General features: G+C 43.1%; 49 protein-coding genes and 5 tRNA genes (2 of these 54 only partly in view). 35 read left to right on the forward strand and 19 right to left on the reverse strand.

Going from position 1 to position 57,671, the window contains the following annotated elements:
* The 3 genes from OH456_RS04510 to OH456_RS04520 all read left to right on the forward strand — a co-directional run.
* Positions 1-119: the final stretch of a YnfA family protein gene (locus OH456_RS04510; protein ID WP_038227010.1), read on the forward strand. The gene continues 214 nt to the left of window position 1, outside the view; only the last 119 of its 333 coding nucleotides appear in the window; the start codon falls outside the window, past its left edge; its stop codon occupies positions 117-119.
* Positions 120-281: 162 nt separating this feature from the next.
* The gene (locus tag OH456_RS04515; protein WP_270032892.1) at positions 282-1,574 is read left to right on the forward strand and encodes a DEAD/DEAH box helicase; all 1,293 of its coding nucleotides are present in this window, start codon (positions 282-284) and stop codon (positions 1,572-1,574) included.
* Positions 1,575-1,688: 114 nt separating this feature from the next.
* A complete protein-coding gene (locus OH456_RS04520) occupies positions 1,689-2,036 on the forward strand; it encodes a DOPA 4,5-dioxygenase family protein (protein ID WP_198558977.1) in 348 nt (115 codons plus the stop codon).
* On the opposite strand, the gene hpfH is transcribed toward OH456_RS04520, so the two are convergent.
* Together hpfH and hpfG are read right to left on the reverse strand one after the other, a co-directional pair.
* Positions 2,033-2,998: a (2S)-3-sulfopropanediol dehydratase activating enzyme gene (hpfH, locus tag OH456_RS04525; RefSeq protein ID WP_038165968.1), complete on the reverse strand. Its 966-nt coding sequence runs from the start codon at positions 2,996-2,998 to the stop codon at positions 2,033-2,035. The two genes, OH456_RS04520 and hpfH, sit on opposite strands and share 4 nt — an antisense overlap.
* Before the next feature lie 71 nt (positions 2,999-3,069).
* Positions 3,070-5,601 (reverse strand): (2S)-3-sulfopropanediol dehydratase, encoded by a 2,532-nt coding sequence (gene hpfG, locus OH456_RS04530; RefSeq protein WP_270032893.1) that lies wholly within the window; start codon positions 5,599-5,601, stop codon positions 3,070-3,072.
* A 381-nt stretch (positions 5,602-5,982) separates the two neighbouring features.
* On the opposite strand from hpfG, the gene OH456_RS04535 reads away from it, so the two are divergent.
* Entirely contained in the window at positions 5,983-6,723 is a 741-nt protein-coding gene (locus OH456_RS04535) for a sulfite exporter TauE/SafE family protein (protein ID WP_006069648.1), read from the forward strand.
* A 74-nt stretch (positions 6,724-6,797) separates the two neighbouring features.
* Here OH456_RS04535 and OH456_RS04540 read toward each other — a convergent pair whose 3' ends face one another.
* A complete protein-coding gene (locus tag OH456_RS04540) occupies positions 6,798-7,229 on the reverse strand; it encodes a hypothetical protein (protein ID WP_268667284.1) in 432 nt (143 codons plus the stop codon).
* 138 nt (positions 7,230-7,367) lie between these two features.
* Positions 7,368-7,739 (reverse strand): YybH family protein, encoded by a 372-nt coding sequence (locus tag OH456_RS04545; protein ID WP_006069649.1) that lies wholly within the window; start codon positions 7,737-7,739, stop codon positions 7,368-7,370.
* Between the two features lie 118 nt (positions 7,740-7,857).
* Between OH456_RS04545 and OH456_RS04550 the strand changes: the two genes are divergently transcribed.
* Positions 7,858-8,715 (forward strand): LysR family transcriptional regulator, encoded by an 858-nt coding sequence (locus tag OH456_RS04550; protein WP_270032894.1) that lies wholly within the window; start codon positions 7,858-7,860, stop codon positions 8,713-8,715.
* On the opposite strand, the gene OH456_RS04555 is transcribed toward OH456_RS04550, so the two are convergent.
* The 3 genes from OH456_RS04555 to OH456_RS04565 all read right to left on the reverse strand — a co-directional run bounded on the left by OH456_RS04555 (position 8,701) and on the right by OH456_RS04565 (position 10,701).
* Positions 8,701-9,018 (reverse strand): c-type cytochrome, encoded by a 318-nt coding sequence (locus OH456_RS04555; RefSeq protein ID WP_270032895.1) that lies wholly within the window; start codon positions 9,016-9,018, stop codon positions 8,701-8,703. The genes OH456_RS04550 and OH456_RS04555 overlap by 15 nt on opposite strands.
* A 146-nt stretch (positions 9,019-9,164) precedes the next feature.
* Positions 9,165-10,172: a low-specificity L-threonine aldolase gene (ltaE, locus tag OH456_RS04560; protein ID WP_270032897.1), complete on the reverse strand. Its 1,008-nt coding sequence runs from the start codon at positions 10,170-10,172 to the stop codon at positions 9,165-9,167.
* A gap of 10 nt (positions 10,173-10,182) precedes the next feature.
* The gene (locus OH456_RS04565) at positions 10,183-10,701 is read right to left on the reverse strand and encodes an NUDIX hydrolase (protein WP_240205423.1); all 519 of its coding nucleotides are present in this window, start codon (positions 10,699-10,701) and stop codon (positions 10,183-10,185) included.
* 222 nt (positions 10,702-10,923) lie between these two features.
* On the opposite strand from OH456_RS04565, the gene OH456_RS04570 reads away from it, so the two are divergent.
* The 11 genes from OH456_RS04570 to pulA all read left to right on the forward strand — a co-directional run bounded on the left by OH456_RS04570 (position 10,924) and on the right by pulA (position 21,983).
* The gene (locus OH456_RS04570; RefSeq protein ID WP_270032898.1) at positions 10,924-12,417 is read left to right on the forward strand and encodes a VWA domain-containing protein; all 1,494 of its coding nucleotides are present in this window, start codon (positions 10,924-10,926) and stop codon (positions 12,415-12,417) included.
* 175 nt (positions 12,418-12,592) lie between these two features.
* Positions 12,593-14,254, forward strand: coding sequence for an ATPase RavA domain-containing protein (locus OH456_RS04575; RefSeq protein WP_006069655.1), 1,662 nt, complete (start codon positions 12,593-12,595; stop codon positions 14,252-14,254).
* 101 nt (positions 14,255-14,355) lie between these two features.
* Complete coding sequence (gene viaA, locus OH456_RS04580; RefSeq protein WP_240205421.1) at positions 14,356-15,801, forward strand: ATPase RavA stimulator ViaA; 1,446 nt, start codon at positions 14,356-14,358, stop codon at positions 15,799-15,801.
* Positions 15,802-15,982: 181 nt separating this feature from the next.
* Positions 15,983-16,056: transfer RNA gene (locus OH456_RS04585), tRNA-Cys, on the forward strand.
* Between the two features lie 204 nt (positions 16,057-16,260).
* Positions 16,261-16,506 (forward strand): nitrite reductase, encoded by a 246-nt coding sequence (locus OH456_RS04590; RefSeq protein WP_270032899.1) that lies wholly within the window; start codon positions 16,261-16,263, stop codon positions 16,504-16,506.
* A gap of 321 nt (positions 16,507-16,827) precedes the next feature.
* Positions 16,828-16,914: transfer RNA gene (locus OH456_RS04595), tRNA-Leu, on the forward strand.
* Positions 16,915-16,946: 32 nt separating this feature from the next.
* A tRNA-Cys gene (locus tag OH456_RS04600) sits at positions 16,947-17,020 on the forward strand.
* A gap of 79 nt (positions 17,021-17,099) precedes the next feature.
* Positions 17,100-17,186 (forward strand) — tRNA-Leu (locus OH456_RS04605).
* A gap of 31 nt (positions 17,187-17,217) precedes the next feature.
* Positions 17,218-17,291 (forward strand) — tRNA-Cys (locus tag OH456_RS04610).
* Positions 17,292-17,480: 189 nt separating this feature from the next.
* Positions 17,481-17,924 (forward strand): CopD family protein, encoded by a 444-nt coding sequence (locus OH456_RS04615; RefSeq protein WP_031496996.1) that lies wholly within the window; start codon positions 17,481-17,483, stop codon positions 17,922-17,924.
* Positions 17,925-18,350: 426 nt separating this feature from the next.
* Complete coding sequence (gene pulA / locus OH456_RS04620) at positions 18,351-21,983, forward strand: pullulanase-type alpha-1,6-glucosidase (RefSeq protein WP_270033069.1); 3,633 nt, start codon at positions 18,351-18,353, stop codon at positions 21,981-21,983.
* Positions 21,984-22,036: 53 nt separating this feature from the next.
* On the opposite strand, the gene OH456_RS04625 is transcribed toward pulA, so the two are convergent.
* Both OH456_RS04625 and OH456_RS04630 read right to left on the reverse strand, forming a co-directional pair.
* A complete protein-coding gene (locus OH456_RS04625; protein ID WP_270032900.1) occupies positions 22,037-22,357 on the reverse strand; it encodes a heavy metal-binding domain-containing protein in 321 nt (106 codons plus the stop codon).
* A gap of 164 nt (positions 22,358-22,521) precedes the next feature.
* On the reverse strand, positions 22,522-23,337 hold the full coding sequence (locus OH456_RS04630) for a phosphate ABC transporter substrate-binding protein (RefSeq protein ID WP_006069661.1): 816 nt from the start codon (positions 23,335-23,337) through the stop codon (positions 22,522-22,524).
* 184 nt (positions 23,338-23,521) lie between these two features.
* Between OH456_RS04630 and OH456_RS04635 the strand changes: the two genes are divergently transcribed.
* Positions 23,522-23,869, forward strand: a complete 348-nt coding sequence (locus tag OH456_RS04635; RefSeq protein WP_006069662.1) for a DUF3024 domain-containing protein — start codon at positions 23,522-23,524, stop codon at positions 23,867-23,869.
* 82 nt (positions 23,870-23,951) lie between these two features.
* On the opposite strand, the gene rnb is transcribed toward OH456_RS04635, so the two are convergent.
* The gene (gene rnb / locus OH456_RS04640) at positions 23,952-25,967 is read right to left on the reverse strand and encodes an exoribonuclease II (protein ID WP_270032902.1); all 2,016 of its coding nucleotides are present in this window, start codon (positions 25,965-25,967) and stop codon (positions 23,952-23,954) included.
* Positions 25,968-26,330: 363 nt separating this feature from the next.
* On the opposite strand from rnb, the gene OH456_RS04645 reads away from it, so the two are divergent.
* On the forward strand, positions 26,331-28,235 hold the full coding sequence (locus OH456_RS04645; protein WP_006071603.1) for a DEAD/DEAH box helicase: 1,905 nt from the start codon (positions 26,331-26,333) through the stop codon (positions 28,233-28,235).
* A 275-nt stretch (positions 28,236-28,510) separates the two neighbouring features.
* Complete coding sequence (locus OH456_RS04650) at positions 28,511-29,704, forward strand: acetate/propionate family kinase (protein WP_031494342.1); 1,194 nt, start codon at positions 28,511-28,513, stop codon at positions 29,702-29,704.
* A gap of 97 nt (positions 29,705-29,801) precedes the next feature.
* Here OH456_RS04650 and OH456_RS04655 read toward each other — a convergent pair whose 3' ends face one another.
* Positions 29,802-30,644, reverse strand: coding sequence for a patatin-like phospholipase family protein (locus OH456_RS04655; RefSeq protein ID WP_270032903.1), 843 nt, complete (start codon positions 30,642-30,644; stop codon positions 29,802-29,804).
* 272 nt (positions 30,645-30,916) lie between these two features.
* Between OH456_RS04655 and OH456_RS04660 the strand changes: the two genes are divergently transcribed.
* On the forward strand, positions 30,917-31,969 hold the full coding sequence (locus OH456_RS04660) for a cysteine synthase A (RefSeq protein ID WP_270032904.1): 1,053 nt from the start codon (positions 30,917-30,919) through the stop codon (positions 31,967-31,969).
* A gap of 56 nt (positions 31,970-32,025) precedes the next feature.
* On the opposite strand, the gene OH456_RS04665 is transcribed toward OH456_RS04660, so the two are convergent.
* The gene (locus OH456_RS04665; protein ID WP_270032905.1) at positions 32,026-34,419 is read right to left on the reverse strand and encodes a VolA/Pla-1 family phospholipase; all 2,394 of its coding nucleotides are present in this window, start codon (positions 34,417-34,419) and stop codon (positions 32,026-32,028) included.
* Between the two features lie 16 nt (positions 34,420-34,435).
* Positions 34,436-35,683, reverse strand: coding sequence for an outer membrane protein transport protein (locus OH456_RS04670; RefSeq protein ID WP_006071698.1), 1,248 nt, complete (start codon positions 35,681-35,683; stop codon positions 34,436-34,438).
* A gap of 454 nt (positions 35,684-36,137) precedes the next feature.
* Between OH456_RS04670 and OH456_RS04675 the strand changes: the two genes are divergently transcribed.
* Together OH456_RS04675 and OH456_RS04680 are read left to right on the forward strand one after the other, a co-directional pair.
* Positions 36,138-37,085 (forward strand): hypothetical protein, encoded by a 948-nt coding sequence (locus OH456_RS04675; protein ID WP_006071700.1) that lies wholly within the window; start codon positions 36,138-36,140, stop codon positions 37,083-37,085.
* A gap of 496 nt (positions 37,086-37,581) precedes the next feature.
* The gene (locus tag OH456_RS04680) at positions 37,582-37,797 is read left to right on the forward strand and encodes a hypothetical protein (RefSeq protein WP_124942147.1); all 216 of its coding nucleotides are present in this window, start codon (positions 37,582-37,584) and stop codon (positions 37,795-37,797) included.
* Between the two features lie 47 nt (positions 37,798-37,844).
* On the opposite strand, the gene OH456_RS04685 is transcribed toward OH456_RS04680, so the two are convergent.
* The gene (locus OH456_RS04685; protein WP_270032906.1) at positions 37,845-38,627 is read right to left on the reverse strand and encodes a M48 family metallopeptidase; all 783 of its coding nucleotides are present in this window, start codon (positions 38,625-38,627) and stop codon (positions 37,845-37,847) included.
* Between the two features lie 139 nt (positions 38,628-38,766).
* Between OH456_RS04685 and OH456_RS04690 the strand changes: the two genes are divergently transcribed.
* The 5 genes from OH456_RS04690 to cutA all read left to right on the forward strand — a co-directional run bounded on the left by OH456_RS04690 (position 38,767) and on the right by cutA (position 41,804).
* A complete protein-coding gene (locus OH456_RS04690) occupies positions 38,767-39,201 on the forward strand; it encodes a hotdog fold thioesterase (RefSeq protein WP_124942146.1) in 435 nt (144 codons plus the stop codon).
* A complete protein-coding gene (locus OH456_RS04695) occupies positions 39,198-39,431 on the forward strand; it encodes a DUF3389 domain-containing protein (protein ID WP_236111633.1) in 234 nt (77 codons plus the stop codon). The genes OH456_RS04690 and OH456_RS04695 overlap by 4 nt, the downstream gene beginning before the upstream one ends.
* Positions 39,432-39,494: 63 nt before the next feature.
* Positions 39,495-41,216: an SgrR family transcriptional regulator gene (locus tag OH456_RS04700; protein WP_270032907.1), complete on the forward strand. Its 1,722-nt coding sequence runs from the start codon at positions 39,495-39,497 to the stop codon at positions 41,214-41,216.
* Between the two features lie 4 nt (positions 41,217-41,220).
* Positions 41,221-41,472, forward strand: a complete 252-nt coding sequence (locus OH456_RS04705; protein WP_270032908.1) for a hypothetical protein — start codon at positions 41,221-41,223, stop codon at positions 41,470-41,472.
* An 11-nt stretch (positions 41,473-41,483) separates the two neighbouring features.
* Positions 41,484-41,804, forward strand: a complete 321-nt coding sequence (gene cutA, locus OH456_RS04710; protein ID WP_006071711.1) for a divalent-cation tolerance protein CutA — start codon at positions 41,484-41,486, stop codon at positions 41,802-41,804.
* Here cutA and OH456_RS04715 read toward each other — a convergent pair.
* On the reverse strand, positions 41,794-42,402 hold the full coding sequence (locus tag OH456_RS04715) for a DUF2238 domain-containing protein (protein WP_038222427.1): 609 nt from the start codon (positions 42,400-42,402) through the stop codon (positions 41,794-41,796). The two genes, cutA and OH456_RS04715, sit on opposite strands and share 11 nt — an antisense overlap.
* A gap of 199 nt (positions 42,403-42,601) precedes the next feature.
* Here OH456_RS04715 and OH456_RS04720 point away from each other — a divergent pair, with 199 nt between their 5' ends.
* Complete coding sequence (locus OH456_RS04720) at positions 42,602-43,441, forward strand: isopenicillin N synthase family dioxygenase (RefSeq protein ID WP_006071715.1); 840 nt, start codon at positions 42,602-42,604, stop codon at positions 43,439-43,441.
* 101 nt (positions 43,442-43,542) lie between these two features.
* On the forward strand, positions 43,543-44,154 hold the full coding sequence (locus OH456_RS04725) for a DNA-J related domain-containing protein (protein ID WP_124942142.1): 612 nt from the start codon (positions 43,543-43,545) through the stop codon (positions 44,152-44,154).
* A 36-nt stretch (positions 44,155-44,190) separates the two neighbouring features.
* On the opposite strand, the gene OH456_RS04730 is transcribed toward OH456_RS04725, so the two are convergent.
* The 4 genes from OH456_RS04730 to tesA all read right to left on the reverse strand — a co-directional run bounded on the left by OH456_RS04730 (position 44,191) and on the right by tesA (position 49,950).
* Entirely contained in the window at positions 44,191-45,846 is a 1,656-nt protein-coding gene (locus tag OH456_RS04730) for an ABC-ATPase domain-containing protein (RefSeq protein ID WP_270032909.1), read from the reverse strand.
* A gap of 87 nt (positions 45,847-45,933) precedes the next feature.
* Entirely contained in the window at positions 45,934-47,823 is a 1,890-nt protein-coding gene (locus OH456_RS04735; protein ID WP_006071721.1) for a putative bifunctional diguanylate cyclase/phosphodiesterase, read from the reverse strand.
* A gap of 184 nt (positions 47,824-48,007) precedes the next feature.
* Positions 48,008-49,204, reverse strand: coding sequence for an enoyl-ACP reductase FabV (gene fabV / locus OH456_RS04740; protein ID WP_270032910.1), 1,197 nt, complete (start codon positions 49,202-49,204; stop codon positions 48,008-48,010).
* Between the two features lie 137 nt (positions 49,205-49,341).
* Complete coding sequence (gene tesA / locus OH456_RS04745; protein ID WP_006071723.1) at positions 49,342-49,950, reverse strand: multifunctional acyl-CoA thioesterase I/protease I/lysophospholipase L1; 609 nt, start codon at positions 49,948-49,950, stop codon at positions 49,342-49,344.
* Between tesA and OH456_RS04750 the strand changes: the two genes are divergently transcribed.
* From OH456_RS04750 to OH456_RS04775, 6 genes are all read left to right on the forward strand, one after another.
* Positions 49,949-50,623 carry an ABC transporter ATP-binding protein gene (locus tag OH456_RS04750; RefSeq protein ID WP_006071725.1) on the forward strand — a complete coding sequence of 225 codons (675 nt, stop codon included), beginning with the start codon at positions 49,949-49,951 and terminating at the stop codon, positions 50,621-50,623. The genes tesA and OH456_RS04750 overlap by 2 nt on opposite strands.
* Positions 50,624-50,626: 3 nt before the next feature.
* Positions 50,627-53,059: an ABC transporter permease gene (locus OH456_RS04755; protein WP_270032911.1), complete on the forward strand. Its 2,433-nt coding sequence runs from the start codon at positions 50,627-50,629 to the stop codon at positions 53,057-53,059.
* Between the two features lie 253 nt (positions 53,060-53,312).
* Positions 53,313-54,728, forward strand: coding sequence for an FAD-dependent oxidoreductase (locus OH456_RS04760; RefSeq protein WP_270032912.1), 1,416 nt, complete (start codon positions 53,313-53,315; stop codon positions 54,726-54,728).
* A 101-nt stretch (positions 54,729-54,829) separates the two neighbouring features.
* Positions 54,830-55,843, forward strand: a complete 1,014-nt coding sequence (gene galE, locus OH456_RS04765; protein WP_236111628.1) for a UDP-glucose 4-epimerase GalE — start codon at positions 54,830-54,832, stop codon at positions 55,841-55,843.
* Positions 55,844-56,335: 492 nt separating this feature from the next.
* Positions 56,336-57,241: a 30S ribosomal protein S6--L-glutamate ligase gene (gene rimK / locus OH456_RS04770; RefSeq protein WP_038226968.1), complete on the forward strand. Its 906-nt coding sequence runs from the start codon at positions 56,336-56,338 to the stop codon at positions 57,239-57,241.
* Positions 57,242-57,671, forward strand: the 5' portion of a protein-coding gene (locus tag OH456_RS04775) for a succinylglutamate desuccinylase/aspartoacylase family protein (protein WP_038226967.1). It continues 590 nt past the right edge of the window; 430 of the gene's 1,020 nt are visible here — the first part of the coding sequence; the start codon lies at positions 57,242-57,244; its stop codon lies beyond the right edge, outside the window.

The following is a 57,671-nucleotide window of genomic DNA, read 5'->3' on the forward strand; positions in this document are numbered from 1 at the left end:
TTGCAATCTTGTGGCTTTGGCTTGTAGACGGCATTCGTCCAACTATGTGGGATATTGTCGGCGTATCAGTCGCATTACTTGGTATGGCAATTATCATGTTTGCCCCAAGAAACATTTAGTCTAAGTAGCAAGTTGAAAGCAAAGCATTGGTATATCTGCTCGGTAGTAGCAGTTGTACACCGTTCAAGTAATGATTGATGAACTAAGTTAATAATGGCGTTAACCAATGTCGTGTTATCTGATACACTCGCGACCCCTAAATAATACCTGTTGGCGAATTTATGACAGACAAGACTTTACTTGATGCTTCCGAAGGCGTGATTTCGTTTGATTCTTTTGCTTTTAGTAGCACAATTCATCAAAACCTAGCTGCGTTGAACTATGAGTCGCCAACACCTATTCAAGCACGTGCTATTCCACATGTTCTTGATGGCAAAGATATCTTAGCCGGAGCACAAACAGGCACGGGAAAAACTGCGGCGTTTGGGCTTCCTTTGATTCACAAAATTGCTCAAGAACCTAAGGATCGAGAGTCTAACTCAAAAGTTATTCGCTCTTTAGTACTCACACCAACAAGAGAACTTGCACAACAGGTGTTTGATAGCTTAGTACCGTTAGCAAAAGACACTGGACTTAAAGTAGTTGTTGCTTACGGTGGCACAAGTATGGGCGTACAAACTAAAAACCTAGTTGGTGGTGCTGATATCTTGGTAGCAACACCAGGACGCCTTTTGGATCACCAACATAACCGCAATATCACTTTATCTGAATGCGAATATCTAATCTTGGACGAAGCTGACCGTATGTTAGATATGGGATTCATGCCAGACTTGAATCGTATTCTCAAGCGCTTACCAAAAGAGCGCCAAAATATGATGTTCTCAGCAACATTTGAACAGCGTATCAAAACGCTAGCGCATCGTATTATGAATGAGCCCATCGAAGTTCAAGTCACCCCAGCGAACTCGACGGCAGATACCGTAAAACAGATGGTTTATCCCGTCGACAAAAAACGTAAACACGAACTGCTGGCGTACTTAATTGGTTCCCGCAATTGGCAACAGGTATTGGTGTTTACCAAAACAAAACAGGGTAGTGATGCACTCGCAAAAGAGCTTAAGCTCGATGGCATCAATGCGGTTTCGATCAATGGTGATAAGAGCCAAGGAGCGCGTCAAAAAGCGTTGGATGATTTTAAATCCGGAAAAGTACGAGCATTGATTGCAACGGATGTTGCGGCTCGTGGACTAGATATTCAGCAGCTGGAGCAAGTTGTGAACTTTGAGCTGCCGTATAAAGCGGAAGATTATATCCATCGTATTGGACGAACAGGTCGAGCGGGGCATGCGGGTTTTGCAGTATCGTTAATGAGTCACGATGAGCAGTATCTTCTAGAAGCAATAGAGCGTTTGCTAGATACGCGATTACCACAAGAGTGGTTGGCAGGCTTTGAACCAAGTCCGGCCTCTGAAGTCGAACCTGATCGTGCACCTCGCCGTAAAGGTCGAGGGGCGGATAAACGTAAGATGAAAGCCAAGCTTAAGATTCATGCCAATCGTGGTAAAAAGCGCTAATTTACTTCATAGAAAATAAGGGTAAGAATTTAACTTCTTCCCTTATTTTTCAGATAGATATCAGTTACAATCCCGCCACTATTTCCTCACGCAATTTTATCGCAAAGTAACCCCATGACATCACCTCAAACCCCCAAAAACCTTCACGATAAATACCATGCACACGTCTACTTTGATCAATCTTCTTTAGAAATGGCTACCGTGTTAAGTGAAACCATTACAGAAAAATTTGGTCTGCATGTCGGAAGAGTACATCAAAAGCCTGTTGGGCCTCATACGAAATGGAGCTTCCAGATTTTGTTCTTTCGTGAAGACTTTGATGCACTTATCCCTTGGCTTGATAGTGTTAGAGGCGAACTCAGTGTTTTAGTACACGCTGACACTGGCGATGACCTTATTGATCACACCACTTATGCATATTGGCTAGGTAAAGAAGTGCCTCTTAATCTTGATGGATTCTAATTTGCGCATTTCAGGCTGGCGTTTTTGGTTCCAACCGTACAATGGATGCCTCGGCGATTAAAGTAGTCGGCAATTTGATTTACCCTTAGTTGAAAGCTGTCACGGTCAAAGACTAGGTCGGCCATCTTGTATGGCAACCCTAATGAGCGGTATTTCTCTTCCCCTAAGCGCATAAAGCTAAGTAACTGCAGCGTTTGTACGCGTCCGTTGAGCTCATTAATAATGAAATCGGCGGTCGCGGCAATATTCTCATCGTCATCGTTGATGGACGGGATAACTGGGATTCTCAATATGATGGGCTTTTCAGTTTTACTCAATGCTCTAAGATTATTGAGGATTTTGCGATTATCAACTCCGGTGTGCGCTTTGTGGCGCTGGCTATCTAGTAGCTTAATATCGGAGATAAATAGATCGGTATAGGGAAGGAGCTTTTCTATTCGGTTCCAGTTAGCAAAGAAACTCGATTCTAAACAAGTGTGGATGTTTTCTTGTTTGCATAACTTAAACAACTCCAATACAAAGTTGCTCTGTAAAAGGGGCTCTCCGCCAGACACAGTTACACCTCCACCTGAACGTTGATAGAAGCCTTTGTCTTTGCGGATAGCCGCCATGCACTCATCCAAAGTCATGAAACTGCCCCATTGTTTGATTGCTTCTGCAGGGCAGTCGTCAGAGCAAGCCATACAGGAAGAGCAAAAATCACGTTTGACTTCAAATAGACAATCATCGGAAAACGTCAACATATCGGGCGATGGACAAACATCTAAACACGTTCCGCAGTGCTCATTTGAGATGCACTGGTTATGGTAGACCCCGACTTCTATTCTGCGATTAAAACTCTCCGGGTTTCCACACCAATCACATCGTAGAGGACATCCTTTAAGGAAGAATTCAGTTCGGATCCCTGGACCGTCGTGGAGTGTGAAACGCTGTACATTCAATACGGTGGCTTGGTTTGACACAAATAACCTCAATTAAGTTAGAAGCTGGGCGTTGAATGCCCAGCTTGACAGTAGTTGTATTAGGTTATTTGTTAGAACCTAAGCTCGGTGCGTTGAATTAAGTCGTCTTGCAAAGGTTTTCCAAGTTCCACGAAATACGCACTGTATCCCGCTACTCGTACTAACATGTCTCTGTACAGTTCTGGATTTTTCTGGGCGGCGCGCATTTTGTCCGAACTCATAATATTAAACTGCACGTGCATGCCTTGTTTGGAGATGTATTCGTCAATAAAACTGGCCAGAATATCTCTTCCTTCAATACCTGAAACGGCGTCTTCTGGAAAACGTAAATTGAGCAGAGTGCCATTGGTCGCCAAGCTATGATCTACCTTCGTGACGGAGTTGACGATAGCGGTCGGGCCTTGCGTATCGTGCGAACCTCCTGCGGTATGTACAGGTCCCATGTTATCAGAGATAGGTTCTTCATTTTTGCGACCATCTAACGACGCATTGGTGTATAAGCCCATACCAACATTCGCATTGACGGTGTAGACGCCAGGGCTAAACTTTCCGCCTCTAGGATTGACGCGCCCCTTGATATGACGGCAATAGCATTCAAACATAAAGGTGAATAGCTCGTCGGCTTCATCGATGTCGTTGCCATAATGGGGGATCTTGGAGCTATTGACGAGCGCGTACAGCTTTTCATAACCAACCCAATTATTCTTCACAGCATCAAGCAATTGTTTACCCGTGTATTTCTTGTCATCAAAGACTAACTTCTTAATGGTAGAGAGAGAATCAGCGCAAGTTGCTATTCCAGCAGCCTGCGGAGCAGTACCATTATATTTCACACCACCAAACGTCATATCGCGTCCGGTTTCGATACAACCCTCAAAAAACGCTGAGATATAGGGAGTGGGTTTCACCATACGATGAATCTTGTCGGTGACATTTAAGCAGCTACATAATTGATCGCACCAGTACGCAAACTGTTTATCGACACTTTCTAGAACTTGTTCAAATGTAGCGTAAGTTTCTAAACTGCCAGTATCTGGCCCCAGTTGCTGGCCAGCATTTGGCCCTGAAAGAATTCGTCCACCATTGATTACCATTTCCATCATTTTTGCGGTATTCACGTAGCCAGCGTCCAACCAACCGTGCTCTTTGCCGGGTATTGTAGGTTCAACGCAGCCAACTACAGCGTAATTTCTCGCTTCAGCTAAAGACACCCCTTTACCTAACATGGCTTTTATTGCCGGGATATCGTTGAACAATTTAGGGTGACCGTAACCGGCTCGAATACATTCTATCGTCTTAATCTTGAGCTCGTACGGCGTTTTTTCGTGCATTCGAACGCAGACCCAAGGGTTCATCATTCGAGTATGCGCTGACGCTTCCAGCATTAACATTGTTAGGTCGTTGGTGGCGTCTTTACCTTCTGAGTCTACTCCACCTAGAGTTAAGCTTTCTCCACCAAAACCTCGACCATTGCGAACTTTTACTGTGCCTTTATCTTTGAGCTTAGTTGGGTTGTTCATTTTGACGTAAAGCACTTCAATGAGCTCTAGGATAAACGACTTTGATACGGCACGTTCATTGACATCTTTTTGGTAGAACGGAAGTAACCATTGGTCCATACGACCATAAGAGATAGAGTGACCATTTCCCTCAATTTGGGTCAAAGTGACGGCAAAATTGAATAACTGAATAGCTTGCCAGAAAGACTTTGGAGCACCACCTGCGATTTGCTGACAGTTGAGAGACATGGTGTACAGTTCTTGTTTGCGTTTAGCGTCAGTTTCATGTTCCGCCATTTTAGACGTTAACTGCGCGTACCTTGTAATATAATGCTTAGCCGCTTCTAAACATACAATGGTCGCTTTGTAATAATCTCGTTTATCGCTATAGTCGGGGTCTTGTTTCGACAATTTCTTTAATGCGGAATTGGCCTGCAAGATAACCCCGTCATAACCAAGCGTCATTAGCTTGGTGAAGTCCATAGCAAAATGTCCAATGCCTGCAAAATGGTAATTGTTGGTCTGGAAGACTTTTTCACCCATATGTGAGCCTTTCTTTTGGTCGTCATCAAGGTGGGCCGTAATGATCTCATTGGCCGTTTTGCCTTTCCAGTATGCGCATAATTCCAGAATTTCGTTTTTATCCTGCTCACTACGTATATAAAATTGGTCGTTACTTCGTTCTTCAAAAGGAGAGTGAAGGATTTCGTCAATGATCCAGTCAACGGAGAATTCAGGATAAATAGGTGAGGCTTTTGCTGGAGCAGCAATCTCTCCTAGGATTAGTTCGTCATCATAAACGTGCAGTGTGCTTTTATGGAGTATGTTCTGGAAAGCGAAAGCAGTCTGCAGGATACGTGGTAAGGTTTCATTCTCTCGATATGATTCGGTAACAAGACGAAGACGTTCAACGTCGATATCATACGACCTATCTAGGAAGGTTTGTCTTAATTGATTAACTCGCGGGAAAGGGGACCAATCGGCATGATCCACTTGGTATCCTAACCCATAAACCTTATCAAACTCTTCGATTCCCCTTGCTGACGTGTGCTGATGAGCCTGTGTTTCAAACAACTGCTCCGACTCTAACTGGAAGTGATCCATTGTTTACCTCATAAATTTAAATACGATGAATTCGTTAACAGTTTCAAATCGATACTTCTTTGAAGGCGTCCCTGTTGAAGGTCGATGATTACTCGTGTTTATCCGCTACCACGGTTTATCTACAAGGATCTGAAGGGAAGGCTGATTCGGATGAGAGCCTCTTAAAAACACCTTCAGTCTTATAGACGCTTTTGAGTGAGCATTTTGTTCAAAACTGTATGGATATGGTCATTATAAGGAGATGGATGTCTTGTTCTGAGAAAATAGTCACACTAATGAATCTAAATGTACATAAAACAACAAAATGTGACACGAGTAATGGTTATTAAATTTCATGAGTCTATAGTGTGAAGAACTTTTAACGGCTGAATAACAGGACATATGGACACCACTTTAATACTCGTTTCGTTGATCATTGCATTAGCGGGTTTCACACAGGGGTTAACGGGATTCGGCTCAGCATTAGTGTCGGTTCCGTTGCTTTCATTCATTGTTGGAGCTCAAACAGCAGTCCCAATTGCTGGTATTTTTGGCTGGTTAGTTACCTTGCCAATCGTTTGGAAAATGCGCCATTCAATACAACGCCAAACAGGATTGATTCTATTTGCCGGTTCGGTACCTGCGTCTTTTGTTGGTGCTAAGTTACTGGCAACGATGCCTTCCCAGTACATTCTTTTGACTATGGGAATTGTGTTAGTTGCTTCAAGTTTACATTCTCTACGCTCAACTAAGCCTTTGTTTAAAAAGACTTCTGTTCCGGTAACAGTAGGGGCAGGTTTCACTTCAGGTGTTTTAGGTGCTAGCGTAGGTGAATCGGGTCCTCCTGTGATTGCGTATACATCGATGCAGCCTTGGACGGCCGATCAAACCAAATCGACATTGGCTTTCTTCTTTATGTTGCAGATGATTGGTGCCAACGTGAGTTTTTGGAATGAAGGTTTGATAACTGAAGAAGTGTTGTCTTTGGTGATGTCGGCAATGCCAGCGTTTGTCATTGGTTTAACTGGCGGGATGATCGGCTATCATCTTTTACACAAATACAAAATTGACTATCACCGAATCGTACATATCTTTTTATTAGTCATTGGATGTATGCTAGTGGCGAAAAATGTCCACTTTTGATTAATATTGGTGTTTTTTAAATAGAACCTTCACATGGAAGGTTCTATTTTTCAATAGTTCAGTTTAGTGTGTCATTAGCAAATTTCTGTTTTATAACGTATTGCGTTGCTGATAACGTCACCAGCACCTGCTGTTGATATTTCGTCAACTTGATCATTGAGCTGAACCCTGAATCCTTGCTCGTTAGTAAAATATCTTGCAAATTGTGGTGGAATGGCGAAGCGAATAAGCTTTGTTACTCCACGAACGCACTGATATTCTACAAACTCATTGAGCAAAATGGTTTGCTGATCTGCTAATAGATAAACGTTCAACAACTTCTCTTCATCGTTATCTAAAATATCTAATGAGAGGTGAATACATGGATCACTTGGTGTTTTGTGAATTGAAACTCGTTTGATAACACTAAGCTCACATTTCGCTTCTGCGACATGACCATAATGGAAATTATGTAGAGTCCAATAACCTGAAACCAGTGTTTTTCTGTCGTAGTGATTTACACCCATAATTTACCCCTCATAATAATAAAACTATGTCCATTATTTATGCGACGCTTAAAAGAGTTAAGTAAATTACGGTAGGTAACAAGTTAGTAGTTTATATTAGAGTTACAATAACAAAGACAGACCGATACCATCACATCATTAACGCTCACCAAGCACTTCAAACTCATCATAAGTTAACCGAGACGCACCATCGGTTTGAATTTCCCATAGTTCTTTATGAACAACTCCGAAGGCGTTATTCATTGTCCAGTCTGAGGTCAAAATGTATGACGTTTCTCCAGCCTTTTCCCATTTAGTATTGGTGTAATCAACGTCTTTAAACCCTTGATCTATAATGTTTTGCCAGAATGCCTGTATTGCCTCTCGACCTTCAAATGTACCAAAAGGTTTCGCTACCATTACAGCGTCTTCGGCGTATTGTGCCGCGCAGCCAGCGGCATCCTGATTGTTAAATGCAACTTGCCATGCGGAAATTCCAGTTTTTGAGCGTTCTAAAGCTGATTGAGTCATCGCCATACCTTTTAATTTGGGTTGTGTTTGAGTTAATCATAGAGATAGTATTGACGATGAAAAACAAACTAATTGGAAAGGTATGTTCTGTTAAAAAGAACAATTAAGAGAGCTTATTGTGAATAAACTACGTTTAATGTCTATCTATGTACAAATCATTGAAAGTGGCTCAATAACCAAAGCGGCTGATAAACTCGGTGTGTCTAAATCTGTAGTTAGTTCAGCGCTAAAACAGTTAGAAAATGAGTTGAATACGAGCTTACTAAAACGCACGACGCGCAAGCAGATGCTGACTTCTACCGGAGAGCGTTTTTACCATCAATGCGCTCTCATGCAAGAGCATGCAGAATCTGCGTGGATTGAGGCATCAGAGTCGATGAACACGCCATCAGGAAGACTATCGGTGACAGCGCCACACGCGTTGATGCAGAGTATTGTCATACCTGCGCTCGCTGATACTTTTAATGATTTTTCTGATGTGACGCTGAACTTAGTAAGTGACGATGACCACGTGGACATAATTCAGCAGGATATTGACCTAGCGATTCGTGTAGGCGCATCTGGAGATTCCAATCTAAAACAAAGGAAACTTGGTCAGTTTTCTGACGTCCTATGCCAATCGAAAAACAATGAAGTAGATATAACATCGTGCCAATATGTGGCTCAACATTGGCAACCAGCGCAAATACATCATCGAGAATTAAATACGGAACAAGAGTTAACGTTTGTTCCAGCACACCGTGTCAACACGATCTACGATGCTATTCGCCTAATCGAGAGAGGGTTTGGTATAGGCTTGGTTCCTGAATTTCTACTTGGTGAAACCATGGCACTAAAACCAGTTGCTGAAATAGAGAAGACGAAACCTAATCCTATTTACTCCTTACACCCTTATCAAGCACATGTGCCTCTTACAGTGTCTATGGCTATAAGTGCGATTGAACAGAGGATAAATACTCTGCTAATCGATAGTTGAATAGAACGCAGCAATATCTTTCAAGTCTTCTTCCGTTAAGTTTTGAAGCTGAGCCTTCATAAGTTCTGCCATCGCGCCTTGGCGCTCGTCATTTTGATACGCTTTCATAGCATTAAACAGATAAAGCGAGTTTTGCCCGTTGAGGTTTGGGTAGATAGCTTCAGAGGGAGCTCCATTAGGGTTATGACAGAACACACAGCTTGGCGCTTTCATTTCACCTAGTTCTGGATTTCCGAATTCGTTAGCATCAGCAACCGATGAAATAGCCATCAAAGCTATCACGGTAAGTATATTGTTTTTCATAAGAATGTACTCTAGCTACGTTTAGCAAAATCGTAATGCTTCACCTTAGGTTAACCTCAAGAAATTATTACTTCCCAAGCTGAATTTGTGACACAAAAAAGGAGAACCTGACGTTCTCCTAATTAATGTTGGATGGGTCGAAACAATTATCCAACTAACTCTCTGACTTTATGAAGCAATGTGTCAATGTCATCACTCGAAATATCCTTGTGAGTTACGAATCGAATCGGATTCCCTGGGGTAATTGTAATGCCGTCTTTAGCTAACGATTCTGCAATAGCATCAATCTTTACCGATTCATCGAGCTTAGCAAAAACAATGTTCGTTTGGACAAAATCGGCGTTTACACTAAATCCAGAAATGTCACTTAGACCAAGTGCGAGTTTTTTGGCATTAGCGTGATCAAGTTTCAACTGACCGACTTGTTCTGTTAACGCAAGTTTTCCTGCCGCGGCTAAAATACCAGCTTGGCGCATACCACCGCCAACCATTTTACGCAGTCGTCTTGCACGTTCGATAAACGCTTTAGAACCAAGAAGTAGGGAACCAATAGGAGCCGCTAAGCCTTTTGAAAGACAGATTGTCATAGAATCAAAATGCTGAGCAATTTCTTTTACGTCCACATCTAATGCCACGGCTGCGTTGTATACTCGAGCGCCATCTAGGTGTAGGTTCAGACCATTTTCATCAACAAACTTCCTTGCTTCTGCCAAATATGACAAAGGTAGAACCTTACCGTTGATAGTGTTTTCAAGGCTTAACAATTTAGTGCGTGCGAAGTGGCTATCGTCCGGTTTTATCGCGGCTTTCAACTTAGAAAAATCAAGTGTACCGTCTGGGTTATTCTCAATAGGCTGAGGCTGAATTGAGCCGAGTACTGCTGCACCGCCAGCCTCATATTTATAGTTGTGAGCCTGCTGGCCACACAGGTATTCATCGCCGCGTTGGCAATGTGCCATTAAACCAAGCAGGTTTGCCTGAGTACCAGATGTTGTGAACAGCGCCGCTTCGAAACCATGTCGCTCTGCTGCCCATTGTTCTAATTCGTTAACCGTTGGGTCATCCCCGTAAACATCGTCACCGACAGGTGCATTGGCCATAGCTTCACGCATAGCTGGGGTAGGTTGGGTCACTGTGTCTGAGCGAAAATCCATTGATACTCTCCTAAATGTATCCACATAGCGTGGCTTTGCTTAAGCACGCTATTGTTTTGGCATCCGTGATGCCACCATCGATTATTTTTTGTTGTAATTCCGTTAGTGACATTGTCACTAACTCAATAACTTCATCATCATCGCATTCTAAGCTGCGATTCGGTTTGAGTGATTTTGCAATATACAGATGCTGTATCTCGTCGCAAAAGCCAGCGAGTGGTGTCACCTGTCCTAGAGAAATCATACTACCAGCTTCGAAGCCCGTTTCTTCAATCAGTTCTCTGTGTGCGCAATTTTCAGCATTTTCACCCAGTTCCATCGTCCCGGCAGGAAGCTCTAAAAGCCACTTCTTAAGTGAGGGCCGATATTGATTTAATAGCAGGATATCGCCGGACTCGGTAACTGGAAGGATGACCGCAGCTCCTGGGTGTTTAATTGTCGTGTGCGTAATGCTTTTCTGATTTGGTAATTCAATGTCTTCTTCTACGAGGGCAATGGATTTCCACTGATGAATTGTTCTTTGGGCCATAAAATCATCCGTTGATGGCTAGATATAAAGTACGTAGAAGGTTTACGTAATCACGGTTCAATATGACCATAACGTGACATAAAAGTCGATGGATAATAAGGGGAACGTTTTATTAAATGGCGATCGAAAATGAAAACTAGGGTTTCTTACCTGTAATGCAATGAAAAATTTAGGTATATCAAGAGGTCTACGCGGTTGTGAAGTTTATTTATAGGTAACGAAATGCTTGGTGCGGACAGTCTAAATTTGGCGATGATGGTAGCAGAGTCAGGAATTATTGATTCTGCGGTTAGAGACATCATGCAGCAAACAGACCTGTTGGCGATGGGAAGCGATGAGGGACTTAAGCAAAGCTTAACAGCATCAATGGCCAAATGGTCTAAATCTGTTAAACGCAAGCTCGTCAAAGGTCAAGATACCGAGTCTCTGCAATCTGAACTCGAACTTTATCAACGTGCAGTCTATCTAACGGAGCAAGAGTTTGATGATCAATTAAGTCAATTGATTGAGCAGCTCCCTGAAGATTCGCATTTCCTTCCTAAAGCTCGTCAGTTAGCGAGTGATATCGATGCTTATCCACAATCACTGTTTGCCCGTCAGTTTTGTAAGCAGTGGTATGAAAGCTTAAAACAGGCCGTTGAATCGAAACAACAACAAACGGTTGACCAGCAGAAGTCTAAATTCTTAAAACAGATGTATCAGAAAATCGATACGTTAAAAGATATGGAGAACCTGCAAAAAGGTGGCGAACAGGGCAAATTGGGAAGGCTTTGGGATTTGGCAGGAGCAGAACTAACAAAGCAGGATTGGCGACACATAGAACGTACGGCAGAGTACCTTGAGAATAATCAAGAGCTGAAACATATTGCCGACAAACTCGGACGTATGGCAGAAGAAGTGGATGCTCCAGAGCTAAATAAAGCATTGAGCCACGATGAAGTGGTCGTTGAAGAGAAAACGGACTTTGCGACAGATGATATTGTGGGTATCCACGAAAGTAACGACATCAACAATCTTCTTCCTAATGAGACCATGTATTTGGCCTACCCAGAATTGGAAACCATTTTCTATCAACACTTGGTGGAAAAACGACTGCTAACCTACAAATCAGAAGGTAAACAACGTGCGGTTCGTCAATTACATTCACCTAAAACAGCGACGGGTGAAGCAGACAAGGAGACAGGCCCTATGCTTATCGCGATAGACGTCTCAGGTTCAATGCAGGGTGCTCCGGAAAAATCAGCGAAAGCTATCGCTTATTCACTAATGAAAATGGCCGCACAACAACAACGCGAGTGCCACGTCATATTGTTCTCCTCCACGTTCATTAGTTATGACTTAACAGGGACGACTGGACTGAAAGAAGCGAGTGACTTTTTGTCTTATACCTTTAAAGGCGGAACCGATCTTGGAAAGGTCTTGAATCACGCTGTGGAACTGATGCAAGGTGAGCAATACAAAAATGCCGATTTGCTGGTGATCTCCGATTTCATCGCACCTAAGCAGGAACAGGAGATTGTCGAAAGAGTAGAGTCATTACGTGGCCGCTACAATCGGTTCCACTCTTTATGTCTCTCAAAATATGGTAACCCAGAAGTTTTAGGGCTATTCGATACACAATGGCGTTATCACCCCAGTCTCGTCGGACAGTTCATTAAAAAACCTACGTTACAGTTTAATAGAGCAAAACAGGCGCTTTCTCATACTTTCGGCTAATGAGTTCTGGTGTTTGAAGCGACTCTTAGTGACAAAACTCTATAAAAATCAGCTTGATAATTTTAGGTTTGCGGTCATGCTTTAAATAAAGCATGAATGAAAAATCTTGTAACATAATAATAACAAATGTATAAAATCATTTATGCATTCCTGTTTTGTGCACAGAGGTATTGGCATGATAAAGCCCACAGTTGTTTCCCACGCTGATAAAGCGTTGCTATCTGAACGAATTAATAAACTCGCCTCAGCACTTTCCGATGGCGTTTACGAACGAGAAGAGACCATAAAGCTTTGCTTATTAGCCGCCCTTGCAGGAGAAAGTGTCTTTTTGCTTGGTCCGCCTGGAATAGCTAAGAGCCTAATTGCGAAGCGATTGATACAAGCATTTGATAACAGTAGTTATTTTGAATACTTGATGACACGTTTTTCTACCCCTGAAGAGGTGTTTGGCCCTCTTAGTATTCAAGAGCTCAAAGACAACGGACGTTATTTACGATTAACCGAAGGTTACTTACCTACCGCTCAAGTGGTTTTCTTAGATGAAATCTGGAAAGCAGGTCCTGCGATCTTAAACACATTACTAACCGTCGTGAATGAGAAAACATTTAAGAACGGTAGTGATATTGAAAGAGTGCCTATGCGCTTGCTGGTTTCCGCCTCAAATGAACTGCCCGATGAAGACAGCGGTTTGGAAGCTCTCTATGACCGTATGTTGGTACGCATATTTGTAAATCGTATTCAGAATAAACAGAACTTCAAATCAATGTTAACGGTTGGCACGAGTGAAGAAGCGAAGATCCCCGAAGGTTTGGCGATTACCGATCAGGAATATCATCAATGGCAACGTGAACTTGATAACGTCAAGTTGACTGATTCCGTCTTTGAAAAACTCTATCAACTTAAAACCTTGCTAGAGTCCGCAGCAGAAGAAAACCAAGGCAGACTCTCGGAGTCAGACCTGTATGTTTCCGACCGTCGTTGGAAGAAAGCGGTAAAACTCCTCAAGGCGAGTGCGTTCTTTAATGGTCGCGATAGCGTCAACCCGCTCGACTTACTGCTACTACAAGACTGTTTGTGGAACAGTCCAGAATCACTAGAAATTGTTCGCGATGTTGTTCGTGACTTTGCGTTGAACTACGCCTTTGATCAACAGGAAGTATTCCAACAGATCGAAGAAGGTAAAGAGCAATTGGCTGATATTCAAGATGAAATCGAAGCTGAGTTTGCGATGCCTCTTTCTATGGAATCCACGACGGGGCTGCTTCGAAAAGATGTATACCAGTACGATATTAGCAACGCCAAATCATACAAAGTTGGTCCGGCTACGGACCTAGTCAAATTGGTCTTGCTGCAAAGCAACATGTCAGTATCTGAGAGTGAAAAAGGCGATAGCCGCTGGGTCTATGTAGCAAAAGATGAGCTTAGCCGAGCCATCAAAGAAGGTGGCAGTGAGGTGTATGGTTATGTAAACCAAAATACGCATTTGTGCCGCTTGAAGCTTGATATTGACGCTGCCAATAACCTCGTTATTAAGGATATCGCTAATCGCTCTGTTCTAACTACGCTTGTGACCACTTCTGGTATTGACTCCAATTTACTTCAAGAGTGGACGACAAGAGCTGATCAGGTATTAACGCAGCTTACTCATGCAGAATATCACCTTAGACAAGTACGCTCTAACTTCCATGGAGCTCTACCACACGGCTTTATTCAGCAAGAGATACCAACAGAGATGGAAGTGAGCTTACAAACAGTCACGCAAACACTTGAAACGACTAATGCCGAAGCTGAGAAAGCAGTCGCCAGAATCAAAGGATTAAATGACTTTTTTGCCTAGAAAGCTCGCTTAGGAACTTTACTTGACTAGGAGCTTTGCTTAATTAGATGGCTAGCTAACTTGGTTGAGTGACATCGTAAGATAAAACACCGGAGGCATGGATGCTCGGAGCAGACGGATTAAACTTGGCGCTAATGATTGCCGATTCAGGTCTAATTGATTCGGCAGTTAATGATTTGATGGCTCGCTCTCAAGTTGTTGCGCTCACAGAAAAGCGCGGCGTTCGTTCTGCAGTCAAAGGCCATTTGTTGAAGTGGCGTGGCTCGGTAAAAAAACGTATGACTCGTGTTTGTGAGACTGAACGTTTCCAAAAGGAACTTGCACTCTATCAAGAGGTCATCCACTGGGATGAAGCGACATTTTTTGAACGCATTAATGATGTCGTCAAGCAACTTGAGTGGCATTCTGCGTTCTACATGCAGGCGAGGCGTCTGCTAGAAAAAAACAAGTCAGTCAATAATCCCATGTTTCCCCGTTTCTTTTGCGATCTTTGGTACAAGAGCCTAGCGGATGCGATTAAACAAGCCGAGGTCTCTGAGTTAGAAGCAAGTAAAGAGAAGTTTCTCGCCGATTTGTATCAACGAATGGAAACCATGCAAAACATGGATACCGTGACGGAGCAGGGTGATGAAGCTGCTATGGGCCGTTTGTGGGATATGGCCTCTGCGAAACTCACCAAGACTGATCTAAAAGTGATGCACAACCATGCCGAGTTTCTTAAGAAGAATAAGGGACTACAAGAGATAGCAGAACAGCTTGGACGAATGGCAAATGATCAGGATGATCCCGAACTTAATAAAGCACAAGCTGATGATGTTGAGATGGTTGAAGAGCAAAGTGATGAGGCGACGGATGATATAGTAGGCATTCACGAGTCCGACGATCTGAATAAACTGCTTCCTAATGAAACCATGTTTCTCGCTTATCCCGAATTGGAAGTGGTGTTTTACAAACATCTCGCTGATAAACGCTTAATGAACTACAAAACTCAAGGAAAATCACGCACGCTCAAAAAAGTACGAACTAGTAAACCCGATAACAGTAAGGTGGAAATAGAGAAGGGCCCATTTATTGTTTGTATCGATGCATCTGGTTCGATGAGTGGATTTCCTGAGCAGTGTGCCAAAGCAATGGCTTACGCACTGATGCAAATTGCTTTGGCTGAAGATCGTGAATGCTATGTGATTCTGTTTTCTACTACACACATTACGTATGAACTGACTAAGCAAGATGGTTTGCGAGAAGCTGCTGATTTTCTTAGCTATTCATTTCATGGCGGAACTGACTTAGAGCCAGTATTAGTTCAGTCTATCGATTTGATGGGGACTGATACTTATAAAAACGCAGACATGGTTGTGATTTCCGACTTTATCGCACCGGAACAATCCGAAGAGATGATACAAAAAGTCGACCAACTGAAAGAGCGCAAAAACCGCTTTCACGCCATCAACCTTTCTAAGTTTGGCAACCCCGCACTGATGAGTATGTTTGATCATTGCTGGTCCTATCATCCAAACTTGGTGGGACGCTTGATGAAAAAGTGGTGAAACACACTAAGAGATGTGACTGTGAGAACGCTTAGTCCAATAGATCGCTGCTTGATTAAGCATATTGCCGTTAATCTGGACAAACGAAGAGATAATATCGTTTTTTGTTTGACTAATGTTGAGTAATCCGTAAAGTACGCCCCGAACACGACGGAACAGCAGCTCAGTGTGTTAATAGAAAGGCGCCTTGGCAGAGTGGCTATGCAGCGGATTGCAAATCCGTGGACCTCGGTTCGACTCCGGGAGGCGCCTCCATTATTCAGAAACCTCGACAATCGTCGGGGTTTCGTTCTTTCTGGCTCTAAGAATTCTCCCTCACTGTACTCACTAACGTTTTGGACAGCTAATTCACCTTGTCTGAGACCTAAGCCTCGAAATCCATTTTCAGCATTGTTAACAGTTTGCGTTTAAGTTAGTCGACGACTATGGTGAGTTATCACTATATTCGTGGAGGTGCTTATGTCTGAAGTCTTGGTTGTTCTCATCATTTTTGGCGCTATTTTTGGTCGAGGTATGCTGCGAACATTTTTCGCTCATCGCGAAAAAATGAGGGCGATTGAACTAGAGAAAGCCATGGAAGGGGCGGAAGGTTTAAATAGCGAGTTGGTACCACAAATAAAAAGCTTATCTGAGCGCGTTGAAGTACTTGAGAAAATCATTACAGACGAAAAATATCAACTGGATCGCAAGATAGCTAACTTGTAAGTGGTGTTGAATTAGCCGATTTGTATGGCCTTCATACTGCTTGGCTCGATATTTAGTCAGTTGATTCATAAAGTTAAAATTTACTGTTGACGCAAAAACTTAATCCGTTAAAGTACACCTCGTTCTCACGGGAAACCCCGATGAAAACGTATGCGAGACTAGCGAGACTGTTATAGGCAACCTTGCCAAGATTAACGTCACACCAAGAGCGTTGAAGAACGGAAACCTAGTGAGTCGCTCAAAATTAAAGTCTTACGGCAACTGCGGTAAGAAAAGGATGGTGTTTTACTATTCAGTAATCGGCATCGCAAGAAATTGCGTGCCCTGGTGGTGGAATTGGTAGACACAAGGGATTTAAAATCCCTCGGCGTTCGCGCTGTGCCGGTTCAAGTCCGGCCCGGGGCACCATCTATTCGCTAATTAATTAGCACCCAAATTAAGGCGCCTTGGCAGAGTGGCTATGCAGCGGATTGCAAATCCGTGGACCTCGGTTCGACTCCGGGAGGCGCCTCCATATTAAAGTCTTACTGCAACTGTGGTAAGAAACAGATGGTGTTTTACTGTTCAGTAATCGGCATCGCAAGAAATTGCGTGCCCTGGTGGTGGAATTGGTAGACACAAGGGATTTAAAATCCCTCGGCGTTCGCGCTGTGCCGGTTCAAGTCCGGCCCGGGGCACCATCTATTCGCTAATTGTTAGCACACAAATTATGGCGCCTTGGCAGAGTGGCTATGCAGCGGATTGCAAATCCGTGGACCTCGGTTCGACTCCGGGAGGCGCCTCCACTCCCTCTAATCTATCTCTGCGTAGTCATAAATTACGCACAGTTCTTTAGCTCTATTAAGTGCCTTACCTCTAATACTCAAATAAACGATAATAAATATCATTACAATTGTATGATCCTCGTCATATCTTTATTGTTCAATATGTTAATAATTAAGATTAATTTAACAGAACAAGAAAAGGGAAGGCACATGTTTGCTTGGCTTTTAGTGCTGCATATTTTAGGTGCGTCAATCTGGACGGGTGGTCATCTAATTTTGAGTGTTGTAGTCCTACCTAAAGTATTGAAATACAAGTCACCTGAAATGCTACTTGAGTTCGAGCAGAACTATGAAAAGATCGGAATGCCAGCGTTAGTTATTCAAGTGACTACGGGATTGATGATGTCTTATCAGCTCCTTCCTGATGTTAGTTTATGGTTCGATATGTCAATTCCACTAGCTCATGGTATTGCGGCGAAATTGGTTTTGCTTGCTCTAACGGTTACTTTGGCTCTCGATGCGCGTTTTCGAGTAATCCCAAAGCTATCCAAGGACAACCTTGTAGACATGGCACTTCATATTATTCCAGTAACCATAATTTCTGTTGTATTTGTCTTCGTAGGTGTGTCATTTAGAGTGGGGTGGCTGTCGTAGCTGATACATCTGTCAATCAAACAATAAATTACTTTCCCATATTGCCTGCGAACTTCATTATTGGTTGATGTTTCCAAAACAACGCCGCTTGTAGCAGCTTAATATTTTTGAGTTGAAAATAAGGTCATAACAAAATCTGATCCAAGTCGCCAATTGCAGGTTGAGTTATCATCCTCAAACTCTACGCCCCAGTATCTAAGCCTTTAAAATCTGTAAGATCAAAGTGAGCACTGTGTTGCATAATATGGTGCTAAGACTTCCCAGTATGTGATAGTGCTTCAAACGCTCTGTTATTTTATCCGATACAAAAACTTAACATGCATTGTTCACATTTTGTTGAGCATCACTTTTCATAGCATAGAGGGTGAACTAACCGATTTACCCTCAATAATAAAAGGTTGAAAAGTGGACGATAATAAACCGAAGATGACAGTGGTAGCTAAAACGCTTATACCACTGATTTCAATTGTATTACTCGCAGGATGCAATACGAATAGTGAGTCTGGAACAGAGGCTGGTGGCAATAGTGGCGATGTGGATGGCTTGTATAAGGCTGGCGAGAATGAAGTCGTCATCTATTACAAACGTGACTCAGCGGCTCAATCTGGTGACCCGTACGGTGGTTGGGGGTTACACCTATGGAACGGCGAAGGTTGTGAAAGTACTGACCTAGAAGCAATGAATATTGGTGATAGTGGCACGAGCTGGGATGCTCCATATGGTTATACAGGGGTCAGCTCTACTTATGGCGCTTATTATGTTTTGAAAGTGGACCCAGATGCATCAGACCCTCATGAATGTATGAACTTTATACTTCACAAAGGAGATGAGAAAGCCTTTGGGAGTGGAAATCACAAGGTTCAACTACGTCAACTTGATGACAGCAAGGGATTATTTGGTTTCCATGGCAGTAGCCAAATTTATTACGTCCCTACTGTAGAGAGACCTGTTGCGATCGATGGGCGCGCCGCTCATTGGTTAGATGGCACCACAATTGGTTGGGAGGCTGCCTCGACAGCAGATACAGTGGTTTTGTTCTACAGCGAAGACGGCAGCATCACAATGAATGATGATAGGTCTATTCGTGGACAAGATGGACACGTTGAACTCACCATTTCTGGTGAGCTGCCTGAGGAACTCAAAGCTCGTTATAAGCACCTAGCGAGCTTGACTGCCCTCAACATTGATGTGAATGCGGAGACACGACATACACTTTTAAAAAAACAACTTGTGATAGTCGCATATAACAAGAGCAAAGAAATTATTACCGCCACTGAGCTTCAAACAGCCGGGGTTCTTGACTCTGTGTTTGCCTCAAAAGATGGGGGTAATGCAATAGCTCAAACACTCGGTGCTATTGTTGAAGGAAACGATGTGACGTTTAAACTCTGGGCACCAACGGCAATGTCAGTGTCGGTAGAAGTTTATAATGAAGATAAGACCCTAGATAGTGTATATCCAATGACTGAAGATGCAGATACTGGCATATGGTCCTCGGATGGCGTAAGTGGAGCGCTGAACCAGTTCTATCGTTACGACGTTAAGGTGTACCATCCTACGACGGGTAAAGTGGAGCAGCGATTGGTAACCGACCCATATTCACTTAGCGTGTCTGCAAATTCTCTATATTCTCAAGTTGTAGATCTCGATGATACGTTATTAATGCCTGAAGGTTGGAATGACGAAGCCTATTCTCGTCCTCAATTATCTAAAGCTGAGGATCATGTCCTTTACGAATCTCACATACGTGATTTTAGCTTCAGTGATTCTAGAGGGACGGAAGCATTGAATGGTAAGTATTTAGCACTAACCGAAGATACTCGAGAGTCAGTAACACATCTGAAGTCATTGCAACAAGCGGGCTTAACAACGTTGCATGTATTACCTGTGTTTGATATTGCTACGGTTGATGAGGTCAATAGAGTTGATATTACCGATACGGTCGGTGAACTATGTGCTCTTAATGCTAAAGCTGCGGTTTGTTCTACAGCAGATAGTGGGCAGGTCATTGAAGATTTATTGCAAAACTATGACCCGGCGAGTGCGAATGCGCAGTCTTTGATGAATGACCTACGAATGTATGACAGTTTTAACTGGGGCTATGATCCATTCCATTACACAGTTCCTGAAGGTAGTTACGCTACCGATGCTGAAGGTTCACTAAGAATCAAAGAGTTCCGCCAAATGGTAAAAGCGACTCATGATATGGGACTTAAGTTCGTCATGGATGTCGTATATAACCACACCAATGCCTCTGGCGTAAATGATAAGTCAGTGTTGGATAAAATTGTTCCTGGGTATTATCACAGGCTCAACGCCAATTCCGGAGGCGTAGAAAACTCGACCTGTTGCGACAATACTGCGACGGAAAACTTGATGATGGGTAAGCTAATGGTTGATTCACTATTAGTTTGGGCTGGTGACTACAAAGTCGATGGTTTCCGTTTTGACCTTATGGGGCACCAACCAAAAGACTTGATGGTTTATGCGTTAGAGAAAGTGAAAGCGATTGATCCCGATACCATTTTCTATGGTGAAGGTTGGGATTTTGGTGAAGTTTCTAATCATGCTCGATTCGAGCAAGCCACACAGCTAGCTATGGCTGGTACTGAAATTGGTACGTTTTCTGATCGATTGCGTGACGCAGTACGTGGTGGTAGTCCTTTTGATGGCGGCGTTAACAGCGATGGCCGCCATGCACTAAGGTTTAATCAAGGGTTTGGTAATGCGGCTTATCCTAATGAAGAGGTAATCGAATCAGTTGAAACAACAAACGATAGACTTCACAACCAAGATATCGTCCGTTTAGGTATGGCGGGCAATTTAGCTGACTATGTTCTCTTGGATTACACTGGTGAGACTAAACGCGGCAAAGATGTGGATTATAATGGCGCCCCGGCAGGCTATACTAAGTTCCCATCGGAGAATATCTCTTACGTCTCGAAGCATGATAACCAAACACTTTGGGACAACAACGCCTACAAGATTGCGACAGGGATAGATTCGGCGAAGCGAGCTAGAATGCAGACTGTATCGCTTTCAACCGTAATGTTGGGGCAGGGTATTCCATTTATTCACATGGGCTCAGAGCTATTGCGATCTAAGTCGATGCAGCGAGATTCCTATGACTCAGGTGATTGGTATAATCGCGTTCGCTTCGATGGTTCAGACAACAACTGGAATGTTGGTTTACCTCGAGAAGACAAAGATGGTGCTAACTGGGATTTGATCAGAAAAATCATAGCCGATCCTAGTGTCAAACCGTCTCAAACGGACATTGAACTAACCAAACAACAATTCTTAGAGTTACTTAAAATTAGAAGTAGTAGTGAGCTGTTCCGCTTAGATAGTGCTGAGGAGGTCATGAAACGAGTCGATTTCCGCAACGTTGGTCAGGGTCAAACACAAGGTTTAATTGTCATGACGATTGATGATGGAACCAGTGCGGGTGCTGATCTTGATTCTGCATATGATGCGGTGGTGGTTGTGGTTAACTCGACGGCTGTTACTAAAGAGTTCAAGATTGAAGGAGCTAGCGGTTTTGAACTACATCCGGTTCAAAAATCGTCTTATGATAGTGAAGTGAAAACAGCCTCATTTAGTAATGAAATCTTCTCTGTACCAGCATTGACAACCGCTGTCTTTGTACTTCCTCAAGGTGAGAGCCAGGGTGTAGGCTTGCCGATAGACAACAGTAATAAAGATGTATCTAGTATCGCACCATTCGGAAGTACTGAACTCTACTTACGTGGATCGATCACGACATGGGATGCCCCTGCGGAAAATTCCAATGCCAAGTTTAGCTATATTGCCAATAATATTTACCAGTTAGATATAGAAGTGCAAACGGGAAGTTTTAATATGAAGGTCGCCGATGCATCTTGGAACGCAGAGACAAACTTTGGTGGCGAAGTGAGTGTTACTTTGGGTGAGGCAAGCACTCTTACTGCAGGTAGCAATGATAATGTCACTATAAATATTGCTGAAGAGGGAAACTATCGTTTCAAGTTGGATGCAACAAATAAAGCCAATCCAACGCTGACTGTAACCAAACTTTGATATTTTTTAGAGTGATCAAATAAGGCAGCATTCGCTGCCTTATTTATTCGTCTTTAATCAACAACGACTGCAGTGCCACTCGCCGACACCATTAACATGCCGTTGCCAGTCCCTAGTACTTCATAGTCAAGGTCGACACCCACAACAGCATTCGCGCCAGCATCGGCGGCTTTTTGTTCTAATTCTTTTAGTGCGATTTCACGCGCACGTTGTAGCTCTCTCTCATAGGTGCCCGAGCGTCCGCCTACAATATCTCGCAGGCCAGCAAACATGTCTTTAAAGACATTGGCACCTAAGATCGCTTCGCCGGCGATCACGCCTTTGTAAGCAATTATACGCTTTCCTTCAACGGTTTGAGTAGTGGTGACAATCATGAATAGACTCCTATTGGGGATAAACCATTTCTGATTAACAACATAGCAGGTTGCGATAACATGGGAAATGACAGAAGTGTCGTAATTATGTATTCAACGATTCCAATCTTGGTAGAGACGAAAAAGGGAAAGCAAATGCTTTCCCTAATGTAGCGATGACTTTACTACTTTTTAATAGGCGTGTAGCCATATTCTTGGATGAGGGATTGTCCCTCATTAGATAGCACGAAAGAAATGAATTTATCCGCGTCATCATCAATGTCATCTTTCTTGTGTAGCAAAAGGAAAGGACGTGCGAGCTTGTATTTCCCTTCGGAGATATTCTTGGTGGTTGCTTCCACACCTTCAAATTTAATAGCCTTAACTGAACGGTCGACAGAACCTTCAGAAATGTAACCTACGGCGTGTGGGTTGTTGTTAACAATGGTCTTTACCATACTGTTGCTATTTACAACGAGGTTCGTTGGATTGATATCAGAGACTAGTCTGTCATTGATGATTTGGGTCAAGCCCAACAGACTTTCGAAACTTGAACGCGTGCCTGAAGAGGCCTCACGTGTCACAACTGCAATCTTCTGATCTGGGCCACCAACTTGCTTCCAGTTATTAATTTTTCCTTTATAGATGTCAAACAACTGTTCTCGAGTGAGGTCTTGAACCGGGTTTGCCAGGTTGACCACAATAGCTAGACCATCGTAAGCAATAGGAAAAACGTCTAGACTTTCACTGCTTTCACGTTCTGTAAGATAACGGCTGCTCATACCGATATCCGCCGCCCCTTTTTCTACTAGGGTGATACCTGCTGTACTACCGATTCCTTGAACGGCTATGAACGTGTCGCTGTGTGACGTGTTGTATTGTTCTGCCAAGACATCCATAACACGAGCAACAGATGTAGAACCAGAAATATTGACTTCTTGTGCTGCTACAGTGTTTACAGCGGAGAAGGAGAGTAGAGCGGCTAAAGCGACGCGAAGCATAGAGAAACTCCAATTAAAGTGAGAATTTGCCACATCATATTTCGTTTGTGTGACACTTTTGTGAAGTGGAGTTGCATAGCCAATAAATTAGAGGATAAAAATGGTTACTGTGTGGCGTCGAACGCTAACAAATTATCCAAAAAGCAGTTATATTAAACACATAGTCAGCCAAAAGGTGGGGTATATGACACTTATCGAAATGTCACAATGTCGCCTAGAAAGATGTGCCGAAATTGTTTGCAGCAACCGTAACAAGAGCATGCCTGTTGAATTGGGTAAATCCTTGTTTGAAATGGTTGAGCATGGCGTCTTGTTTTCTAAAGCTCATTATCTATTGGACTCAAGCTCTTCCAGTTACACCAGTGTCGTCGTTAAAGTCCTATTCGATTCCAATACCAGAGAATGGTCGATTTTCGTTCCCGATGAAGATGAAGGGGACAACTGGATGCCGTATCCATTTCTGGGTAAAAGTACGGACCTTACCGCGGTGATGAGGGAGATTGAGAAAGATCCTAAAGCGTACTTTTGGTGACGCATGAACGACAAAACATCATTCATATTAAAAAGGGAGCCCGATGGCTCCCTTTTTGTGTTATCTAGCGAGATGCTATTGGCTATTTAGCCGTTTCATCGCTTTGCTCTGTTGATGCATCTTTAGGTGCATCAGCAAATACTTCAACAGGCTTAGCGATTAGGCTACGTGTTTCTTGATTCACATCGTTCAGTGTTACTTTAAACGTGTCCCCTAGACGATATACGACTTCTTTATCAATAGAAACCGTGCCGTTCTCGTTGTTTCCTTCAATGCGCTCTTTGTTGTCAACGATGAGTGGGTTTGGAATAAACACAGAAGCGCCATTTTCTAGCAAACGGGCACGGATACCGGCGCGATTGATATCAAAGATTTCTGCGGTGAACTGTGTTTGTTTCTTAGGTTCGTCAGCAAGTGTACGAGCATATAACCAATCACCTACAGTACGCTCAGCAATCTTATGGTGTTTACGATGTAGAGCAAGCTCTTCACCTAAAGCATCATCTGGCTGTTGTGATGGTTCAGAGCCAAGAATGTAGGCTTTCAACAGACGATGGTTGACCATATCGCCATATTTACGAATAGGAGATGTCCACGTCGCGTACACGTCCAAGCCCATTGCATAATGAGCATCTGGCTGGTTGCTGATTTCACTGTACGCTTGGTACTTGCGAATCCGGTTATCTAGGTAGCTTGAATCTAAACCACCAAGATTACGGCGGAGTTGAGCAAATCCCTCAAGAGTTGACAGGCTTTCTTCAGTATAAAGGTTGTCTTCTTTACCTTGGTTGACCAGCTCTACAACATCTTTCAGCTTGTCCGCTTTAAAGCCAAGATGAGTATTGAAAACGCCATAGCCGTACGCTTTACTCAGAACACGGCCAGCACAAATGTTGGCGGTAATCATGGACTCTTCTACCAAGCGGTTGGCTACACGGCGCATATCTGCGTGGATAGCCACGACGTCATTGTCTTCACTAAGCTCAAAGCGATAGTCTGGACGGTCAGGGAACACAACGGCGTGTGTCTCGCGCCATTGCGCGCGAGCATTGGCAAACTCATTTAGTTCAGTAACTACTTGAGCGATCTCTTCACTTGGTTGCCATTTGTCACATGTTCCGGTTTCTAACCAATCAGACACATTGTCGTAAGCCAGACGTGCATGAGATTTTATGTTGGCAGCAAAGAATTGAATATCATCTTGAATTATGCCGTCAGCACTTACTGTGACTTTGCAACAAATCGCTGGACGTACTTCATTCTCAATTAACGAACAGAGATCGTCCGCTAAATCGCGAGGTAGCATTGGGATATTACGTCCCGGAAGGTAGATAGTGAAGCCGCGCTCTCTGGCGACTTTATCCATATCGTCTTCTGGTGTGATATAAGCGGTTGGATCAGCAATAGCAATGGTGAGTTCAAAACTGCCATTGTCATTTTTCTTTGCATAAAGTGCATCGTCCATGTCTTTTGTTGATTCGCCATCGATAGTGACAAATGGAACGTCTGTTAGGTCGATACGCTCTAAATCGGAATGATCGTTAATTTCCCAGTTTTCAAGGCCGGCTGGTTCAGTCTTTGGTAAATCGTTTTGAGCCAATGTTACCCACCAAGGTGCGATTTTGTCATTGGTGTCTGTGATCTTTTCCGTGATTTCAACAAAGAAACCGCCATCATCTTTTAATGGGTGACGAATTATGTGTGCTACGACCCAGTCACCGTCATTTAGATCATCTGACTTAATGCCTTTCTTAGTTTTGGCTTTAAGTGTGAGCTTTTTAAGAGTAGGGCTATCAGGAACAACGTTAAGTTTCCCTTTGATAAGTTTGACTCGGCCAATGAATCGCGTGACAGCCTGTTCGATAAGTTCTTGTGGTTCCGCTACTTCTCGGTCTTTTTCAGTACGGATAATTGCAACAACTTTATCTCCATGCATACATTTCTTCATGTATGGAGGTGGAATAAAGAAACTGTTTTTCGCGTCAACTTCTAGGAAGCCAAACCCTTTCTCAGTTGCTTTAATCGTCCCTTCTTTTTTTGGAAGGGTTTCTTGGATTTGTTGCTTAAGTTGTGCAAGTAACGGATTGTCTTGGAACATGTATCTACTTCTTAACGATGAAAGTGCCGACACTATACCCAAATGCCCGGAATATGCCTAGCCGAAATAAGTCAGGAAAGGCTAGGTTTTAAGCGTATTAGATGTAAATTTGATGACGCTTTATACAGAATTTTGTCATCGAGAAGAAAATTGTGATGTATTTCAATTTTTTCTGGCTTTTTTTGTGCTTTTAGGGAATAATCCGCCTCCTTGTTTACGTCCCTAGCGGCTTGATGCGATTTGCTACTTATCCGCATCTGAATGGAATCAGCTCTTTAAGGTTTGCTTTAGAAGCAATCTGGATCAGTTTGGAATTGGTAGAGCTCGTGGGACCTTAGTTAATAATTGATAAATGGGATCCCAATGCAAGATTCTTCAATTCAGTTTAGCGATTTAGCGCTGAACGACTCAATCCTTTCTGCTCTTGACGGAATGGGTTTCGTATCTCCAACTCCTATCCAAGCTGCGGCAATTCCGCACTTGCTAGCAGGCAAAGATGCGCTAGGTAAAGCTCAAACTGGTACTGGTAAAACGGCTGCATTCTCTCTTCCACTACTTAACAAGCTAAATCTTGACCAACGTAAACCACAAGCTGTGGTTCTTGCGCCGACTCGTGAACTTGCTATCCAAGTTGCAGCGGAAATGAAAAACCTTGGTCAAAACATCAATGGTTTAAAAGTTTTAGAGATCTACGGTGGTGCATCTATCGTTGATCAAATGCGTGCACTTAAAAACGGTGCTCACATTGTTGTTGGTACTCCTGGTCGTGTTCAAGACCTAATCAACCGTGACCGTTTACACCTAGACGAAGTACACACGTTCGTTCTTGATGAAGCAGACGAAATGCTTAACATGGGCTTTGTTGATGACGTAACAGAGATCATGGAGCACGCTCCAGAAACAGCACAGCGCGTATTATTCTCTGCGACTATGCCTCCAATGCTTAAGAAGATCGTTGATCGTTTCTTGCGTGAGCCAGAGTACGTTGACGTAGCTGGTAAAAACCACACGGTAGACAAAGTAGAGCAGCAGTTCTGGGTTGTTAAAGGTGTAGAGAAAGACGAAGCAATGGCACGTCTTCTTGAAACTGAAGAAACAGACGCGTCAATCGTATTCGTACGTACTCGCCAAGATACTGAGCGTCTAGCTGACTGGCTATCTGCACGTGGCTTTAAAGCGGCAGCATTACACGGTGATATTCCTCAATCTTTGCGTGAGCGCACTGTTGACCACATCAAACAAGGTGTTATCGACATCCTAGTAGCGACTGACGTTGTTGCACGTGGCCTTGACGTACCGCGTATTACACACGTATTTAACTACGACATCCCGTTTGATGTTGAGTCATACATCCACCGTATCGGTCGTACTGGTCGTGCTGGACGTAAAGGTAAGGCGATTCTTCTAGTTCGCACTAACCAAATCCGTATGCTTCGTACTATCGAGCGAGTGACTAAGTCATCAATGGAAGAAATCCAACTTCCTCTACGTGACAAAGTTGCAGAAGCTCGTCTAGTTAAACTAGGTGCAGAGCTTGAGCAAGAGAAAGAGCATAAGTCTCTAGACAAATTCGCTGAGCTTGTAGAGAAACTACAAGAAAGCCTAGAAATCGATGCAGCAACATTGGCAGCGATTCTACTTAAGCGTCAACAAGGCAAACGCCCTCTATTCTACATTGGTGAAGATCCAATGATCGCGGCTATCGAGCGTGATAAGCAACGTCGTAAAGAGCGCCGTGAGGGTGGTCGTGACGGAGGCCGTGATGGTCGTCGTAGCTTCAACACTGCCGATTGGGATACATACCAACTGCAAGTAGGTCGTGAGCAAGGCGTTCAAGTTAAAGACATCGTAGGTGCACTTGCGAATGAGCTTGGCCTAACTAAAGGTTCTATTGGTGCAATTAAGCTAGATCGTGAGTCAACTTACGTTCAGCTTCCAAAGCAAATGACCTCTGATGTTGCTGGTAAACTTCGTAAACTACGTATTCGCCAAAAAGAAGCGGGTGCGGTAGTGGTAGACTTCACTGATTTCCGTGAGCCTCGTGGTCGTCGTGATGGTGGTCGTCGTGACGGTAACCGTGATGGCAACCGTGGTGGTTACCGTGGCAACCGTGAGGGTGGTGGTTATCGTGGCAACCGCGATGGCAACCGTGAAGGTGGTCGTGGTCGTGATGGCGAGCGTCGTTTTGACCGTAACCGTGGTGGTGACCATCGTGGCAGTCACCGTGGCGAGCGCAGTTTCTCACGCAATCGTCGTGATGAAGCATAATATCGCTTCTATTCAAAAATAGTTGAAAGCCGGGCTCATGCCCGGCTTTTTTGTATGACGAATATGCAACTGGTGCAAACCTGCCCTATAATCAAGGGATATAACCGATTAAATTCAAGATGTGAATTAAATCGGACCTTGATCATTATCAATAAATATCATTTTGATACAGTTGTTTGTATAAAAGAAAGTTGAAAGATTCAAAAAATATTGAATAATACAAACAAATATTAGGAAGTCGTCTTCCATCAATGCTCAAAACAGGATATCCCCCCATGTCTAATTCGTTTGTTCTCGTGATTAACTCTGGTAGTTCATCTCTGAAATTCGCTGTAATCGACTCAGCAAGTGGTGAAGCAGTTCTGTCTGGTCTTGGAGAGTGCTTTGGCCTTCCTGAATCTCGTATGAGCTGGAAATTTAATGGTGAAAAAACTGAAATCGCTATCGAAGGCGACGACAGTCACCACAAAATTGCAATCAGCAAGCTTGTGGGTTTAACAGATGAACTTGGCCTACAAGAGAACATCGTTGCTGTAGGTCACCGCATTGTTCACGGTGGTGAGAAATTCACTAAGACTGTACGCATCAACGAAGAAGTAACAGCGGAAATTGAAAAGCTTGCGGATCTTGCTCCACTACATAACCCAGCAGGCGCTATCGGTATCCGAGCAGCGATGGAAGCATTTCCTTCTCTTCCTCAGTTTGCAGTATTTGACACAGCGTTCCACCAAACAATGCCTGAGCGTGCATACACTGGTGCTATTGCTAATGAACTATACACCGACTACGGCATCCGTCGTTACGGCTTCCACGGTACTAGCCACTATTTTGTGAGCCGCGAAGCAGCGAAGATGATCAATAAACCTATTGAAGAGTCTAGCTTCATTTCAGTCCACCTTGGCAACGGTGCTTCTGTATGTGCTATCAACAATGGTGATTCAGTCGATACTTCAATGGGTTTCACGCCATTATCAGGGCTAATGATGGGTACTCGTTGTGGCGACCTAGACCCAGGTATTATTGAATACCTTTTGAAAAAGGGTTGGTCACAGGACAAAGTATTTAACGCACTTAACAAAGAGTCTGGCTTCCTAGGTGTTTCTGGACTAACGAGCGACGCACGTGGCATCTTAGAAGCGATGGAAGAAGGTCATGAAGGTGCTAAACTAGCATTCCAAGTGTTTACTTACCGCGTCTCGAAATACATTGCATCTTACCTAGCAGCTTTAGATTCGTTTGATGGCATCATCTTCACAGGTGGTATTGGTGAAAACTCTATGCCAATCCGTAGCGAGATCTTAAACAACCTAAAACTTCTTGGCTTTAAAGAAGATGTGAAAGGCAACGAAGATGCTCGCTTCGGAAACGCTGGCATCATCGGTAAATCTGAGATGCTAGGTGCTGTAGCAATGGTTATTCCGACGAATGAAGAGTTTGTGATTGCACAGCAGTCGGTAGAACTGCTGTAACCAGAATAGAAAATGAATAGTTCAAAGCGAGCCTAGTGCTCGCTTTTTTAGTTCTAGCTAGCTATTCGTAAAATGGTGAGCGCAAAGACAACACACTTTATGTATCTTGCTGTACCGCTTTGTCTGCTGCTCTTAACCCCATCTGATATCCCGCTTCAAGCTTGTCTTTATTCGTTGTTAGCCGTCCCACAGAAAAACTATCTTCGGGAGTAATAACGTGAATATTGCAGTCGGGTGGAGGGTTGTTAATAAACTCCATCGTTTTGTTATATTGATCTGCGCGGTTGATCATAGCTTCTGCCAGTAGAGGAGTGTTTTTCATAAATCGACGCAGTAGCCAAGGTGCTTTAGGTGGTCGTTTGACATAGCCTTGCTTTTGCGACAGAACCACTGTGATGACCTTAGCGCCTCTTTTGTACGCCTCAATCACGGGAATTGAATCACCAACTCCTCCATCAATCATCTTTCTTCCATCGATATCTATAGGCGTTCGGTAGGCGACAGGCACAGAGCATGATGCCTTTAGAATCATTTCTAAATTACTTTGTGATCCTAACGTGTATACAGGAGCTCCTGTGTTAATGTCGGTTGTAACAATGTGGAAAGGAATAGGCTGCTCGTTAAATGCTTGCATATCATAGGGATAATGTATCGCAATATGATCCCATAACCAGTCGAGATCTAGCCAGTGACCACCCTTAGCAAAGTTATGGAAGTTAATAAATTCTGGACGACACGAGTAGTCAGCAATGATGGTGTAGGTTCGTCCTCGTTGATTGGATAACCACGAGGCTATATTAGTCGCCCCTGCAGAAACTCCAATACAAAAATCAAAAGGATTATAATTATGGTCGATAAAGCCATCTAAAACCCCAGCGGCAAAGATGCCTCGCATAGCGCCGCCTTCGACGACTAAGGCATGTTTCGTTTTCTGTAACATGAAAAATTGATTCCTTTAGAGTTTTACAGGCGTTTCCATTTGACCCGTTGACCTTGCTATTACGGCGTTAAACACTGAATGTACGAGTGGTCTGATGTGTAATTGATTTAAGATAAAATACCAAACTCCGTCGAGCTTCTCTATACGAAAGCGCTTTATAAATACCATCTTCCTTTGCGCTTATCTTGACTAAGCAATCCACCTAACTACGCTTATGATAATTAACAATAAAGATACACGCTAAATAAATCAGATAGATAAGTGGAGCCATTATGTCAATTGCCTCTATTGCAAACAATGTCAGTGAACTCATCGGTGACACCGATCTGGTCAGAATTAATAGCCTTTCAGAGATATCAGGTTGTAGCATCCTTCTCAAGTGCGAACAACAGAACCCAGGTGGTTCAATAAAAGATAGAGCCGCGCTTCAGTTGGTGACCGATGCCATTGACGCGGGAAAACTAAAACCTGGTATGACTATAGTAGAAGGGACCGCAGGAAATACCGGCATCGGGCTCGCACTAGTGGCTAAGGCACTTGGTTACAAGATGTTGGTCGTGATGCCAAAAGGGCAGGCGAAAGAAAAAGAACGAATGATTTCCCTCTATGGCGCAGAACTGTTGCTAGTCGACCCTTGCCCATTTGCAAACCCTGAACACTTTTACCACACTGCCAAGAGGATAGGTGAGGAGCATGAAGATTACTGGTGGGCTGATCAGTTTGAGAACCTAAGCAATTACCGAGCGCACTATTTAAACACGGGCCCCGAAATCTGGCGACAAACCGAAGGCAATATAGACGCATTAGTGTCTGTAGTAGGGACAGGTGGTACAATTGCCGGAAACTCTCACTACCTCTCGCAGCAACAGCCAAATCTGAAAACGTGGCTGGTCGACCCTGATGGCTCAGGTATTCATTCTTTTCTGCAAAACGGAGAATACCAATCTACAGGGAGTTCGTTTACCGAAGGGATAGGCATTATGAGAACGGTAGATAACTTCAGGCAGGCGAAAATCAACCACGCAATCACTTTGCCTGATCAGGATTTAGTAGCTATCTCTCGTTTGGTAGCGGAACATGACGGTATTGTTCTTGGCAGCAGTTCTTCACTGAACGTTGCGGGAGCGCTGTACACTGCTGCGAGAATGGGCAAAGGAAAAACAATTGTTACTTTTAGTTGTGACTTGGCGGATCGTTCCTACTCAAAGTTGTACAACGAGGATTTTCTAAAAGAGAGAGGGATAAGTCTCAAGACTGAAACTCTTGAGGAGATATGGGCACGTTACCAAGCTGATGATGATAGCAGAGTTGTTGATGTCTCTTGATGTATTAAAATGAAAAAAGCGAGTCTACGACTCGCTTTATATCTCTTAATTAACTTCTATTCTAACACTGAATTAGCGTCAGAAATTGCACTACTTCCGGTGGCTAAAAAGCTAACAACTTCCGATTGCATCTCTGCGTGATACGCTAAATCACTCAGGTTATCGGTGTCTTGGACCGAAATGAAGGTAGAGTGTTTACCAATATCACGAAAACGTACAAATGGAGAAGTACTACTACCACTCCCTTTCGCACTATCGAACACTTCTAAGCTAAATTTTGTAGCAAGAGGTTCAGTACCAGCCATTGGTGATGACGTGACATATTTGGCACTGAGAACGTTATTAGGCACTGTGCCATCATCCTTCACTTGCGCCATATAAACAGGTGTTCCATCTGCAATCAACGTGTCTGCGTTGGTATAAGGGTCAGCGGTATCTACTACGGTTTGAGTTGCGTAGATAAACTGTAAGTTTTCTGCCAGTAGAGCAGGTAAGTTACTGCTTGATGTACTCTCAAAGTCTGTTAAACATTGCGCTTCTGATATTCCGCTACAATTAGCACTCGCATAAGAACCGTAACCGGTACTACCTTCAAGTGCAATATTGTGTGTGATGTACGGGCCGTAGAATCCAGAGCCAAAGAGTAAATTCGCAATTTGGCCTCCTGAGTTGACGAAAGCTGCTCTGGAAAAACCAAACATAGAATCGGCAGTGTTACCCATTTTGGCGTTAGCTTGCGCTACGGCTGGGACTCCCAAAACACCACCTAATGAGTGTCCTAAGAAACTAGGTTGTGTTGTAGTGGTGTTTGGCAAAGTAGCTAAGGGAGTTGATGCCAATGCACCAGCTGCTTGATTTGCTGAGATAGCATATCGTAATGTCATCAAGTCCAACATGGACTGACGAATATTATCTCTGGCGACTGGTAAGACACTCAGATTCATATACGCTAACACGCTTACGTTGGCTGAACGTTGGGCGTCAAGACTACGCTCACCATGTATGGGAGCATCAATGGCAATTAACGCTAAACCTGCATCAGTAAAGTTCTTGGCAAAAGCATAAGCGTTCTCTTTAGCCGAAGTAATACCGTGTTGGTAAATCACTAAACCAGAAATACTACCTGATGTCGGAGTGAACAGTAAAAAGTTGACGTCCGGTAACGACTTTACAGCTGGGACTGGTGCGTAACGAGTGATAATACGCTCTTCGTCATACCGTGAACCATCCAACTTAGTAAAAGTAGTGCCCATTAGTTTGGGTAGTTGCGATGCTGGATCGGATTCAAAAGCACTAGGATCAATCCCCTTGGCAACTAACTGTGTCACAAAGTTAGCCTTTTCATCGTCGTCACTAATGATACTGTTAATCACGGCTAAACTGGGTGAGCCTGATTCAAACGGTTGGCTGTTCCAGTTCGCATCTGTTTCTAGGTAGTAAGGCAGTTTGACAGACCCCTTTGTGACGGTAACAGTGCCCGCATTAGCATAAACACCAATGAGCTTGTTACGTGCATCTTCGGTATTGATGTAACTGATAAAATTGCTATCACTGGCGAGAGCTTGTGCATAGTCTTCTGGCACTCCAAACGTCATTTGACCCAAACTATCAATCGCTACATTGTTGGGGTTCGCCACTCCTTTCCAAATATCACTTGGCGAGTACTCAGGCAGCAGAGTAGCCGCGATCATAGACTTAGTCGCAAACAAAGTTTGTCCAACAGATTGAGTAGAAAACCAAGTGGAATAGACAATATTAGTGGTGTTTACTGTGTTTGAAGTACCGGCAGCTATGAGTTGTTCAGTCCCTTGAACCACTTTTTGTGCACTTGCTAATGTGCCTTCGGTGTAGGTTTTTGAGCTTGATTTCAAGGCAGCATAACCTTGAGATGTACCGACCGCTTCACCATTAATATCAAGGAGCTTATCGTTTACTGCGATGATATATTCACTCGATGGCTCTAGGGCTTTGAGTAAAGCAATGACGAGGCTATTACCTGTAGTGCTTAGAACAAAGTCTGTACCATAAGTTAGTACGCTTTCCGGCGCTGGTGATGCGGATGTCAAACCTTCAGTTAGCTTAATGATAGTTACAGACGAAGGATCTGGTGATAGCGTTAGTGGGGCACCAAATTTAACAGAAATAGGCGAAGTAGTAGACCATCCATCCATCTGGCCCATCGCTGCTATCGGGTTTGATAGTGAATCATCTCCGCCGGTTGGTAATTCTAATGTTCCATCAGTTTGGTTCATTAACGCAAATGTAGGAAACGGCACGTCTGCATTGCTGCCTTGTAATGTAAAGGCTAATTTGGTTGGTTGTGCAAGTGACTGTTGAATGTAAGGCTCATAGTTTGGTGTCGTTGGAGTACCAACTAGTTCACCTTCATCTCCGCAAGCAGAGATGAGTAGTGAAGCTGAAATGGTTAGCGCTAGTGGTAGCTTTTTCATCGTTATTCTCCCGGCATTAATCGAACTGATAGTTAAACTGAATCGCGCTTATATAAGCGGCGGATTTACCAGTGAATACGAGTTCTTCATCTAGCTTATTCTTTTCAGTAAATGACCCGGATTTAGCATCGATGTAGGTAAAACCTGCATCCAATGTCATCTTGTCATTGATACGATAAGTCAAACCAGCTGAGTACCAGTAACGGTCTGAGTCCGGAATACTCAACGTCGCTTTTCCGGCCTGTTCGTCGTAAGCAAAACCAGCGCGTAGAGTCCAATTTGAATTTAAGAAGTGAGTAAACCCGAGTGAATAGCGGTTACTGTCTTTGTAGTCTTCTTCTTTATAAAAACACACTCCAGGGGGAGTACCCCCAGTGCATGTTGATGATGTGGCTTTAAGTTCTGTAAAGTCACTCCATTCAGTGCGTTGAATGCCATAATGAACTGCCCAGCGGCTAGCGAACTTGTGATAGCCGGAGATTTCCCAAATGGCAGGAAGTGTGACATCTAAGTCGGCTTTGGTCGCTGCTGGGGTAGAGATCCCCGTGTCATAGCTGGAGAAATCACCATCTTTAAATGCTAGGTCAATCGCGCTTCGATAAGAAAAACCAAATCGGTTGTTTTCATTAATTTCGTACAGAGCACCGAGGTTCCAACCAAATGCATAAGTGGTACCTTCCATGGAGATAAGTTTATCACTTGGAGAACCACCGAAGACCGCATCCGCTAAGATCCCTTTGTGACGATTCAACTTGGCGTGGGCGTAGACGGCATTTACCCCAGCTCCAATGGAGAACGAATCGTTGATACGATAGGCGACATTAGGATTCAATGATACTGAGACTAAAGATGTGTCGCCAGCAAGGTCGCCTGAATAACTCGCATCTGGATAATCTGTTGCCACCCCGTAGGTACTAAACAGTCCGATTCCCCATGCCCACTGGTCATTAATAGGAGAAATATAATAAGCACCGGGAACGACTTGCATCGGTGCGACATCTTTCATTTCCTGGTTGTTAGTCGTATCGGTGATGTTAATATCAGGGTCGACGACGGAAATGGCGCCAGAAAATTGTGCCGTACTAAACAAGGTCATAGCTGCGGGGTTACGAGCAAGTACCGACGCATTGTCAGCAACTGCACCTTCTCCAGAAAATGCTCGGCCCAAGCCTGAAGCAGAGTGTTCGTTTACCTGAAATCCTGCGGCTAAGACAGCAGGTGTTATTCCCCAGACAAGAGGGATTAGGAGAGCTTTTTGTTTCATATCTTTGTGTCCTTTCGGAAAAGCTAGAAAATCCATTTTTATAGTTGTATTTGTATATAAGTCTCATCAGACCAGTTGTTAACTATATGTAAATCAAGTGTTAAATCAAGTGAAATTTGATTAACTTGTGTACAAGGTTGGATCGTTATAGTTAGATGAGCGTGTTAAGAAGGGGGAAGACGAAAGAGGATGGTAGAGGAGCTGTATCAACTCATTGATGAACATCTTCTCGATAGAACCACGATGATTCAGATTGTTCCTTAGGCTTTCGTTTATTGTAGATTTAAAGATGTAGACAATTAACATTCATGATTCTAATTTATCACCTGAATAAAATATGCCCATGATCTCACCTTTGAAATAAATGTCAGAACAATGTTAGCGTTTGCTTGTTTCTATCTATCGCCAAAGATATGATTGAAACTAAGTAAACTAACAATTAACGTCAAATATTATGAAGAACATAACAAAGCCAGTATTGCTTCTCTCTGTTTTGCTCCCTTCTGTTTCATTTGCTCAACTGCAACTGTCGCCAGAGGAGTTGGCTAAGAAGAAAGAGATCTATACAAAATTCGATACCCAAAGTGTCAATATAAAACTCAAACAGTTTTACGATGAAGTTGATATACTGCGATATAATAATGATGCAGTGATTAATGAAATTGGTAATAAGCAAGAAGATATAGAGTCCACATATAATTCGTTAGTGAATCTTACGAGTGAAAAAAAAGAAATTAACGAGTATCTTATTAATCGACTGCAAAATAATATTGCTATTTATAATGAAAGCGTTGCTAAGTTAAATAGTGATACTAATAAAGAAGCTCAGCTTGTTAAGAAGATAAAAAATAATGAAGACGAAAAGCAAGCCATAGAAAAGAGCAAAGAGCTAGAACTTGCCAAACTAAAAAAAGACATTGAGACGAGGCTCAAACAAGATGCTGATAAGGAGAAAAAAGTCTTCTTTGATGGAAAGGTTATTTGCTCAAGTTCAATGACCTTAAGTGATTGTTTTAATAAAAATAAAGCAAACATTGTTAGCCAAGCCATGAAGTCAACGGTTGGTGAGTACAGGGTTCATGCAACAAAGGTTGAAGATGCTAACCTAAACATTAATGGTACGTTGTCTTATAGCGTTGCAATCACGTATACACAACCTTTTTCTTTACTTACTATAAAAGAGATAAATAAAGAACTTGGAATAAGTACTAAAGACATTAAACTGTCCTCAAATAAAGAAGCCACATACTACATTAATGGTAAAAAAGTGGGTGAAGGCAAAGAGGTCTTATTTAGAAATTCATATAACTCAAAAGTGATTGTAAAGGCTGTCTACGATAAAAAGTCACAGTCTTCAATTGAAGAATTAGGTCCAGAAAATGACTTATATTATCCATTTTAATATTGGATAATGCCATTTTATGGTTTTGGTTAGTTATACTAAATAACTTTTATAGATCTATTGATTATAACCCAATGTGTTGAGCACGTTTGTGCTCAACTACTGCATTTTATAAACTGAAATCATAAATATGGCACTTGATTCATAACTGTCAAAAAAATGTCAGTGACAAAAAAATAACGCTTTGTGCTTATTTTATATTCTATGTTAAAGGCTCAAGATGAAACATTTTACCGACTCAGTGAGGAAATCACTAAAAAGAGAAGATTGGTATGCTGCCTTATTAACTGCACTCACGTTGCCCGATATATGTGGCAGGCTAGAAAACCCTCAGAAGCAACCTAGGGCGAGGTATCAAAAGTGGTATCAAATATGGGTTTCTTCGCAGTTAGCGGAAAAAACTAATAAACAAACTCGTACCATCTTGCAGCTCCGTGGAGAGGAGTTATATGCGCTCAGATGTGCTTTCTTTCATGAGACAGGTAGTAGCCTAGAGATGAGTAAGTCTCTAAAGATGGTCAAGAAATATAGATTCGTCACTCCTGAAGCATATCGAACGCTGGATGAAAGCAGCATTAAGGAACAAATGGCAATCCCTATCGACACCATTTGTCTTGCTTTAGCAACGGCGACTGATGCTTGGTTTGATAACGTAAGGGATGACCCGGTCGTCATAGAGAGATTAGGCGGCATTCTAAAGGTGCATGGTTAATCAAGCCACCTCTGAAGTATCTTTTACTTATAGGTGGCGTAACTGAACTATTTACAGCTAGGTTTCATCGTATCGTAATTCGGTAACGTCGCCGCTTTTGCTCTTAAGTCTGAAATACGAGTATCGTGAGATGGATGAGTGGACAGAAGTTCTGGTGGTTGACTCCCTCCAGATGCTTTTGCCATGTTCTTCCATAACTCAACACTCTGATTGGGATCAAATCCGCTTTTCGCCATTAATTCTAACCCAACAATATCCGCTTCTGACTCTTGAGTTCGACCGTAAGGTAATATCACTCCATATTGAACCCCAACACCTAAAGCGGCCATTGTGACATCGCGATACTGAGAGCCGCCAAGAGCGGTATTTGTAATTTGAAGTCCCGTATTGGCTAGTTGTGATTGTGATAAGCGTTCGTTACTGTGGTCAGCCAAAACGTGAGCCACTTCGTGGCCTATAACTGTAGCGAGTTGGTCTGGAGTCACTGCTACATTCAATAGCCCTGTATAGACCCCGATTTTACCACCTGGTAGTGCGAAGGCATTAACTTGATCGGAATCGAATACGACCACTTCCCATTCGCTGAATTCAGGCTGGGGTGGTACGTGGTCTGTGATGGTTTTTGCCACACATTGAACATAAGCATTCACTTCTTTATCAGTGCTTACTTTTTGTTCGTTCTTCATTTGCTCAAAAGATTGAGTACCTAATTGACTCATTTGCGCGTCTGAGAACAGAATCAGTTGATTCCGTCCGGTTGGAGACGATGAACATGCTGCAATTGCAGTAGTGACCGCTGCTAAGCAGCAAACCTTTGTCCAAGTCTTCATATGTGAGACTCCCTTAAATGTTATCCGTCCCCTAAGTTGGAATAAGGGGAAACGCGTTACCTACATTTTGATATTTGCCATTCGTGTTAACCACAGGCATCATTCTTATAATTAGTTCACCTAAGTATAGGATTTATCGATGAGTATTTGGAAGAAGAATATCTCATTAGAGGCGTTAAATCGCACTTCTAAGAACACGTTAATTGAGCACCTACAAATTGAATATACGGCGTTCACCGATGACACGTTAAGTGCGACGATGCCTGTAAGTAGCATCACGCATCAGCCGTTGGGGATGCTTCATGGCGGTGCATCTGTCGTGTTAGCAGAGACTTTAGGATCGCTTGCTGCGAACTATTGTGTTGATAATGACCATTACTGTGTCGGATTAGACATCAACGCTAACCATGTGCGAGCGATGCGTTCTGGCTTCGTAATAGGCACAGCACGGCCTATACACCTTGGTGTTTCAACTCAAGTTTGGCAAATCGATATTACCGACGAGAAGCAGAGGTTAGTGTGTACAAGCCGCTTAACGATTGCGGTGAAAAAGAATAAAAAGGCTAGCCGATGATCGTCGATTTTTCTCAAGGTAAGGTGATTGTTACGCCACATGAAATGGTAGTTCGGCTAGCGGTGAGCAATGTAACTTTGCAAGCCCAAGTAGATGCGTTACAACTTATCATTCCAGCATGCGTTATTTCCGCTAATGGTGCGGAGTGTAAATGGTCCGTCAAATTAGACAGTGAGGAACAACTTCGTGCTATTTCCGATGAGACTGGCATAGCGATTTTGACACTGTAACTTGCCAAATAAGCTAATAAAGAGGAAACTTATTTCCAAGTCAACGAATGGTATTTCCTCTTTATGAGCAGTCCCCGCCTAAGAAAGCAATTTGAGATTTTATTTGAGCACTTTTCAGGTCAAGATGCTGAAACACAACTAGAAGATGTGACTGGTATTTTGTTCTGTACTAGGCGAAATGCCCGTATCGTGCTTAACAAACTTGAAGAAGAAGGGTGGATTGAATGGCACCCAGCTGCAGGTCGAGGAAAGCTCTCTCAACTTATCTTCAAACAGAATCGAAATGATGTGAGCGAAACGCTGGCAAGGCGTTACTTGGAAGAGGGGCGTATTGGTCATGCATTAAATGTGCTCGACAAAGACGCAAGTCGATTATCTAATGTTATTCAAAGCTACTTAGGGGTAACTCAATCAGACGGTAAACAAGTCATCCGACTTCCATACTACCGCGCGTTGTCGATGCTTAATCCAACTAAGCCAATGCGCCGTTCTGAAATTCATATAGCACGCCAAGTATTCAGTGGGTTAACTAAATTTGACGAGAATGATGTCCTACAACCGGATATTGCTCACCATTGGCAACAGATCTCTGAAACGCAATGGCGTTTCTACATACGACCTGGTATTCGCTTCCATAACGGTGAACTGCTCAAAATTGACCACATAATTCAAAGTATTGAAACGTTAAAAGGCGCTAACCTTTATAAGCATTTGGACAAAGTTATCTCGCCATCAGCATGGGTCATTGATGTCTACTTTACACAACCCGATTTTCAAGCTCCGATGCTTTTTGCCGAGAATATGGCCAAGGTATTGCCGCCTGAAAATATGCGAGGTGATGACTTCGATCGATATCCTATTGGTACTGGCCCTTATTGTGTGACGACCAATAATGATAAGAGACTAATTTTATCCGCGTTCGATGGCTACTTTGGTTATCGACCTTTGCTGGATACGGTAGAGGTATGGGTCATCGACGAAACGCATTCTACATTGGTTTTCCCTACGTTAGCGGATCCGATTGCCGGAGCTCGCTCTGAAGTTCAAGACGACATTGAACTTGACCCTGGCTGCACCTATTTGTTGTTAAATCGTGTGTCTGGCATTGCTAAAGACGATCATTGGGCTCGTTATCTGAGCAAAAAAATCAATTCGTTGGCGATATTCCGCAAGCTCCCGGAAAAGACCATTGAAGAGCTTGGAATGATTCCCGCGCATGGGCTTAAGCCAGGCTGGTATCATCATCCGACTTCTGAGATACAAGAGCTGCAGAAGGCCGAGTATGAACATATCGCAGATAAAGAAATTAGAATTGCCTATTACGCAGAGCATCCAACGTTCCCAGAGATTGCAAAGGGCATTGAAGAATTACTAAAACAAGATGGAATTCGAACTAAGCTGGTGCGCTATGGTTTAGATTCTCCGGAATTCGATGATATCGACATATGGATTCGCCCTATGGGTATTGCTAGTAAACGCGAGGAAGCATTAGCAGGCTGGTTACTCGGCCACAGTGATATCGAACATATGTCTAAGCCTGAAGACTTTTACCAATGGTCTAAGATCGTCGAAGATTGGCGTGGAAAAGCGAATGAAAAGTTCCCAGCTCAAGAATTGGGTAAAAAGCTGATTCAAAGTTATCAAATCATTCCTATGTTTCATTGTTGGCTGGGTATCAGCAAAGACCATTGTGGTAGTTTGCAAAATGCCAAATGCAATGCGCTAGGTTGGTTTGACTTCAGTAAAGTGTGGGTCAAACCAGACGACCTTGAGATAAACAGTTAGTACAATGGCAAAACCTAATAAAAAAGGTCCAGTGAAGACCGTCGACATTTTCTGTTCCAAATGCGGCGCTAAGCTATTTCGATATCGTAAAGGTGGAAAGGGCGCGCTGGTCAAGTGTTTTAAGGAACGGATTGCCGAAGATTTCACGGAGGAGCTCGGTGTTTGTCCTCAGTGCGTGAGTGTTTTCGGTAGAGCTACATTAATTCGTGGTACGCCAGCGATCAAAATGGTTGGTGGAAAAGTTCGTATGAAATAGGGAAATAGTTGATGAAATCCAATGCCATAACGGTACTTACTACCGTATCAAATGAAAGACAAGCTGATGACTTAATTAAGGTATTATTGGAGAGTCGTCTCGCAGCATGCATTCAGACGCAAAACATCGGTAGCCACTATGTATGGGAAGGGAAAGTCTGTCATGATAAAGAAGTGTTGTTGATCATCAAATCGACTAATGAGGCCTACTCACGTCTAGAACGAACTATTATTGCCAACCACGAGTATGAAGTCCCACAGATTGTTGCCTTACCCATTGAGGCAGGATTTAGACCTTACCTCAATTGGTTAAAACAAAATGTTAAGCCTTAGCTGGCGTCTTTAGAGCAAAAAGTGTCAATGCCGTGATAGCACCTAGCGTGTCACATAGCATGTCCTTTTGCGCATCCCAAATGTCGCCTTGTGAGCCCAAAAAGGCGATCCCCTCATCTCCGCCAGCAATGGCAGCGTACCACCATTCTATGATTTCATAAGCTGCCGCTAGACTCATTATGGCGAATAACGCAAACATGATCGCTGGAATTTTGCTCATTACTTTATTGCGATAGACATATTCCGCAATAGGAAAGGCGTAAAGGCCAATGGAAAAGTGGGCAACTCTATCAAAGTTGTTTCGTTCAGAGCCAATTAACTGATTGAACCAATCAAAAGGGACTTCGGCGAACGTGTACTTCGCCCCTATAGTGTGAAGGGCAAGCCAGATGAACATCAAAACGTAAGCGGGTTTGGAAAACTGGAATTTAGCAGATACTAGCCAAATGAGTAACAAGATGGCCACTGCGGGAACAATCTCTGCCACCCATACTGCTCGCGAGCTTGGCGCAATCGCTGAAAAGACAAAAACGAGACAATATAAACCGGTAAGAAAGGTGAGAATAGGGCAGTAACGCCTCGAGGTTCTGTAATTCATAATATTCGCTATCTAATATCTTTTTTTGTAAGCGTAGTATAACTTTAATAAAACACCGTTCAATTAAGTTGTAACCGTTTTTGGTGATGAATAGCACAAAACACGCAAGCGTTTACACAGCTATACAATAGATTCTTTGAAAAAACGCCAACTTTTTTCTAACATCTGCGTCAAATCATAACGACAAGAAAGCAAAGTCATGAAATTAGAAACGGTTGATTATTTAGCACCAGATGCAGCGGAGCAGTTTGTACGTTCATTAAGAGAAACGGGATTTGGGGTTCTTAAAAACCATCCAATTCCTCAAGAACTTGTAGAATCGATTTATCTGAACTGGCACGCGTTCTTTAGCACAGAAAGGAAGAATGAGTTTCACTTTAATGTAGAGACCCAAGACGGTTATTTCCCGCCTAGTGTGTCTGAAGTTGCTAAAGGGCACTCAGTTAAGGACATTAAGGAGTACTTTCATGTCTATCCTTGGGGACAGATCCCAGAAGAGCTCAAAGAGCAAATTTTGGATTACTATCGAAGAGCGAATGAATTCGCTGCTGAGCTTCTTGGCTGGGTAGAAGAGTATGCTCCGAAAGAAGTAAGTGACAAGTTTTCGATTGAACTGTCTGAGATGATCAAGAACAGCGAAAAGACATTACTACGTGTACTGCATTATCCACCAATGACTGGTAACGAAGAGCCGGGCGCGATTCGTGCTGCTGCCCATGAAGATATTAACCTACTGACGGTTTTGCCTGCGGCGAATGAACCGGGCCTTCAAGTCATGACAAAGGATGATGAGTGGTTGGATGTTCCATGTGACTTTGGAAACTTAATCATCAACATCGGTGATATGCTGCAAGAAGCAAGTGGCGGATACTTCCCTTCGACAACTCACCGTGTTATCAATCCAACTGGTGAGAAGCAAGAGAAGTCTCGTATTTCATTACCACTATTCTTGCACCCAAATCCCGAGGTTGTACTGTCAGATAAATACACAGCTGACAGCTATCTAATGGAACGATTGAGAGAGTTAGGTGTTATCTAACGGATAGAATCAAGGTCAGCTTTATGCTGGCCTTTTTTGTGTACTCAAGGGATGGAAGTGCTAATCTCTAAATGAAAGCACAGTGTAATAGGAGAGGATGATTGACAGGGTCTACAGATTGCGAAGTCAAATCTCATCGACAAGCAGATAACCCATTGCTTTGGTCGGTATTACATTTAATTGAGAACAATGTGGATGGTTTGAAAATTCATACCTTAGCTTCTCAACTCGCCGACGCAAGCTTGATACCTTCATTGGATGAATCTCCAGAAAAAGATCTTTTTAAACGAAACTTCTTACTAATGAATGCCCTTTATCAGCTACAAGAGTTACTGATACCCGAGAAGTGGTTGCAAGTCGAAGCTATGAACATTCAACTTTTGTCTTACCGTTCCACGGAGCACGCCATAGATAAAAATAACCCATTGAGAGAATATTATCTTGATTGGTCACACTATGAGGCTGATACAGGAGAGGTCAAACGTTTGTTAGAGGACTTTTGGCAACGGTATAAACATTTTGTTGGTGTTTCATCTGTGACAATGTCACGAAGTGTTGCGCTTAAGTGTTTTGAATTAAATGAGTGGGCAACACAAAGAGAGATAAGACAAGCGTGGCGTAAACTCGCCCTTAAGTGGCATCCGGATCGTGAAGGTGGGGATGCTGAGAAGTTTAGACGTTACTGCGAAGCGTGGTCACTATTGAAGGAGTAGTGAGTCTGATGACTCACTACATTTGGCATAACCCAATTAACGCGGCTGACGCATTTTCGCGCCTCTGAGGCGGTTTAAGGTCGCTAGCGTATCAACCAATCTTGGCTTTGCAAGATCACCTGAATTTGGCATAGTCGCACTCCAATCACCTTGAAGCAGTTCGGATAGCGCTTTTGGTGGATGTGTTGACCAACCAGGCTGTTGTGCTAGTTGGAACAATAGCCAACCAATAGCATTGAGCTCAGAATTTGATTCAAGCTGCTCCAGTGCTTGGACATCAATAAACTCTTTTCCAAATCGTAAACTGTTTGCGCCTTTGCCAGATACTCGGAATTTTCCATCGATCAATAGCTGCTGTAGGTGTGCGCAATCAACATGACGAGGTGGAATCAGTTCCAGAGGTTTCTCACATTCATTCTGCCTCTCAGTTGGATGAAGCGCGATGACTTGTTGTGCTTTCTCTGTGACATCAATTGCCTGATAGTCATGCATTTGAATCACAGTATCCGCAACATCTAAGTAGTCGCCAGAGCCACCCATAACAATGATAGTTGAAATGTCTAGCTCATCTCTTAACTGCCCAACACGGTCAACAAATGGTGTAATAGGTTCATCACCTTTAGATACTAGTGCTTGCATACGCTCATCACGAATCATGAAGTTCGTTGCTGAGGTATCTTCATCAATCATGATAGTGCTGGCACCTGCTTCAATGGATTCTTGTAGCCATGCTGCTTGAGACGTAGAACCTGAAGCATCTTGGGTACTGAAATCAGAGGTTTGTTTACCAAACGGCAGATGATTAATGTAATTACTCAAGTTTAAATTGTGAATTGAGCGTCCGTCTTCCGCTTTAATTTTGCATGAATCTGCATCGGTGACGATCCCTTCGCGACCATCACCAGGGATATGATCGTAAATGGAGCGTTCAAGTGCGTTAAGCAAAGTCGATTTACCATGGAAGCCGCCACCAACAATTAATGTGACACCTTTGGTGATACCCATGCCTTTGATATAACCTTGATTGGGACGATGTAACGTTACTTCGAGTGATTCTGGTGACGTGAATGGAATGGCGTCTTTCATTGGTAAATCACAGTTACCTGCGATTCGAGGTAATACACTTCCATTGGCAACGAAGGCAATTAAGTTATTCGCAGCAAGCTGCTCTCGTAGTGCTACCTGATCTTCTACTGCTTCGCAGTGCTTCTTAAGTTCTTGAATGTTTAATTCGCGCTCTAATGTCGCTTTACGAATATATTTTGGTAGATGGAACGTCAGCATATTAATGGCTTTCTTCGCTAAGATGCTGCGACCTTCCGCTGGCAAGTTAACGCGAAAACGAAGCTCAACCCCTTCGTCGGTAAAAATAACGGCTGTTGAGTCCATCACCGTTTGACCAGTTAATGAAATGGAGACATTGTTCTCTTGCTTTGCAAAAGCAGCAAATTGGCGAGCAATATAGTCTCGCGCGGCAATTTGATAAGCTGGTGACTGATCTTTTAACCATTCAAGACCGCTTGGCGCCCATTGTCTGAATGCTCGTACGCGTGATGCCGCTGCGTAAGGGTCAGATTGAACATGATCTATATGAAAATCAAAGTCAGAGAAATCGTAACTACCTTTGATTTGCTGGTAAGCACGATAATTTTGCTTCTCGATTTTTTTTAGTTTGGCGATTAATAGATCCATGTCGAATGTCTCGAATTTCTTAAGGTTGGTGCGGGATTATAGGAGCCTCACAGCTGCGGGTAAAGCACTATGCTGTAAAATAAAAGGTTATCGGATTATGAATTGCTTGGGCGGCGGGTACTGTTTTTCGAGATGGGCCTCAAATATATCTCTAGGCATTGGTTTAGCGTAGTAATACCCTTGTGCGACGTCGCAACTCTCGGTTGCTACGAATCGGTGTTGCTCTGATGTTTCTACACCTTCGACGACGACTTGCTTGTTTAGCTTTTTAGCTATATTGATTATTGAACGAAGTATCGCTTTATCCTGAGCATTGTGAAGTATGTTAGAGAGGAATTCTTTGTCTATTTTTATGCAATCGAATGGAAGTTTTCGAAGATAGCTAAACGAAGCATACCCAGTACCAAAATCATCAAGAGCAAATCGAACGCCATGTCCCTTAAGGCGAACTATATTTTGATAAGCCACTTCGAAGTTAGAAACAAGACAACTTTCAGTGAGTTCTAGTTCTAAATTGGTTGATGGTAACTCATTGTTTTCTAAAATCTCGAGAACTCTGTCAGCAAAGCGGGCTGAACAGATCTGTTTTGCAGATACGTTCACAGACAGAGTGAAATCAGGTGCGATTTCAATCCATTCAGAGGCTTTATCAATCGCACTCCTAAGCACGAAGTAACCTACTTCAACAATAAGCCCATTTTGTTCGGCCATATGAATTAGAGCTTCATTGGAGATGTCACCCAAAACAGGATGCTTCCAACGCAGCAATACCTCCGCACCTATCCATTTATCATTCTTTAAGTCGATCTTTGGTTGAAAATAAAGAATAAGATCGTCATTTCTCACGGCCTGAAGTAAATAGTGTTCAAGCTGGTTAAACTCTTTCTGCTCATCTTGGTCTGCTTGGGTGAATGTACTTACAGTTGCCCCTGACTCTTTACATGATACTGCAGCGTGAAATGCGTTATTGATCAGGTCTGTAGAGTTATCGGTATGGTACGAGTTTGCCACGCCCATAAAGACATGTAGATGCACTTCTTGATCGCGATAAAACATGCCTTGCCGTGCTACTTCGGACAGTTGTCGACAAAGGTTGGGTAAAAAGTGCTCGTCGAAAGAGGGAACAATGGTTGTTAATGCAAGTTCAGTCGTTGAAATACGAGCGTAGTAATGGATGTGTGGCGTGTTTTTGCTAATCTTCTGTTCCAATAACGATAGCAACGTATCAAAGCCATCGCAGCCAATCCTGGCTTGAATTCGTTCTCCGTTAGTGATTTGGATAAAAATGACAGAAAGATACGCATTACCGTCAATGATAGCCCGACTGTTGAATGAGGCTTCTAGAGCATTTTCCAACCCCTGTCTGTTTAACATGTTAGTGGCCGAATCATGATTTTTCTGATACTGCATCTGCCTTTCTAGAAGGGAATTTTTCGATTTTAGGTTTTGAAGATTTTGTTCAAGCAAAGCAATCTGGTGGTCACGTTCTTTAAGTGACGTTTTAAAGCTTAATTCCATGTCCAAAATCGTTTGTGAGAGTTTTTTTTGTGCAGCAATGGATTGAATCTGATCGACTAGTAGGCGTAGCGTGTTTTTTGCATCCTTATCAAATTGATGAATGATAAACGCTAAACCTAACGGCTTGTCGCTGGCGTTGAAGATTTCGAGATAATCGACAGTATATTGGGACATATCCATGTTTAGTTTGTCTAAAAGCTTTTCAAAATACTTGGCGATTGATTCATGGTTACAAGGGAATCGAAAGGGGGCAGAGGATTCATCTCCCTTTTGAAATAGTGACGTTGCGCTCTTATGGTCAATGTATTGTAAAGCTATCGATTGGTTTTGCAGTGTACAATATCCCCATACAGGTTCATTCATACGGTCACTTTCGTGTAATGTAAGTACGCCTCTTATCTTTCGAATATCCGAATCAGAAAGAAAGCCTAAAGGTTCTAACGCTTGATAATTACGCATAGATAGTTCCACATCCTGTGGTTTGTAATGATCACTGATTATTGATTCAACCGAACTTTATTATTCTTTAAGTATAAGTAGTCTATTAGCGGCGAGCGATGCACGGAGGCTTTACAGGTAGGTAGATAGGGATAAGAATAACCACAGTCTCAAAAGTGAGACTGTGGTTAAAAGATGCAATAAACTATGGTTTTAATCGATAAAGACTATCTACATCAACTTCTTTAGAATAGTCGACCCCATCTAGGGCAAATCCATTCAGATTCAAGAATGTTCGCTGGAAACCTTCAAAATCACCAACGGCTTTGAAATTGTCTGCGTCCATTTGGTCGAGTAGCTTACCTACTTGATTTTGAATATCTGGATCCAGTTCCCAGTCGTCCATTCGAATCAAACGCTCACCGTCCACTGGAATTTTGCTTTGGCCGTAGAGTTTGGTTGAAAACAAACGTTGCATCTGCTCAATACACTCTTCGTGCTTACCTTGTGCTTTCATGGTCTTGTACAAAGCAAGTAGGTAAGGGCTCAAACCCGGGATAAACACACTCGCTTTTGTGACCAGTGCTTTGCAAACTGTAGCGTAAGCTTTGCCATTGAAATTAGACAATTCCAAGTTTAAGGCATGGCTAGTTTGGTGTAAGTCTACTTTCGCTCGGCCAAGAGTTCCGTCTAAATAAATAGGGTGTGTTACTGCTGGGCCGATATACGAGAATGCAATAGTTTTGAATCCATCTGCTACAGAGTCAGAATTAACCAGAGTATCAATCCAGCTTTCCCAATCTTCGCCGCCCATGACTTTGAGAGTGCCTTCAATTTCTTCATCGTTGGCCGGCTCTAAAGTGGTGTCTTCCCATTGTTCAGTTTCTAGGTTGATAGTTGCACCGGAAACAGACTCTCCAATAGGTTTAATTGCAGAACGCCAGAAGCCACCTTCGCTATTCGGTCTTACTCCAGTAGCAAGGCTATAGATAACCAGATCCACTTCTCCTTCAAAGTAAGTCTCAATAGCCTCTATAACTTGTTCTCTTACGTCCGTTGAAAATGCGTCTCCAACGATGTTAATAGCGCGTCTACCGGCTTGCTCTGCACGTTTCTTGAAGTAAATGTTGTTGTACCATCCGGCAGAGCCGACGCCTTTCTCAGAAGGCCCTCGCTCGAAGGAAACACCAATGGTATCTGCCTCAGCACCACCAAATGTAAGAGCAATTCTCGCTGCTAATCCAAAACCAGAAGATGCACCAATAATGAGTACTCGTTTAGGTCCGTTCTTGATCGGATCGGCAGACTTTACGTAATCAATTTGGTTATCGACCGCCTTTTTACAGCCCTCTGGGTGGGCTGACCGTGCGACGACACCGCTGATAATCGGTTCAATTATCATTTATACAACCTATCTAAGACGATGATAAAGGAACAGAATAACGTAAAGTGTTGTAAATTATATTGAGCTAGGGCATCAAAAAGGTGAATCTGATGCCCTTAAATTGAGGAAACTTTAAAAAAGTTTCAATGGGAGAGTCAAAGGTGGGGTTGCATACTTTCTGCTACGAACTGGGCGATGAAAGGCTGTGCTTCTGGTTTTGGGTGTAATCCGTCTTCCATCATCCATTCTGGTTTGATAATGACTTGCTCCAAGAAGAAGGGTAACAAAGGTACTCCAGACTCTTGGGCAAGGGCAGGATAGATACCCTCAAACATCGACGCATAACGTTTTCCATAGTTTGGTGGAATACGAATTTGCATTAGCAGAACTTTTGAACCAGCCTGTTGACTCATCTCAATCAACGACGCCAAGTTGTTCTTGATTATGCTAGGCTGGAATCCTCTTAAGCCGTCGTTAGCACCTAATTCTATTAGGACGTAATCTGGCGAGTGTTGTTTAAGAAGACCAGGGAGCTTGGCGAGGCCATTGCTCGTAGTATCGCCAGAAACACTGCCGTTGATGACCTTCATCGGTTCATCACCTGATGATAACTCGTCAGATAACATCGTTGGCCAGCTCTGTTCTGCGCGCATGTTGTAACCTGCGCTTAAGCTGTCCCCGAGAATGAGTAACGTTGCCGCTTTTGCATGAAAAGAGGCCAAGGAAATAACAATTAAAACGAAATAGGAAAGTTGCCGAATCATGAGTTCTTCCATAATCAAAGCTGAATCAGTGACCAAAGTAGTGTCTACGAAAACGGAGCATTTAACAATCCTAGAGAATGTAAATCTGTCTATTCAAGAGGGTGAAAGCATCGCAATCGTGGGAACATCGGGTGCAGGTAAGTCAACCCTGATGACTTTGTTGGCTGGACTAGATGTACCTTCAAATGGGACGATTCAGCTGCTCGAACAAAACATATCCAGTCTTGATGATGAGGCTCGAGCCAAGATACGCAGTGACCATTTGGGTTTCGTTTTCCAAAGCTTTTTGTTGATTCCGAGTCTATCTGCTTTGGGTAATGTGACATTACCTTGCCTGTTGAAGGGAGAAGATGAGGATACTGAGAAAGCTAAAGCACTTTTAGAGTCGGTTGGTCTTGGTCATCGTATCGATCACTTGCCATCGCAATTGTCAGGGGGAGAACAACAACGTGTTGCTATTGCTAGAGCATTCATGACCAGTCCCAAAATCCTTTTCGCCGATGAGCCAACTGGAAACTTAGACCAAAATACAGCGCATAAGATCGTTGAGTTACTTTTTAATCTTAACAAAGAACATGGCACGACATTAGTGTTAGTTACCCATGATTTAACGCTAGCAAAACGTTGTGATCGCGTGTTCCACATGAATGCTGGAAAGTTGGAAGAGGAATAAGCGATGGCACAAGGAGGACTTAACAAAAGGCTAGTTAGTTGGAGCATTGATGAAATTAAGCAAGGGCAACTTTGGCCGATTGCTATCTCACTCACTCTAATCATTGCCTGTATCTTTGGCTTAGCAGCACTTGCAGAGCGGATGGAGCAAGTCATTGTCAAGCAGGGCAAAGATGCACTTACCGCTGATACGGTGTACATCACTGCGAACCCAATAACGCCAACCAATCAACAATATATTGAGTCCTCTGGACTCAACGTTTCTTTTTATACTCGCTTTGCCACGATGTCTTTTAGTGATAATGGCATGCAGCTTATTACCGTTAAGGCAGTTGACGATAGATTTCCTTTGAGAGGAACGTTAACGCTTGCAACCGATACGGGTACTCAGCATCGCGTGAAACCTGGAGAATTATGGCTGGACAGTCGGATCGCTGAGCAGCTTGGTGTTAGTCAGGGTGACGTTGTCACTGTTGGTGACGCAGATTTAACGGTGAGTGGCGTCATCTTGGAGGAGCCCGGTATTAGCTTTAATCCGTTCCAGCAGATGCCTACTGCATATATTCACCAAGATTCAGTAGATGCCACGGGTGCGGTACAATTGGGCAGTCGTGTTCAATTCAGGGCTTATTTAACGGGTGACGATGCCGCGATTGCAACATTAAAAGACCAAATAGAGCTAACACCAAGTGACCGATGGCGAGATCAAAGCTCGGGTAGTCGTACTAATGAAATATTCGATCGAACCACTCAGTACTTGTCTCTTACGGTCGCTATCATCATTATTATGGCGGCAACAACGTTAGTTCTGACTTGTCAAAATTACGTCCAGAGCAGAAGACAAACTGTCGCTATGTTAAAAAGCTTAGGAGCAAGCAAAGCATGGTTGGTTCGCTGGCTTAGTATTCAAACTTTGTTGCTGGTGGTGTTAGCGATCTTTGCAGGTTTGGTATTGGGTACGCTTCTCGAAACGTTACTTCGATTGCCACTTACTGACCTGCTACCCGATCCACTTCCAAGTTATGGCATGACGCCAGCATTCATCGCTGTCGTTTCTAGCTTGTGTATCGGTGTACCAGCTCTGGGTATACCACTGTATAAACTTATCTCAGTCTCTTCTGTAGAGGTGTTACAAAGTGCAGATGAGAAGCGTGGCGGATTCATCTACCTATTGATTCTAGTTCCCCTTATTCCTTTGCTTATTGCGTATCGTGACAACAACTTAGTGTGGATAGTTCTCGCGGGCATCGTTGGGTTGTTTCTAGTTTTAGGGGCGATTAGCGTTATTTTCACCTTACTTCTTTCAAAAGTGTCGCTGCCTGTCTCTTTGAAACTGGCGGTCAGTCGCATCAACCGTAGCAAGCGGCATACTGGACTTCAATATGGTGCGTTAGGACTGTCATTAATGTTGTTGACGACAATCTGGTTAGTCCGAAGTGACTTATTAAGTGATTGGCAGCGAACACTGCCAGCAGACGCCCCTAATGCGTTTGCGCTTAATATAGGCGAACATGAGAAGCAAACTTACCTAGATGCACTCGACGGCAACAATATCCAGCGTTCAGAGGCGTTTCCTATATCTAGAGGCAGATTAACTGAGATTAATGGGGAAGACGCTCAATCTCGACAAAAGCAAGGGCTAGAACAAGAAGATGCCCTAAGTAGGGAGCTTAACTTTACTTATGCTGCAACTCTTCCGACTTATAATGAGGTACTTGAGGGAGAATGGACTGAAACTAACGGTGTTTCTGTAGAGAAAGAGGTCGCTGAAAACCTGAATCTCAAACTTGGGGATGAACTTGGATTCACGATCAATGGGCAAAAGGTAACGGCAAAAATCAACTCCATTCGCTTTGTTGAGTGGCGCGATATGAAACCAAACTTCTACTTCATATTTACCCCTGATGTGCTGGCTGATATCCCAAGCGCGTGGTTAGTGAGCTTTCGACTCGAAGACAAAGATAATGCTTTAATTGGAGAATTATCACGAAATCACCCAACGGTGAGTTTAATGGATATTCGTTTGATGGGAGAGAAGATTCAAGGGTTACTTAGCCAAATAGTCTGGTCAATTACCGTATTAGCTGCATTGGGCGTTTTATCTGGAGTGTTACTCATCTTTACTTTACTCCGTTTGAGCTTATCTCAAAGACAGGCAGAGATTCGTCTGTACCGTACACTTGGCGCCAGTCGAAAACGAATTGTTCGGACGATATGGGCCGAGTACGGGATTATGGCGATAACAGCTGGCCTTGTCGCTACACTTGGCGCAGAAGTCGTAGTTGGCTCGATCATGAAATTCGGCTTTGAATTGCCGTGGAGTTGGCATTTATCCACGTGGGTAATGGTACCAGTAATCGCATTCGTTACATTAGCACTGGTGTTATTTTCATTGATACGACAAATGCTTACTACAAGTCAGAAGCAGTTTGCTTAATACTTAGCCACCGATTTTGATGAGTTATCCACAAAATCGGTGGATAAAGTCTTGGATAACTCGATAGTAAAATTACTGGCATAAAACTGTAACCATTGATTTATCGGTAATGGAAAGGAATTTCAATCAAAATCTACATTGGTTTGAGTTATGCACTGAATTACTGTCAAGAAAAACATCACAAAAATAGTGATTTTTTTTAATAAATTAAAAGGCTAAAATTGACCTCCTTTATAACGCCGATAACTAAGCGATGAACAGAGATTTAGCGGTGGCAACCAGCGGTAAAAGAGTTGCAATCATTGGTGGAGGTGTAGCTGGTTCTACAGTAGCACTTTATCTAGCAAAACAAGGGCTAAGCGTTTCGCTGTTTGAAAAAAACGACAATCTAGTTAGCGGCCCACCAATCTGTCATCTACATGCTGGCGGCAATCTGTATCGTGAGCTTTCCCAGCAACAATGTCTCGATTTGCTAGTACAGTCGATAGACTTCGTGAAGTTCTTTCCCGCTACCGTCAATAAGCGTCCCACCGTTATAGCCGTCCCGAAGAATGATGATGGTACACCGGAGTCCTTGTTACCTCGTTTAGAACTGCTCCGAGAAAGCTATCTACAATTAGTTAAAGCAAATCCAGCTAACCAAGTGTTGGGTAGTCCCGAAGACTATTTTCATGAGTTTAGCTTCGCACAATTGAAAGCCTTGGCATCACTTGAAGCCCCAACAAAACCCTCCACGATCGATGAGTGGTTAATACCTTTCGCAAAGCATGCTGATTTGAACAAGCTTAAGTATCCGGTTTACGTAGTACAGGAATACGGCCTAAGTCTATTTCGCGTGGCGGCGTCAGTAGAGCTCTCTTCTGATAATCTAGAAAACCTGGACATTCAAACGGGTCGCTGCATTCAGTGTGTTTCTCAATTGGGTGATGGGTATAGACTACAATTTGAAAATGGCCATGAAGCTCATTTTGATTTTGTCATCAATGCCTGCGGCTTTAGAACAGGTATAATTGATGATCAACTGAAATTATCACGAAAACGTCTTGTCGAGTTCAAAGCCGCTTATGTCACTCAATGGCAGAGTCATAAGAACGAAAAATGGCCAGAAATTATCTTTCATGGCAAGCGTGGTACGCCACAAGGCATGGCTCAGTTGACGCCTTATCCCGGCGGTTACTTTCAGCTTCACGGTATGACTAAGAACATCACTTTATTTAATGAAGGGCTTGTCCAGTCGACCTCAGAGAGCGCGCAGCCTCAATTACCGCAAAACCTAATTAACAAAGTCGACAAAGGTTGGTCTTTGGAAGTTCAAACACAGCGAGCTTGCAACGCGATACAGCACCTTAGTCAATATATTCCTTGCTTTGAGACAGCTCAGCCAGCAGGAACACCTTTGTACGGTGCGCAGCAAATTCCCGGCAACGACCCAAGCCTTAGAGCTGCAGATGTAAGCTTCGAAGGAGAACGTTACGCTCGACTGGAAATTGTGAAAGCCTCTTCTGCGCTGCTTGCTGGTAAGAAGATCGCTGAAAAATGGTTTGGTATCCCTGCCGCTACAGGTAATGACGTGGACTCAATAATTGAGGACGTTGATGCTATTGAAGCTCGGGCGAAACAAATCGCGATGAGTAGAGGGTACCCTGAAGAGTTGGCAATCGCCTATTAATCAATCAACTAAAGAAAAAATTGAGTAATTCTCACCATTGATAGTCGTAATTCAGTTTTGATTGCATATAATCCTTTGTAGATTAGACATGGAGTTGGCACATGAATGTTTTGGTTACTGGTGGCGCTGGTTACATAGGTAGCCACACCTGTGTACAGTTAATAAATGCAGGTATGACGCCTGTCATTTTCGATAACTTATACAATGCAAAAGCAGCTGTGTTAGACAGAATAGAAAAAGTGTCTGGTACACGACCTGCATTTATCCAAGGTGACGTACGCGATAAATCATCGCTATTGGAAGTTCTGAAAGCGCACAATATCAATTCAGTTATTCATTTTGCTGGATTAAAAGCGGTTGGTGAATCTGTTGAAAAGCCACTTGAGTATTACGACAACAACGTTAACGGAACGTTAGTTTTAGTAGACGCGATGAGAGAAGCCGGAGTTAAGCACTTAGTGTTCAGTTCATCTGCAACGGTTTATGGTGATCCAGCTTCTGTTCCTATTACAGAGAGTTTCCCAACAAGTGCTACTAACCCTTACGGCCGAAGTAAGTTAATGGTTGAAGAATGTTTAACAGACTTTCAGCAAGCCAACCCAGACTGGACGATAACTTTGCTACGTTATTTCAACCCAGTAGGGGCACATCCAACCGGAGAAATGGGTGAAGATCCTCAAGGGATCCCTAACAATTTAATGCCATTCGTCTCGCAGGTTGCTGTTGGACGTCGTGAATTTCTTTCGGTATTCGGCAATGACTATCCGACGCCAGATGGTACCGGTGTTCGTGACTACATTCATGTTATGGATTTAGCAGATGGCCATATTGCGGCTCTCAAGACGCTGAATAATCAAAAAGGCTTGCACGTCTATAACCTTGGGACGGGTAATGGTTCGAGTGTTTTAGATATGGTTAAGGCGTTTGAGTTAGCTTCAGGAAAACAAGTTCCTTACAAGATTGTAGAGCGTCGCCCTGGTGATATTGCGGAGTGCTGGGCAGACCCAAGTAAGGCTAATAAAGATTTAGGTTGGGTGGCTACACGATCATTGCAAGATATGACAACTGACGGTTGGAAGTGGCAATCGCAAAACCCAGAAGGGTATCCGGAATAATGTTTTATTAACATTTAATTACCATTGATAACAACTGAGCGCATAATGCGCTCTTTTTTGATCTAGATCTCCTTAAGCAGTGAATAAAAAGTATGAAATTGTTGTAATTTTGATAAAATGGTATCAGTACTTAATTTTATGTATGAAATAACTTTTTAATCTAAGGGGAACTCAATGGAGTTAGCACTCATCATTACTTTCGTAGTTGCAGCAGTAGTAATGGTTAAGAAAGAAATGGCTAATAAGTAATATTCATTCTAACACTTTGATTACATACCTTTTATCTGAATGAATTTATTAACAAAAACCGGCGAAAGCCGGTTTTTTTATGCCCAAAATTTGCGTAATTAACGATAAAAATAAATTGTCGTAACGGTCAAAAACAATCGTTGTATTTTTATCGACTAAACTCTTAAGGTGCACGCTCTTTCCGGTCGTCCGATACCGGGGTTTCACACTCATAAAACTAAACATCTATAAGAGGATACTGCCATGCGCATTGCGATTCTATCTCGCAACGAAAACTTGTACTCAACTCGCCGCCTAAAAGAAGCAGGGGAAGCGAGGGGACATCAAGTGGATATCATTGATACCCTGCATTGCTATATGGATATTACTAGTAGTAACTCTAAAGTCCGTTATATGGGTGAGGAATTACCTCAATACGATGCAGTCATTCCACGAATTGGGTCATCTATTACGTTCTATGGAACAGCAGTAGTACGTCAGTTTGAGATGATGGGTACATTTTGTGTAAACGAGTCGGTTGCGATAAGCCGCTCACGTGACAAGCTGCGCTCATTGCAACTGCTATCACGCAAAGGTATCGGTCTGCCAAGAACTGGTTTCGCTAGTAAGCCAGATGATATTCCAGATCTTATCAAGAATGTTGGTGGCGCACCGCTTGTCATTAAGCTGTTAGAGGGTACTCAAGGTATCGGTGTGGTGCTTGCAGAAACTCACAAAGCTGCTGAGAGTGTTATCGAAGCCTTCATGGGTCTTAAAGCTAACATCTTGGTACAAGAGTTCATTGAAGAAGCTAATGGCGCTGATATTCGTTGTTTTGTCGTTGGTGGCAAAGTGATTGCGGCGATGAAACGTCAAGCGGCAGAAGGTGAGTTTCGTTCAAATCTACATCGCGGTGGTAGTGCTCAGCTTATTAAGCTTTCTAAAGAGGAACGCGCAACTGCTGTAGCTGCGGCTAAAGCGATGGGACTGAACCTGTGTGGTGTTGATATTCTGCAATCAAAAAATGGTCCAGTAGTGATGGAAGTTAACTCATCACCAGGTCTTGAGGGAATTGAAAACGCGACAGGTAAAGATGTGGCGGGCTTAATTTACGAGTTTATCGAGAAAAATGCCAAGCCTAACAACAACAAAACAAAAGGACGTGGTTAAATGGCAAAAGAGCTTGTCATTGCGGGCGTAGAAATACGCCCGGGAGAGCGTAAAGAAATAGATATACCAGTAGCTAAGCTGTATACCGATGCAGAAGTATCAATACCAGTACAGGTCATTCGTTCTAAAAAAGAAGGCCCAGTGGTGTTTGTCAGTGCAGCGGTACATGGTGACGAGTTGAATGGTATTGAAATCATCAGTCGTCTTATCGCAGAGAACCTAAAACTCCAGAATGGTACGTTAATTTATGTACCTATGGTGAATGTCTACGGCGTATTAAACCAAAGCCGTTACATGCCAGATCGCAGAGACCTCAATCGCTGTTTTCCTGGCTCGAAGAAAGGTTCTCTTGCTGGTCGACTAGCTCATACATTCTTAGAAAGCATTGTCGCACATTGTGATTATGGTATTGATTTACACACAGGCGCGA

Source organism: Vibrio sp. La 4.2.2 (assembly GCF_027586995.1).
Classification (GTDB): Bacteria; Pseudomonadota; Gammaproteobacteria; order Enterobacterales; family Vibrionaceae; genus Vibrio; species Vibrio mediterranei.

Excerpts from the sequence above, each read along its gene's own strand:
- OH456_RS04720 (WP_006071715.1), top strand. The coding sequence starts at position 42,602 with ATGAAATTAGAAACGGTTGATTATTTAGCACCAGATGCAGCGGAGCAG.
- OH456_RS04540 (WP_268667284.1), bottom strand. The coding sequence starts at position 7,229 with ATGGGTGTAAATCACTACGACAGAAAAACACTGGTTTCAGGTTATTGG.
- OH456_RS04570 (WP_270032898.1), top strand. The coding sequence starts at position 10,924 with ATGCTTGGTGCGGACAGTCTAAATTTGGCGATGATGGTAGCAGAGTCA.
- OH456_RS04660 (WP_270032904.1), top strand. The coding sequence starts at position 30,917 with ATGTCAATTGCCTCTATTGCAAACAATGTCAGTGAACTCATCGGTGAC.
- ltaE (WP_270032897.1), bottom strand. The coding sequence starts at position 10,172 with ATGGATTTTCGCTCAGACACAGTGACCCAACCTACCCCAGCTATGCGT.
- hpfG (WP_270032893.1), bottom strand. The coding sequence starts at position 5,601 with ATGGATCACTTCCAGTTAGAGTCGGAGCAGTTGTTTGAAACACAGGCT.
- OH456_RS04545 (WP_006069649.1), bottom strand. The coding sequence starts at position 7,739 with ATGACTCAATCAGCTTTAGAACGCTCAAAAACTGGAATTTCCGCATGG.
- OH456_RS04645 (WP_006071603.1), top strand. The coding sequence starts at position 26,331 with ATGCAAGATTCTTCAATTCAGTTTAGCGATTTAGCGCTGAACGACTCA.
- OH456_RS04520 (WP_198558977.1), top strand. The coding sequence starts at position 1,689 with ATGACATCACCTCAAACCCCCAAAAACCTTCACGATAAATACCATGCA.
- OH456_RS04535 (WP_006069648.1), top strand. The coding sequence starts at position 5,983 with ATGGACACCACTTTAATACTCGTTTCGTTGATCATTGCATTAGCGGGT.
- OH456_RS04675 (WP_006071700.1), top strand. The coding sequence starts at position 36,138 with ATGAAGAACATAACAAAGCCAGTATTGCTTCTCTCTGTTTTGCTCCCT.
- OH456_RS04715 (WP_038222427.1), bottom strand. The coding sequence starts at position 42,402 with ATGAATTACAGAACCTCGAGGCGTTACTGCCCTATTCTCACCTTTCTT.
- OH456_RS04760 (WP_270032912.1), top strand. The coding sequence starts at position 53,313 with ATGAACAGAGATTTAGCGGTGGCAACCAGCGGTAAAAGAGTTGCAATC.
- OH456_RS04590 (WP_270032899.1), top strand. The coding sequence starts at position 16,261 with ATGTCTGAAGTCTTGGTTGTTCTCATCATTTTTGGCGCTATTTTTGGT.
- rnb (WP_270032902.1), bottom strand. The coding sequence starts at position 25,967 with ATGTTCCAAGACAATCCGTTACTTGCACAACTTAAGCAACAAATCCAA.
- pulA (WP_270033069.1), top strand. The coding sequence starts at position 18,351 with ATGACAGTGGTAGCTAAAACGCTTATACCACTGATTTCAATTGTATTA.
- cutA (WP_006071711.1), top strand. The coding sequence starts at position 41,484 with ATGAAATCCAATGCCATAACGGTACTTACTACCGTATCAAATGAAAGA.
- OH456_RS04555 (WP_270032895.1), bottom strand. The coding sequence starts at position 9,018 with ATGAAAAACAATATACTTACCGTGATAGCTTTGATGGCTATTTCATCG.
- OH456_RS04670 (WP_006071698.1), bottom strand. The coding sequence starts at position 35,683 with ATGAAACAAAAAGCTCTCCTAATCCCTCTTGTCTGGGGAATAACACCT.
- OH456_RS04750 (WP_006071725.1), top strand. The coding sequence starts at position 49,949 with ATGAGTTCTTCCATAATCAAAGCTGAATCAGTGACCAAAGTAGTGTCT.
- OH456_RS04680 (WP_124942147.1), top strand. The coding sequence starts at position 37,582 with ATGAGTAAGTCTCTAAAGATGGTCAAGAAATATAGATTCGTCACTCCT.
- OH456_RS04695 (WP_236111633.1), top strand. The coding sequence starts at position 39,198 with ATGATCGTCGATTTTTCTCAAGGTAAGGTGATTGTTACGCCACATGAA.
- viaA (WP_240205421.1), top strand. The coding sequence starts at position 14,356 with ATGCTCGGAGCAGACGGATTAAACTTGGCGCTAATGATTGCCGATTCA.
- OH456_RS04625 (WP_270032900.1), bottom strand. The coding sequence starts at position 22,357 with ATGATTGTCACCACTACTCAAACCGTTGAAGGAAAGCGTATAATTGCT.
- OH456_RS04730 (WP_270032909.1), bottom strand. The coding sequence starts at position 45,846 with ATGGATCTATTAATCGCCAAACTAAAAAAAATCGAGAAGCAAAATTAT.
- OH456_RS04565 (WP_240205423.1), bottom strand. The coding sequence starts at position 10,701 with ATGGCCCAAAGAACAATTCATCAGTGGAAATCCATTGCCCTCGTAGAA.
- OH456_RS04690 (WP_124942146.1), top strand. The coding sequence starts at position 38,767 with ATGAGTATTTGGAAGAAGAATATCTCATTAGAGGCGTTAAATCGCACT.
- OH456_RS04650 (WP_031494342.1), top strand. The coding sequence starts at position 28,511 with ATGTCTAATTCGTTTGTTCTCGTGATTAACTCTGGTAGTTCATCTCTG.
- OH456_RS04635 (WP_006069662.1), top strand. The coding sequence starts at position 23,522 with ATGACACTTATCGAAATGTCACAATGTCGCCTAGAAAGATGTGCCGAA.
- OH456_RS04575 (WP_006069655.1), top strand. The coding sequence starts at position 12,593 with ATGATAAAGCCCACAGTTGTTTCCCACGCTGATAAAGCGTTGCTATCT.
- OH456_RS04665 (WP_270032905.1), bottom strand. The coding sequence starts at position 34,419 with ATGAAAAAGCTACCACTAGCGCTAACCATTTCAGCTTCACTACTCATC.
- rimK (WP_038226968.1), top strand. The coding sequence starts at position 56,336 with ATGCGCATTGCGATTCTATCTCGCAACGAAAACTTGTACTCAACTCGC.
- tesA (WP_006071723.1), bottom strand. The coding sequence starts at position 49,950 with ATGATTCGGCAACTTTCCTATTTCGTTTTAATTGTTATTTCCTTGGCC.
- OH456_RS04685 (WP_270032906.1), bottom strand. The coding sequence starts at position 38,627 with ATGAAGACTTGGACAAAGGTTTGCTGCTTAGCAGCGGTCACTACTGCA.
- OH456_RS04630 (WP_006069661.1), bottom strand. The coding sequence starts at position 23,337 with ATGCTTCGCGTCGCTTTAGCCGCTCTACTCTCCTTCTCCGCTGTAAAC.
- OH456_RS04655 (WP_270032903.1), bottom strand. The coding sequence starts at position 30,644 with ATGTTACAGAAAACGAAACATGCCTTAGTCGTCGAAGGCGGCGCTATG.
- OH456_RS04755 (WP_270032911.1), top strand. The coding sequence starts at position 50,627 with ATGGCACAAGGAGGACTTAACAAAAGGCTAGTTAGTTGGAGCATTGAT.
- fabV (WP_270032910.1), bottom strand. The coding sequence starts at position 49,204 with ATGATAATTGAACCGATTATCAGCGGTGTCGTCGCACGGTCAGCCCAC.
- OH456_RS04735 (WP_006071721.1), bottom strand. The coding sequence starts at position 47,823 with ATGCGTAATTATCAAGCGTTAGAACCTTTAGGCTTTCTTTCTGATTCG.
- OH456_RS04615 (WP_031496996.1), top strand. The coding sequence starts at position 17,481 with ATGTTTGCTTGGCTTTTAGTGCTGCATATTTTAGGTGCGTCAATCTGG.
- galE (WP_236111628.1), top strand. The coding sequence starts at position 54,830 with ATGAATGTTTTGGTTACTGGTGGCGCTGGTTACATAGGTAGCCACACC.
- OH456_RS04700 (WP_270032907.1), top strand. The coding sequence starts at position 39,495 with ATGAGCAGTCCCCGCCTAAGAAAGCAATTTGAGATTTTATTTGAGCAC.
- OH456_RS04705 (WP_270032908.1), top strand. The coding sequence starts at position 41,221 with ATGGCAAAACCTAATAAAAAAGGTCCAGTGAAGACCGTCGACATTTTC.
- OH456_RS04515 (WP_270032892.1), top strand. The coding sequence starts at position 282 with ATGACAGACAAGACTTTACTTGATGCTTCCGAAGGCGTGATTTCGTTT.